The organism is Streptomyces sp. NBC_01261, from assembly GCF_036226385.1.
GTDB lineage: Bacteria > Actinomycetota > Actinomycetes > Streptomycetales > Streptomycetaceae > Streptomyces.
Map to the genome: position 1 here is coordinate 5,548,948 of NZ_CP108463.1, position 56,155 is coordinate 5,605,102.

A 56,155-nucleotide genomic window follows, 5' to 3' on the forward strand; every position below is an offset into this window, starting at 1 on the left:
GCCGGACGGCGCGGGGCAGCTCCGTATGACCGGATCGCTGCGGCAGGCATGGGACACCCCCCTAGGGCTGGATGCTCCGCTGGAGGAACTGCTCGCGGGCACGACCTCCGACGAACTGCGCGGCATGCTGGTGGCACTGGGCGTCAAGCCGCCGGGCACCAAGCCGCAACGACTGGCCGCCCTGGTGGAGCATCACAGCGACCCGGAGCAGGTCGCCTCCGTGGTTGCGAAGGCCCCTGCGGCTGCCCGGGAACTGCTCGACCGCCTGGCGCGGAACGCGGCGAAGCAGCCGCAGTTCGTCGTGTCCGGGTTTCCTGGGCCCGACCTCGAACCGGGCGCACGATGGGCACTGGACCGGGGGCTCCTCATCCAGGACCGGCACCGATACGGCCCGGCGCGTATGCCCGCCGAGGTGGCACTCGCGCTGCGCGGACCCGGCTGGCACGCCCCGTTCGATCCTGTCCCACCGTGCCCCCGGCTGGCATCCGTCACCCCGGCGGAGACCGATCGCGAAGCATCGGCCGCGGCTACGGTCTTCGTCACCCATGCCGCCTCGGTCCTGGCGGCCTGCTCGGCAACCGCACCAGCCCGGTTGAAGTCCGGTGGGGTCGGTGCGCGGGAGCTGGCCCGGATCGGCAAGGCGGCCCAGGCCGACGACGCCGTCGTACGCATCACCCTGGAGACCGCGTACGCCGCCGGGCTGCTGGGTCCGGACGGCGGCCTCGTGGCCCCCACCGAGGCATACGACGCCTGGGCGGAACAGGAACCCCCGGAACAGTTCGCAGTGCTGGTCCAGGCGTGGCAGAACCTGCCGCTCACCCCCACCCAGGCACGGGACGAGGACAACAGAGCGCTCCCCGCCGTCGCCGGAGCACCACCCTGCGGCGGCTGTGTGCAGGCCCGCCTCGGGCTGTTGGCCGCTGCGGCACAGCTCCCGGCAGGGCAGGGCGCGCGAGTCTCCTCGGATCTGGGACCACTGATCGCCTGGCGCCGCCCCCTCGCCGACTCGTCACCCCAAGACGGAACGCCGTTCGCCGGCGTGATCCGTGAGGCCGAACTCCTCGGAGTACTCGCGCGTGGCGCCCTGTCCGCTCTCGGCATCCACCTGCGGACCGGCGATACGGAGGGGCTGAGCATCGAGTGCCGGCGGCTGATCCCCTCGGCCACGGCAGTGGCTCGGATCGGCGCCGACCTCACCGCAGTCGTCACCGGCACGCCGTCCACGCGACTGACCGCGCTCCTGGATTCCGTCGCCGATCGAGAGACCAGCGGCACGGCATCGGTGTGGCGGTTCAGCGCCAGGGGCATCCGCCGGGCTCTGGATGCCGGCCGCATCCCTGAGGACATCGCAGCCGACCTGGCCGCTGTCGCCGGCGGGCCCCTGCCACAGCCGCTGTCGTATCTGATCGCCGACACCGCGCGCGGCCACGGACGCGTGCGCATCGCCCCTGCCGCCTGCGTCATCCACGGCGACGAGCCGGTGCTCCTGGCCGAGCTCGCCGCCCACCGAGGGCTCGCCGCACTCCGGCTGCGGCAGCTGGCGCCGACGGTACTCGTCAGCCGCAGCCCGATCGACACGACCCTCGCCGCGCTCCGGGCCGAGGGTTACGCCCCTGTCGCCGAGACGGCCGAGGGCACGGTACGCATGGAGAAAACCCGGCCTCAGCGGGCCGCCGCTCTCGTTCCCACTCCACGCGGCAGCAGCGCGCGGGACAGCGGCCGCATCGCTGTCGCTGCCCCGCGCGCTAAGGCACCCGCCGCCGTCGACCCGAACACCTTGGCGAACCGGCTTCTGACCGCACCGCCCACGACTCCCGAACCCGCGCCGTTCGACGGAGGAGTTCCCTTCGCCACGGACACCGAAGAAATCGTCGCGGGGTGGGCGAAGCGCCTGCCGTACAGCGACATCCGCCAGCTCGCGCATGCCATCGATGCCGGTCAGGCCATCACCGTCGAGTACGTCGCCACCTCGGGCAGCCGGACCGTGCGCACCCTCAGCCGCCTCGCACTCGACCCGCCCTACCTGGAAGCCTGGTGCCACCTTCGGGAGGCCGAGCGCGTTTTCACCCTCTCGCGCATCCACAGCGTCATGAGCGTCATGCCTGAATGAAAGGGTGATGGTATCGGTAAGGATAGTATCTCCAGCGATACCATCACCCTTGGAAGGCTTGCCATGCGTCGCTTCATCGGGCGGGACCGTGAGCTGAACGTGCTCGGCAACGCCTTGCAGGCGGTTCATGATGCCGCCGGGTCGGCGAAACCGGGCCAGTGCATCCTCATGCGCGGCCGGCGGCGGGTCGGCAAGTCCAGCCTCGTCGAGGAATTCCTCCAGCGCACCGAGACGCCGTACCTCTTCTTCACCGCGGCGGGCGGCACGGCGGACGACGAGCTGACGGAGCTGCTCGACGCCGTCGCCAGATCCACCCTCCCGGAGCGGGGACTGTTCTCGGAGGAGGCCCCGGAACAGTGGAATGCGGCATTCAGACTGCTTGCGGAAGTCCTGCCCGACGACAGCCCGAGCGTGGTCGTCATCGATGAGGTTCCGTATCTCATGGACCGAATCGACGCGTTCGAGGGGATGTTGCAACGGGCCTGGGACCGGCTGCTCAGCCGCAAGCCCGTGCTCCTCCTCCTGGTCGGATCCGACCTGTCGATGATGGAGGCGCTGAACAGCTACGACCGCCCCTTCCATCAGCGGGGCCGGGAAATGGTCGTGGGGCCGCTGAACCCGGCCGACATCGGCGAGATGCTCGACCTGTCGCCGGCGGTCGCCTTCGACGCCGCCCTGATCACGGGCGGTCTTCCGCTGATCTGCGCGGAGTGGCGGGCCGGAGCGGACGTCTGGGAGTTCCTCCGCGACTCGCTCGACAACCCGATCTCGGCGCTGCTGGTCTCCGCCGAACGTTCACTGGCCGCGGAGTTCCCACCGCAGGCGATGAGCAGGGAAGTCCTACGGGCCATCGGAGCCGGAGAACGAACCTTCACCAACATCGCGCGCGCCGCCGGCGGCATCGCCCACACCACGCTTACCCGGGCAACCGAAGTCCTGACCGAGAAGCGGGTGGTGGCAGCCGAACTGCCCCTCTCCCTGCGCCCGTCGAAAGAACGCCGCTACCGAGTGGCGGACCCCTACCTGCGGTTCTGGCTCGCGTTTCTGGATCCGCACATGGCTGAGATCGAGCGGATGCGAGGAGATCTCACACTGAGCCGGATCAGGGAGCGGTGGACGAGTTGGCGGGGCCGCGCGATCGAGCCCTTGGTCCGGGAATCCCTCGCCCGTCTCCTGCCGGACGGGCTCCTGCCCGCCGCCCCGGCGATCGGCGGTTACTGGACCCGCAGCAACGACGTCGAAATCGACTTGGTGGGCGCCGACCGGCAGCCGGTGGCCAAGCAGTTGCTCTTCCTCGGCTCGATCAAGTGGCTGGAGAACTCCCCGCTCGACAGCCACGACCTATCCGCACTGCAGAAGCACCGGGCGGCGATCACCGACGAGCCTGTGCCGCTCGTGGCAGTTTCCCGAAACGGAACCAGCTGCACTGGGCTTCATGCGGCGTACGGGCCCGACGAACTGCTCAGTGCCTGGCGCAGAATATGAGCATGAGCAGCGGCTGAGGTGCCGTGGTTGCAGTTCTGGTTGCGTTCACCTGCCTACGGCACTGTCCAGAAGCCCCGACCACCCCCACTCCATCGCAGGTCAGAACACTCCCGTACGCCCCAGAACCCTCAGACGAACATTTGGAAAGCGTGTTGGGGGCAACCCCTCACGAGTTCGAATCTCGTATCCTCCGCCAGTGCCTCACCGGGCACGATGTCGAAGGGCCCCATCATTCGTGGTGGGGCCCTTCGTCGTTGTCCGTGTTGGCCGTCTCAGTTTCCGTCCGGGTCGGCCTCCGCGGAGTACCAACCGGGGGCGCTCTCCTTGGTGACGACCGGCTCCGCCCAAGCCGCGACCGCGAGGGCGTCCCGCTTCGCCATGCACCCGTCGACGACCTCGTAAAGCAGCCGCCGCACTCGTGGCCCGAGCCGGACCACGTACCGAACGCCCGCTCATGATCCGAGTAGGGCGTCACGCCACCCACGCGGGCGATGATCTCGACAGGGTCCGTCCGCTTGTCCATGGTTCCTCCCCCGCCTGTCCCCTCCCGGACGGGGGACAGGCGATCCCGGATCCTGGCAGCTGCCTTCCATCGGCGCCCCAAAGCGCCTCTCCGGCCTGCTGGGCGGTCCTTTTCAACACCGCCCCGGTGACATGCATGTTCCGGGCCCGCATACGGGCCGCTCCCCGGGCCCCCATCCCATGAACGCGTCGACCACGACGTCCGTGCTCTCGGGAGCCGTGGGCTACGTGGACTACATGGGCTATTCAGTAGGAGGCATAGCGTTCAAGACCGTTGACGAAGCGCGGTGTTCCTCACAGACAGCCCACCAACTGTCGCCGCCTTTGTCCCTCACGTGAACGCTCCACATCGCTTCGCGTCCGCAAGGAGCGCCCCAAGCGCAATGCCGCTGATACGACTCCTGGCCGGAGGCATGGTTCCGCCGGTCCCACTTGATCGGTGGTTCGAGGAGTTCCACGCGACCAGTGAAGCGCGTTTCGCCGGTTCCCACAGGCAGTTGTGCGTCGAAGCCGGAAGCGGTGGGGGCGCACTGAGTGACTTGGCAGGTCAGGCCGTACGGCGCGCTACAAGCGCCAGGCGTATTCGGGTGCCTGGTCGCATCCCCGCGGCGCCCCTCCCAAGTCGCTTCGGGACGAAGCGGTCAGGCATCTGTTTCTTGTGGACCGACATCGCGGAAGACGGATCTGTGGTCACCGCTCCGAACTAGGTCGTCGACGACATCGACCATCCCGGGAATTCCTCTGTCGCGGACGATCAGCCCATCCCAGACGGAGAAGAACCTGCCTCCAAGACATTCGCCGGTCTCTCGCCAACGGTCCATGTCGCGATGGACGACATCCAGGGTGTAGATCGTCCCCGACCACCGTTCCCCCTTGTCGAAGATCACCCACATGTCGACGTCATCCATCTCGTCGAGGGGCACTCCGGCATCGGGGACGAAGCAGATCTCGTAACCCTTGCGCTGGACGCGGTAGAACGCCCCGTCCCACATCCGGTGTCCCCCAACCCCTTGGCCGCTCACAGCAGATGTCAGCCCACCTGGCCCGGCTCGAACGGGCTGGTCCCCTCCACAACGGGCCGGTGTCGCGGGTCTACGACTGCCGGCCGACGCAGGCGGGGCGATCGTAGGACAGCGCCGCACGGTCCGGCACCGGAGTTTCCCGCACGATCCGTCTCGTTCAGAGGTGGTTGGCGTTGGTCCCCTCTTCACGACCCGGAATTCCACCATGGCAACACATACTCCGGTGGTTCATCCACAAAGGCCGTCTCCCCGCCGATCTGTCGAGTGCGGGCGCCCTCGGGATCGTCCAAGTCGTACGCCGACCGCCCAGGACACCATCCGCAGGGAACCCCTCCATGCGCCGATGAGTGCGTCGCGGGCCGCGCGGTGTTCCGGGGTGTCGACGTTCAGGAAGGTGGGTTACTCGGCGGCGGTAGACGGCATCGGAGAGGAAGCGGGTTCGTGGATCGGACAGTTCGGTGGCCGGGGCGTTGGACTCTGCGTTGGACGGGGCGTTGGACGGGGCGTTGGGCTGGTCGGTCGGCGCGTCCGGTGCTTCGTGGCTTCGGTACGCCTTCAGCAGGTCACTCGGGTGTTGTACGCCCGCCCGTTCCACCTCGGTCAACAGGGCCTGTTCCCATGCCGGGTGCTGTCCTTCGGTCGGCTGGTGACCCGTCCGCTGAACGGCCCCGTTACGGTGCGGAAGTTGGCGGTCTGCACGCCGCGTACGCCTGTGCTGCCGTCGGCGTCCGCCTATTTCCCTCAGCGGCTTCTGGATACCGCGGCTGCTGAGCATGATGGTCCGGGGTCGGTTCGGTATCCCGCCGACGGGCGGGTAGGCGATCGCGAGGGCGAGGGGGAGAGACGTGTCCGAAGAGTCCGGTGGTGGTGGTGTCGTCGTCTACTGGCGGCCCATGTGCCCGTACTGCATGCGACTTCTTACCCAACTCCGGTTCACGCGGCTGGAGTTCAGCAAGGTGAACATCTGGCGGGAGCCCGACGCGGCCGCGTTCGTCCGCTCCGTCGCGGACGGGAACGAGACCGTGCCGACGGTGACTGTGGCGGGGCGGGCGATGGTCAATCCGTCGAAGGGGGAGTTGTTGGAGGCGGTGGCGGCTTATGCGCCGCATCTGTTGGCGGAGAGGGAGGGCGGCTGAGCGATCCGACCGCCCTGTTCATACGGCGTCGTCGGTTCATAACAGCCTGTTCATACAGCGTCGCCGGTTCACATGACGTCGCCAGTTCCTACGACGTCTCCGGGTCATGCGGCGTCTCCCGGTCATGCCGCGCCGAGGAAACCCGGGTCTGGATTTGGGCGTCGGACATTCGTTTCACGTCGGCGAACCGGTCGTCCTGGCGGGTTCCGGCTGCCAGGTCGCTCAGGGCGTACGCCGTGTACGTGAACCCGTCCGTCGTGTGGAACTGTGCTCCCCAGTTGCCGAGGGTCACCGCGGTGACCCGCGACCAGGGCAGGTGTTGGGTGCCCCAGGGGTTCACCATGACGATCGTGTCCGTGGTGAGTTCCAGACGTACGCGCAGCAGCACCCACCAGGCGAAGAGGACGAGGACCAGTGCGAAGGCGGTCGCTGCTCCGGCGGATTCCGCGTTCTGCCTGTCCGGGTGGGAGAGAACACCCCACCATGCGGACAGCGCCCCGCACGCCGGGCCGACGGCCAGCAAGTAGCCCCCGAGCCGACCGAACCGACTGACCCGCCAGACGCCTATGACTCCGTCCCGTACATCGCCCACGGTACGAATGATGCCCGCGTGGGCGCAGGTTCGTCGCCCTGTTCTGAACGGGTTCCCTTGCGGGCGAGTGCCATGGCTCCTGCCTCTGCTCCCTCTTGGTGACTCAACCCTGTTCGCGGCTGGGCTACTTGGGCGGGACGAGCGGGTCCCCGTCCCGGGTCGGTGGGGTGTTCCACCAGGCCGGTGGGGGTGGGATCGGGGTCCAGTCGGGGCCTCGGTGGGTCTGCCACCACGTTTCTATCGTGTGGAGCTTGTCCTGGAAGTGGCGGTCCCAGGACAGGAATCCGGTGGTGGGTGCCCGGAGTTCGGTGCTGCGGCCGTTCGCCTCGTGGAGGACGATCGACTTGATGCCCGCGGAGGACTGGACCTGGACGGCTTGGATGTCGGACCAGGGGATGGTTCGGCGGCGCACGTTGCGGACCACTGCCGCGGACGGGGTGAGGGTGATGCCGAAGCGGGAGGGGAGGAGGTTGCCCAGCACCAGCAGGGCGATCCAGAACGCCACCGCGCCTGGCACTCCGCCCGGCGGTGAGATGTCGGTCCCGGGTGCGGCGTAGAAGACCGCCGTTATAACGGCCATGGGCAGGAAGGGTGTTATCCGTTGCCACACCGCCATACGGATGCGCACCTCGGCCGGCGACGGTCTCCCGCTCGGCGAACTGTCCATCACTGCACCCCCGTTGTCCCGTCGCGCTGTTGTCCCGCTTGTCCGGTGCCGTGATCCATTGTCGCCGTTGTCTCTGTGTTTGTCGTTGAAGAAGTCTCCCGGGACGTGACAACCTCCCTGGCCTGTAACCCCGTTCCTCAGGCATGACGTACTTCTCACCGTGCGGCGCGCCGGTGCCGGGTGGAGGTGGCCTGTGATCCGGACGGCGGTCTGGCAGGACGTCTCCGATGGCGGTGCTGCCCGCGATGACCGCGATGCCCGTGGAGTCGGGCTCGACTTCGACGACTTCGCCCGTAGTCGGCAGGCGCATCTGCGGCGCACGGCCCATCTGCTGTGCGGGGACTGGCACTTGGCCGAGGACCTGACGCAGACGGCGCTGGCGAAGCTGTACGCGGTGTGGCGTCGGGTACGGCAGTTGGAGTCGCCGGACGGGTACGCGCGGCGGGTGCTGTACCGGACGTTCATCGACGAGACCCGGCGACGGCGCTGGTGGGAGCGGCCGGGGGCGGCGGCGGACCAGGCGGAGGTCATGGCACCCGCCTCCGATCCGGATCTGCGGCTGACCCTGCTCGATGCCCTACGGCAACTGCCGCCGCGTGGGCGGGCGGTGCTGGTGCTGCGGTTCTGGGAGGACCAGAGCGTGGAGGCCACAGCGGCGGCGCTGGGATGCAGCGTCGGCACGGTGAAGAGCCAGACCTCCCGGGGACTGGGCACCCTGCGCACCATCCTGGCCGACTCCGGCAAGGATCTCGGCAACGACTTCGGACCTGGCAGCACAGGCGCTGGAACCGGCTATCTGCGGGCGGAGTGGTGAGCGTGAGCGGGAAGGCCGGTGACGACTTCACGGATCGGACGGACCAGGCGGGCCAGGCGAACCAGGTGGACCAGGTGGGCCAGACGGACCAGACAGACCAGACAGACCAGACAGACCAGGCGGACCAGGCGGACCAGGCGGACCAGGCGAGCCAGACGGACCAGGTGGACCCGCAAGATCCGACGGACCAGTACGCGTACGAGTCCGCGCTGGTCGACGCCCTGGGCGGGCTCGGTTCCGGGGTCGAACCGCCCATGCCCGATCTGGTGCCGGGTGCCGTCGTGCGCGGTGCGCGGATCCGTCGGCGGAGGCGGGTCGGCGCGGCCTTGAGCGCCGCCGTCATGGCGGGAGCACTCGTGCTCGGCGGGCACGCCCTGCTCTCGCCCCGGCCGGAGAGTGCGCCGACACTTCCCGCCGGGCAGCCCTCGGTCTGGCAGCCGTCGCTGGAGTTGGTGCGGACGATCCTCTCGGCCGGCAACGGCGGCAGTGGCGATGCGGGCGCGACCGTCTCGGCCGAGCAACCCCGCCAACCCCTGCGCCCCGGGCGCTACTTCAAGATGACCACCGCCGACGGCAGCGTCAACGACCTTTACGTGAGGGTCAGTCGGACCGTCACGGACCCTTTGTACCCCCACCCCACCCGGGCCTGCGCGGACAGCAACGGCCGTCTGCTCGCCTCCCCTTGGAACGGCCTGATCACCCGGTGCGCCCTGACCGAGCACGGGTCGGGCAGCCTGTTGATCTACTACGTGGCCGACGGATCTCTGGGCACCGGTGTCACCTATCTGACCCCGGGTGGATGGACGGTGCAGGTCATCGCGGGCACGCTCGACGAGGCCGCCACCGGCCGGAGCCGCAGTCGTCCGCGCATGGGTCCGCTCACCCAACTCGCCACCGATCCCCGCATCTTCGACGCCGTGAAGGGGAGCGGCGGCGGCTGAACCGGCACATCGCCGACTGAGTGAAACACCCCTTACCCACACCCTGATCAACCCTGAAGGAGTACATGGCATGGACATGCCTAAATTTGGCGCGCCCGGAATACGTACATCCGCCCTGGCCCTCGGCCTCGGCCTGCTCCCCCTCCTCGCCGCCTGCGGAGGCGGTTCAAACAGCAAGTCGGCCTCCAGCAACGCGAGTTCGGATTCGAGCCCGGCCACGACGTCAGTCAACGGCGCCACCCAGCTCACCGTCCCGGACGGCGTGGACGAGGACACGAAGAAGCAGTACATCGAGGAGAACGCCATCGCGGTCTGCATGAAGAAGCAGGGCTTCACCTACACCCCGCACGTGCAGACCTCGACCGCGACCGATCCGTACGCCTCGCTCGACGGGGAGGACTACGCGCGGGCCAAGCAGTTCCGACAGAAGTACGGCTTCGGGTACTACGCCGGCGCCGTCTACCCGAACGACCCCAACGTCCCCTTCAGCAAAGCCGCGACGGCCAAGCGGACCTCACCCCAGGACCAGGACGAGGTCGGTCTGACCGACGCCCAGAAGAAGGCGTACGACATCGCGCTGACCGGTCCCCCGGCCAAGACCAAGGCGGAGGAGAAGGTCGGCGGGTGCTCGGAGACGGGGCGGGTCGCGGCGCACGGGCCGGCGCTCAGCGCGGCGGCCGAGAAGAACGCGGAGAAGGCCCGCGACGACCAGAACCACGCCAACGGCCTCGCGCTCAACGGTGACGCCCAACTCGTCCAGCTCGCCCAGCAGTTCGCGAGCTGCCTGACCGGCCAGGGCATCTCGGTCAGCACCACCCAGCCGACCGGCATGGTCGACATGGTCCGCATCGACATCTCCCGCCAACTGCCGGAGAACTTCATGTCGATGAGCAAGGAAGCCGCGCTGCCGCTCCTCAACAAGGACATCGGTATCGCCCTCAAGGACCTGGAGTGCGGCAAGAAGTTCCGCGCCGCCTACTTCCCCAAGGAGAAGGCCAAGCCCTACTACGGGGAGAACGGATGAGCCGCCCAGGGGAAGACGCGATCAGCCGAATCGGCGGCGGTCGTAGGCGACTTGGGGTAGCCGTCTCGGCGGTCGTGCTGGTCGGGGCGGGTGGGTGGTTCGCCGGTACGCAGGTGCAGTCGCCCGCGGACGCCGCCGCCGCGCATCAGGCACCGAAGGCCGGGCCGGTGACCGTCGCGGTCGTACGGCAGTCGCTCACCGCGAGTGTGGTGGCGACCGGGTCGGTCGAGTTCGCGTCACCGCGGCCGTTGTCGCTGGCCGGGCCGGTCGGCAGCGGGGCGGCGGCCGGTACGGACGGCGAGGGCACCGAGCAGCGGGTCACCAAGGCGCCGGTGGCCGGTACGAAGATCAAGGAGGGCGACGTCCTGATGACGGTCAACGGCCGTCCGGTGTTCGCGCTCGGCGGTTCCGTACCGATGTACCGCACGCTGGGGCCCGGCACTTCGGGCGATGATGTGACGCAGCTTCAGAAGGCTTTGAAGCGGCTCGGGTTCGACCCCGGCGGCACCAGCGGGACGTACGGGCAGGGAACCGCCACCGCCGTCGCCGACTGGTACAGGAGCGAGGGGTACGACGCCCAGGAACCGAGCTCCGCCGATCAGCAGCAGCTCGGCTCGCTCGAACAGGCCGTCTCCGCCGCGCAGGAGGCGCTTCTCACCACCAATAGCGCTGCTGGTGAGGAGAGTTCCAGTGAGACCGGGTCGTCCAGCACCCCTGCCCCTCAGACCAGCACGGACAAGCAGGTCCACGAGATTCAGGTCGAGTCCGCCCAGAAGGCACTGGACTTGGCGAACGGCGCGCTCAGCGGCTTCAAGGCCACCTACGGTACGAAGGTCCCGGCCGGCGAGGTCGTCTTCCTGCCGAAGCTGCCCGCGCGGCTGGACAAGGTGAGCGTGAAGACGGGCGACACCCCGTCCGCCCAGATCGGCACGGTGACCAGCTCCGACGTGGTGGTGCAGGCGGCCGTCCCCGGCACCGATGCCCAGCTCCTGCGGCACGGCATGACCGCCCGACTGACCACGGCGGACGGCGAGTCGGCACAGGGCACGGTGGACGTCGTGGCGGACGCTTCCGACTCCACCGCCGCCGTCCAGGTACGGATCACCGTCCCGGAACCCGGGCCGCTCGCCGGTGAGGCCGGGGCCGCCGTGAAGGTGACCATCAAGGTCGGGGCCTCCGACGGCAAGGTGCTGACCGTGCCGATGGCCGCGATCCACACCGCGTCGGACGGACGGGCCCGGGTCAAGGTCGAGCGCGGCGACGTCGTGACCGACGTCCATGTGACCGTCGGGCTCTCCGCCGCCGGGGTCGTCGAAGTCAAGCCGGACGGAGGCGCGTTGAAGGCGGGCGAGAGGGTGGTGGTGGGCGAGTGACCGACATAGCGGTCGGTGCCGAGGTCGATACCGTCATTCAACTCACCGGTGTGGAGCGGACGTTCCCCTCCGACCCGCCCGTGCACGCCCTGCGTGACGTCCACTTGGCCGTACGGCGTGGCGAACACCTGGCCATCGTGGGGCCGTCCGGTTCGGGGAAGTCGACGCTGCTCAACACGCTCGGGCTGCTGGACCGGCCCACGGCGGGGTCGTATCGGCTGGACGGGGTGGAGACCACCGGGCTCGGCGATCTCGAACGAACTTCCCTGCGGGGGAGCCGGATCGGGTTCGTGTTCCAGTCCTTCCACCTGTTGCCGTACCGGACGGTCGACGAGAACGTGATGCTGGCCGAGGCGTATCGCAGACCGCGGCCCGAACGGGGGCGGGGTGGACGGCTCGCCCGGGCCCATCGAGCCCTGGAACAGGTGGGGTTGGGGCACCGGGTGGGTTTCCGGCCCGACCGGTTGTCCGGCGGTGAGCGTCAACGGGTCGCCATCGCACGGGCGTTGCTCAGCGACCCGGCGCTGCTGCTCTGCGACGAGCCGACCGGCAACCTGGACACCGAGAACACCCTCTCCGTACTGGAACTCTTCGACGACCTGTGTGCCCAGGGCATGACCCTGGTCGTGATCACCCATGACGAGGCGGTCAGCCGGCGGGCGGGGCGGCGGGTCCGGATCACCGACGGATGTCTGGCCGAGGAGGCCAAGTGAGCGTCGTAGAAAGGGAGATGGAGGCGACGGCGCGGGTCGAGCGGCCCTGGATGGATCCCCGGGACCTGTGGACGGAGGCCCTCGCGGGGGTCCTCGCCCGGCCGGTGCGGTCCGCGCTGACCACGCTCGGCACGGTCCTCGGCATCACCACACTGGTCATCACCATCGGGGTCGCGTCCACCGCGGGCAACCAGATCGTGGGCCGGTTCGACGCGCTCACCGCGACCTCGGTGACCGTGACCGTGCCGGAACCGCTGCCCGGTGCGGAGGACGCCGGGCCGTTGGTGCCGTGGTCGGGGACCGACGCCGTGGCGCGGCTGGCGGGGGTGGAGTCGGTGGCCGCGCTCGCCGACTCGGACGCCACCGACAGCGTGCTGGTGCGGGCCGACGACGTGACCGCGCCCGGCGACCTGTCCGGCCAGACCCTCGCCGTGGTCGCCGCCTCGGCGGGGCTGCCCGCGGCCGTGCACGGGCGGATGACCGCGGGACGGTTCTACGACGCCGGGGACATCGCCCGGCGCGACCACGTCGTCGTGCTCGGCGACCAGGCCGCGCGGCTGCTCGGCATCAAGCGCGTGGAGGACGCGCCCGCGGTCTTCTTCCGCGGGCAGTCGTACACCGTCATCGGCGTCCTCGGCGGGATCCGGCGCGAGGCGCGGCTGTCCACCGCCGTCATGGTGCCGCCCACCACCGCGGCCGACCGCATCGGGCTGCGGAACGTCACCCGCGTGCTGGTGAACACCGCGCTGGGCGCGGCCAAGCAGGTCGCGCGCCAGGCACCGATCGCGCTCGCGCCCGGGCACCAGGACTCGCTCGCCGTCGTGGCCCCGCCCGACCTGTCCAAGGCCCGCGCCGGCGTCCAGAACGACACCGACAGCCTCTTCCTCGTCCTCGGCCTCGTCTCCCTCGTGGTCGGCGCGATCGGCATCGCCAATGTGACCCTGGTGACGGTGATGGAACGGGTCGGCGAGATCGGGCTACGACGCTCCCTGGGCGCGTCACGGCGCCAGGTGGCCGGACAGTTCCTGCTGGAGTCGACGACCATCGGGCTGCTGGGCGGAGTCGTGGGCGCGGTCCTGGGCATCGCGGTCGTGGTGTGCGTCGCCGTGTTCAAGGAGTGGACGCCGGTGCTGGATCTGCGGCTCGCGCTGGGTGCGCCGCTCGCGGGTGCGCTCGTCGGGCTCCTCGCTGGGCTGTATCCGTCGCTGCGGGCGGCTCGGATGGAGCCGGTGGACGCGTTGCGCGCACCGTCGTAGGACGATTCCGCCGTCGAAGGGGGCGGGTCCACGGCGCGGCGTTCCGCCGCATAGAGTGCTGCGGCAGATCCGGCGAATCCGGCAATCCGTGGAGGTAGATCGCGATGGAGACCCCGCCGCAGCTCACCCTGGGTCGGCTGTTCTCCTCGTGGCAGGCGGACGTCCCCGCGCTGCTGGTCGTCGTACTCCTCGGCGGCCTGTACGGCTGGGGCGTCCTGCGGCTGAGGCGGCGCGGCGAGGCCTGGCCGGTGGCGCGGACCCTCGCGTTCGCGCTGCTCGGGCTCGGCACGATCGTGGTCGCCACGATGTCCGCGCTCGCCGTGTACGACCGCGTGCTGTTCTGGCCGGCCGCCGTCCAGAACGTCCTCCTCGACCTGATCGCCCCGCTCGGCCTGGCCCTGGGCGATCCGCTACGGCTGGCTCTGCGCGCCCTGCCCGAACGTGCCGCGGGCCGCGCGCAGGGGGCGATGACCGGTCGACTGTTCCGGCTGCTCACGTTTCCCCTGGTCAGTACGGCCCTGGTGCTGGCGACCGAGCTGACGATCTACTTCACGCCGTACTTCGAGACGGCCCTGGCCGACAACTGGCTGCACCAGCTGATGTACCTCCATCTGCTGCTCGCCGGGAGCCTGTTCGTGCTGCCGGTGCTCACCCGGGAGGAGGCGCTGCCCGCCTGGTGCACGCATCCGGTGCGGGCGGGGCTGGTGTTCGTCGACGGGATCATCGACGCGGTACCAGGGATCGTGGTGATGACCCACGGCACGCTCATCGCCGGGTCCTGGTACCTCAGCCACTCCCCGTCCTGGGCCCCCGACGTCCAGCACGACCAGCAGCTCGGCGGCGGCGCGATGGTCAGCATCGCCGAACTGGTCGCCCTCCCCTTCCTCCTCGCGATCCTCGTCCAGTGGGCCCGCACGGAACGCGCCGAGACTGTGGCGCTGGACCGGCGGCTGGACACGGAACTGGAAGTGGTCCGGGCGACGCCCGCGAAGGCCTCGACGGGGACGGCGGCGGGGGCTGAAACGGGGACTTCTACTGAAGGGCCCGATCTCGTACGCCCCTGGTGGGAGACCGAGAACAGCGAGGTCGCGCAGCGCATCCGGGGTCAGCGGTAGCGACCGGCTCTCAGACCCGGCTGTCCAGACCGTCCAGGCTGTCCAACTCCCTGATGAGCCGGGCCCCTTCACGGGTCATGATCTCCGGGTCACGCAGGGCGTTGGAGAGCAACGACATGCCCTGATAGGCGCCGATCAGGGTCAGGGCGAGGCCCTCGGGGTCGGCCGCGCCGAGCTGCCGGTACTGCTCCGCCACCCAGTCCACCAACCGCCGTATGACCTGCCCCGCCGCGAGATCGAGGCCGTCCTCGTAGCGCTTGTCCAGCTCTACGGCGAGCGTGCCCATGGGGCAGCCGTGGCGGGCCGCGGTGTCCTTCTGGTCGACCCAGCCGCCGATGAGCGCCTTGAGGCGTTCGCGCGGGTCGGGGAGCCGGTCCAGCTGTGCGGTCAGGGTCTCCAGGTTGCCGGTGTGCTCGGAGAGGGCCGCCTCGATCAGCTCGTCCTTGGTCTTGAAGTAGTAGTAGACGTTGCCCGTCGGGACGTCGGCGGCACGGGCGATGTCGGCGATGGTCGTGCGCTCCACGCCCTGCTCGTGCAGGACCCGGGCGGTGGCGGTGGTCAGACGCTGCCGTTTGCCCGCGGCGGTGGGCCGGGCGGGCCTGGTGGGCTGCGCGGGCCGGGCCGGCCCGGAATCCTTTGAGTCAGTCATCTGACTAACTATAGACAACCGCAGGGTCGGTCGTGCTAGCTTCTCCTCAATGGAGTTAGTCAGCCAACTAACTCACGCATGACATGACGGGGGTAACGACATCATCGTGGTGACAGGGGCGACCGGGAACGTGGGACGGACGCTGGTGCGGATCCTCACGGAGGACCAGGTCCCGGTGACGGCCGTGGCCCGGCACATCGACGAGGCCCAAGTGCCGCCCGGGGTGCGGGCGGTGGCCGCCGACCTGGCCGAACCGGACGGTCTGCGGGGCGCGTTCGAGGGGGCCGAGGCGCTGTTCCTGCTGGTGGCGGGCGAGCGGCCGTACGACATTCTGGACGTGGCCGAGTCCGCCGGCGTCCGGAAGGTGGTGCTGCTGTCCTCGCAGGGCGCCGGGACCCGTCCGGAGGCGTACGCGCATCCGCGCCGATTCGAGGCGGCCGTGCGGGAGTCGGGGCTCGACTGCACGATCCTGCGGTCGGGCGGGCTGGACAGCAACGCGTTCGCCTGGGCCGAGTCGATCCGCACGAGGCGCACGGCGAAGGCACCCTTCGGTGACATGGGCCTGCCCTTCGTGGACCCCGACGACGTGGCCGCGGTCGCCGCCACCACGCTGCTCACCCACGCCCACACTGGCGCGACGTACACCCTCACCGGCCCCGCGCCGACGACACCCCGCGCGCGGGCGGCGGCGATAGCGACCACGCTCGGCGAGCCGGTGACCTTCGTGGAGCAAACCCGCGCGGAGGCACGTGAGTTGATGGAACGGTTCATGCCACTGCCCGTGGTCGAGGGCACGTTGGCGCTGCTCGGCGAACCGACCGGGGAGGAGCAGCGGGTGAGTCCCGACGTCGAGCGGGTGCTGGGGCGGGCACCGGGCGCGTTCGCGGGATGGGCCGAGCGGAACGTGGCGGCGTTCCGGTGACCGCCGCCGTCCGCGCGGCCCGCGTCCTCGACTCGACCATGTCCTACCGGGAGTCGGGCACCGGGGCGCCGATCGTCTTCCTGCACGGCAACCCGACCTCGTCGCACCTGTGGCGGAACGTCCTGCCGGGGGTCGCATCCGGGCGACTGCTGGCGCCGGACCTCATCGGCATGGGCGACTCGGGCAAGCCGGAGATCGCGTACTCCTTCGCCGACCATGCCCGGTACCTGGACGCCTGGTTCGAGGCGCTCGCGCTGCGGGACGTGGTGCTGGTCGGGCACGACTGGGGCGGCGCCCTGGCCTTCGACCGGGCCGCGCGCCATCCGGACCGGGTGCGGGGCATCGCGTTCACCGAGACCATCGTCAAGCCGATGAGCTGGGCGGAATTCCCGGAAGGGGGCCGGGAGTTGTTCCGGGCGATCAGGACGGAGGGCGTCGGCGAGGCCATGATCCTCGACGAGAACGCCTTCGTCGAGCAGGCCCTGCCCGCCTCCTCCGCGACCCCGCTCACCCCGGCCGACCTCGCCGTCTACCGCGAGCCGTACCCGACCCGGGAGAGCCGACGGCCCCTCCTGCGCTGGGCGCGTTCGCTGCCGTTGGGCGGTGAACCGGCCGATGTCGTGGCCCGGATCGAGGCGTACGACCAGTGGCTGGCGGCCGGCCCGGAGGTACCCAAGCTGCTGCTCACGTTCACTCCCGGAGCGGGGACGATGATGGGCGAGGACGTCATCGCCTGGTGTGCGGCGAACATCGCCGCCCTGGAGATCGAGCACGCGGACGCCGTCGCCGGCCACCACACGCCGGAGGACCAGCCCGAGTTGATCGCGGCGGCGATATCGGGCTGGGTGGAGCGGCTCGGCCTTACGTACGGTCACAGAACGATCACGAGGTGAGACTCTCGGGTGAGCGTGTCGCGGAACGGCGACAGAATGTGACTCTCCGTATGTGCCGGGTTCGCCCGACGACGTGGGACGGGGCTCCGTCGTCCGGGCCAGGGGGTGGGGTCAATGAGTGCTTACCGGTTCAATCCGCCACCCGGCTGGCCCGTGCCGCCTCCGGGCTGGGCGCCGCCGCCGGAGTGGGTGCCCGACCCGACGTGGCCGCCGCCTCCGGAGGGGTGGCAGTTGTGGGTGCCGGAGGGGTCTGCTCCCGGGACCGTCACGGTGGCCGCACCGGAGCCGGGCGCACCCGCCTCCCCGAACTCCTCCGTCTCCGCCACCGCCCCGACCGCTCCCGCCGTACCCGCGCCGCGTAAAAGCGGCCTCTTCGGCCGTCGTCGTGCCGACGCCCTGTCCGAGGCGGACGAGTTGCGGGCCTGGATCACCAGGACGCAGGGGCTGGACGCCGTACAGGTGGCCGATCTGGTGCGGCGGACCGAGCTGGAGGCGGGCGAGCTGCGGGAGCGGCTCGGTGCCGAGGCCGCCGCCGAGGCGCAGGGGGTGTTGAAGGACGCCCGGGACACGGCGAAGGAGATCCTCGACGACGCGCGCCGGACCGCGAAGGAGACCGAGCGGACGCGCAAGGACGCCGACCGGCAGCGCAAGGAGGTGTTCGACGGGGAGCGGCGGCTCGCCGAGCTGCGGGCGCGGATCGTCGTCACCGAGGAGACCGTGATGCTGCAGGAGGCCGGGGTCTACGCCTACCGGCACGCCCTGCACGACGCCATCGCCTACCGCAGCCGGCTCGACACCCTGCAGACGGACATCAAGAACCTCGCCCGCACCGACCGGGCCGTGCTCGCCATCACGGGCTGGACGGTCAACGGCTCCACCCGCGAGGGCCAGAAGATGGTCCGCGACTTCTCCAAGCTGATGCTGCGCGCCTACAACGCCGAGGCCGACTACGCGGTGCGGACCATGCGCCCGCACCGGCTGCGCTCGCTGGTCGACCGGCTCTACAAGAGCCGCGAGACGATCGCCAAGCTCGGCGCGACCATGCACATCCGCATCAGCGACGAGTACCACAACGCGCGGGTACGGGAGTTGGAGCTCACCGCCGACTTCATGCAGAAGAAGGACGAGGAGAAGGAGGCCCAGCGCGAGGCCCGCGCCAAGGAGCGCGAGGAGGCGGCCGTCCAGCGCGAACTCGACCGCCAGCGGGAGAAGTTGAACAAGGAACTCGGCCACTACCAGGTGGCCCTCGACCGGCTCCGCGAGCGCGGCGACGAGGCGGCCATCGCGGAGATGGAGGCCAAACTCTCCGAGATCGAGGGCGCGTTGCAGGACGTCGAGACCCGCGCGGCGAACATCCGCACCGGTTACGTCTACGTCATCTCGAACGTCGGCGCGTTCGGCGACCGCGTCGTGAAGATCGGCATGACCCGCAGGCTCGAACCCCTCGACCGGATCTACGAGTTGAGCGGCGCGGCGGTGCCGTTCCGCTTCGACGTCCACGCGCTGATCTTCAGCAAGGACGCCGTCGGCCTGGAGTCGGAACTCCACCGGCAGTTCGCCCCGCGCCGGGTGAACCAGGTCAACAGCCGCAAGGAGTTCTTCTACGCCACCCCGACCGAAGTGCGGGACGCGCTACAGCCGTTCACCGGCCAGCACCTGATCGAGTTCACGGAGGAGCCTCAGGCACTGGAGTGGCGGGCCGGCAAACAGCCCACCTGAACCAGCTACCTCACGATCCGTACCTGCCGGGACACACTCACCTGGTCCACGTCCGTCGTCCTGACCGTGACCTTCATCGTCCATGTCCCGGCGATCGGCAGGTTGAGGGAGTTGGTCCCCCAATAGCCGCCCTCGTCCTTGACGTTGGCGTCGAGGGGGCCGATCTTCTGGGCCGCGAGGGTGAAGGAGAGCCGGAGTTCGGGGACGGTCGCGAAACCGCCGTCGGGGCCGTAGACGACCGCCTCGACGGAGTTCTCGCCGACGCGGCCGGGGTCGAGGGTGATCTGTACCTTGCCGCCCGCGTTTCCGACGCGGAACGGGACGGTGGTGACCGAGGCCGCCGGTATCCCGGCCGAGGTCGCCGTCTTCCGCGCGTCCGCCGCGGCCCGGCCCGGGAGGGTGTTGGTCAGGAGCGTGGTGATCACCAACACCACGACACCGACGCCGACTTCGAACAGCACCGAGCGCCGCAGACCGCGCCGGTACCGGTCCTTGGGGCCGTCGCCCCGGCCCTGGGCACCATCGCCCCCGTCCTTGGAACCGTCACCGGGATGCGAGGCGCCCTCGCCCGCACCTCCCGAAGGCTCCCCCGAAGCCACCGCCCCATCCGCCCCCGCCCGCACCAACTCCGGTACCCGGAGCCGCACTTCCGTCTCCACCAGCCGCCCCGTCCACCGCCGCGACCACCCCGCCACCGCGAGCAGCAGCGTCACCGCGCCGAGCTTCACGAGCAGGATGCGGCCGTACGACGTCCCGGTCAGGGCGTTCCAGGAGCCGAGGCCGCGCCAGGACTGGTAGATACCGGTGACGACGAGGACGGACACCGAGGCGAAGGCGAGGCGGGAGAAACGGGCGACCGGGGCCGCGTCGAGGTCCGACGAGCGGTAGAGCACGGTGAGCAGGGCCGTCAGACCGCCCAGCCACACCGACATCGCGAGCAGATGCAGCACCGCCGAGGTCATCGCCACCGGCACCTGGATCCCGGCGGACGCGTGCTCCGCCGACGCCCAGGTCAGCGCCAGCCCGACCGCGAGGACGGCACCCGTCCCCAGGGCCACCCGCCCGAACCGCTCCCGCCCCCGAAGTCGTAGGAGAAAGAAGGCTGTTGCGGCGATCAGGACCACCCGGGCCGCAAGTGCCAGGCCGGGGCGGGAAGTCAGCGTCTTCGGGATCGCGGAGGGTTCGAAGGCGGTGGCCAGGCCGGTGCCCGCTTCGTAGGGGGCGCGGAGGATCAGGAGGACGACCGTCGCCGCCAGCAGGGTCCACCAGCCCATCAGGATCGGCTTGTTGAGGACGGTCGGGTTCGGGGGGCGGCACAGGGCGACGAAGGTGGCGGTGCCGATGAGGAGGGCCGCGGCTATGTACGCGAAGTAGCGGGCTATGTCGTAGAGGCTGCCGGTGAGGGGTTCCTCGGTCGGGGCCGTGGTGATGGCGGTGGTGGTGGCGGAGGGTTTGCCGATGGAGAAGGTGAAGGCGCCCGAGACCGGGTGGCTGTCGGCCGAGACCACCCGCCAGGCGACCGTGAAGGTGCCGGTGCCGAGCTTGGCCGGGAGGGTCACACTCGCCGTGTCCCCCGCGTCCTTCGCGTGGTGCGCGGAACTCGTCCTCACCCGCCGGTTGTCGGGGTCGTAGACGCGGAAGGAGTCGTCGAGGAGGGCGACGGACTCGGAGAAGGTGAGGGTGAGGGTGCGGGGGGCGGACTTGAGGACGCTGCCGTCGGCGGGGTCGGTGGATTCGAGGGCGGCGTGCGCGGACGCGGTGCCCGCGGTGCCGAGGAGGAGCAGGACCAGCAGGGAGCCCAGCAGCACCAGCCCCTGAACTCCTCGCCGGCCGCCCCGTCCGCCGCGTCCACGTCCTTGTCCCTCATTCCGTCGTCGGCGCACGTCACATCTCCGTCTTCGGACTTGCAGGTCTGCGGTTATGTACGGAGGAAACACACGTCTCGCTCACCAGGTGGGCCGCGCCAACACTCCGCCGTCCACGACCAGGTCGTGCCCGGTGACCCAGGAGGCGAGGCGCGACGCCAGGAACACACACGCGTCCCCGACGTCCTCCGGCCGCCCCAACCGCCCCGTCGGCGCCGCCTCCCGCCACCTCCGCACCCCGTCGGGCCACGCCTCCGCCAGCCCCTCCCGGTCGATCAGACCGGGCGAGACCGTGTTGACGCGGATGCCGTACGGGCCGTACTCCAGGGCGGCCGACCGCGCGTGCATGACGACGGCGGCCTTGGACGCGGAGTAGTGCGCGTGGAGGGCTGCCGGGGCGCTCGCCTCGATGGACGCGATGTGCGTCACCGTGCCACTGACGCCGTGTTCCGTCATCGCCTCGGCCGCCGCCTGTGTGCAGGCGAAGACGCTGGTCAGGTTGGTGTCGACGACCGTCCGCCAGTCCGCCGCGGTCATGCCGGGCAGGGGTTGGGTGGGCTGTACGCCCGCGTTGTTGACCAGTGCCGTGAGCCGTCCGCCGCTCCACTCGACCGCCTCGCGGACCAGTCCGCGGCAGGCGTCCTCGTCGGTCAGATCGGCTTGCAGTACGACGGCACGGGCGCCCGACTCCCGCACACGGGACGCGACTTCACCGGCCGCCTCGACAGCCGTACGGCAGTGGAGCACGACCCCAGCCGCACCTTCCTCCGCGAACCGCAGCGCGATCCCCCGGCCGATGCCGCCGCTCGCGCCCGTGACCAGGGCGAACTGGCCCTCCAGCAGGCGGCTCACGGGCGGCACAGCCCGGTGATGCGGGCGGCCTCGGACGGGGTGCGGGCGTAGCGGGCGGTCAACTCGCCCGCGTCGCCGTGCTCGTAGCCGTCGTAGGTGAAGCCGGGTGCCGTCGTGCAGCCGAAGAACGACCACACGCCGCCCGCCACCACCCGCGCCCCCATCCAGGTGCCGCCGGGCACGGTGAACTGGACGTGTTGGCCGTGCAGCGGGTCCGGCCCGAGGACCGCCGTGCTCGACGTGCCGTCCGGGGCGAGGAGCAGGAGTTCCAGCGGGTCGCCGAGGTAGAAGTGCCAGACCTCGTCGGCGGGGAGGCGGTGCAGCGCGGAGAAGTCGTCCGCCGTGAGCAGGGCGACGATCGCGGTGCCCTCCGGGCGGCCGTCGGGCCGCGTCGGGCCCGCCCACGTCCGGCGGAACAGGCCGCCCTCGCGGGGGATCGGCTCCAGGTCGTAGTGGGCGACGAGGTCTTCAGGGGTCACTCCGGTCACTCCGGCAGGCTACGGGAAGGCCACTTCGCGAGGGAGAAACGCCAGTTGAGCGTGCTTTTCGGGGAGGAAGACGTCCGGTATGTCCACCTCCGGGAGGACGACCCTCGGCCCCGCCACGAACCCCTGCCGCAGGAACCGCGCGATCGCCTTCTCGTTCCGCACGTCCGGATCGACCACGACCCGGCGCCGGTCCAGCCCGAGCAGCACGTAGGAGGCGAGGACGCCCATCAGCGTCGCCGACCACCCGGGCCGGTCGCCGTCCGGTCCGGCGGGTGCGAGGAGGAGGTGGATGCCGATGTCTCCGGGTGCTACGGCGTAGCAGTCGCCGACGCGGTCGGCCGCGGGGTCGTAGGTCTGGAGGAGGGCGACGGGTTCGGAGTTCAGCCGCACGAGGTGGGCGTGGTGGGTGTCGAGGGTGTCCATGTGGGCGTAGATCTCGGTGACTTGGGCCTGGGTGAGGCCGTTCATGCCCCAGAACGCGGCGCGTTCCTCACTGACCCAGCGGTGGATCGTCCCGGCGTCGGCGACGGGGTCGAGGGGGAGGATGCGGATGGTGCCGAAGCCGGTGATGTGTTGTGAGTGCACGTGCTCGCGAACGGGGGCGGTCTCCTCGTGGAGTTCGAGGCGGGCGAGGTCGGTGACCACCGGGACCAGATCTCCCTTGAGCCACAAGGGCAGTTGATCGCGATGGTGCGGTGAACCGGGCATGCCCGACGCCCCCAACGGCACCACCCACAGGCTGTCCTCCCGCCGGGCCAGGTCCCACACGAAGCGGGCCGCCGGACCCCGCGCGCTGAGATCGGTGAGCCCGGGTACGGCGGAGGTGCACAGCACGCAGTCGTGGTCACCGGACAGGCCGGGACCGGGAGTTGGGGTCCCGCCGAACGCCCGCCAGGGAGCGAGGCGATGGGTGTCACCCCATGTGCCGACCGGCTCGGCGGCAGCCTCCTCGACCGCCGCCCGCACGATCTCCGGCCGGTCGATGCCGTACAACTCACGCGCGCTCAGCAGGTGTTCGAGCGCGAAGGCGACGCGGGGGAGCAGTGCGAGCCACGGCGCGAACACCTCCGGGTACGCGGGTGGTTCGGCGAGCGCGGCGAACGCGGGGTGGGCCGCGAGCCGTCGTACGACCGCGCCGCGCACGGCGGCGTAGGCGGCGGCGTCGGTGCTGTCGGCGTCCATGCGGCGGTCCCAGGCGAGCAGCCGGTCGCGGAGTGCGGAGGCCTCGGGGGTGAGGTTGGTGAGTGCGGTGAGGTGGTCCAACAGGGGTGTGGCGGAACCGAGATGGGTGTCCATGTGGATGGCGGGCATGTCGGCGGCGGACCACTTCTCGCGTTCGGCGAGCAGCGCGGTGATGCGGTCGGCGCGGTGGCTCGGGGCGAACTCGACGCCGAGCGGGGTGGCGGGGCCGCGTTGGTTGGCCATGACGGCGATGCCGTCGTCGGTGAGGTGTCCGCGGGGCGGTTGATGCCAGCCGTGCCACTCGTGTCCGGGTTCCCAGGCGGGGACGAGCCGGGTGCGGTTGGCCTCGGCGCGGATCGGCACCCGGCCCGCGACCCGGTGGAGCAGGCCGCCCTCGGTGTCGGCGGCCTGGACGACGTTGACGGGTTCGGCCCAGTCGTCGAACGCCCGGTCCACGTCGGCGACTTGGCGGGCGCGGAGGAGGGGGAGGAGGGCGGTGAAGCCGAGGTCGTCGGTGACGCGGGGTGGGTAACGGAGGCTGACGGCGAGGGGCGGGGTGTCGGGCGGGGCGCTGATGCCTCCGTCGAGCCCTACCGGTTCGCCGACGATGCCTCCGTCGAGTCCTTCCACCCTGCCGACGATGCCTCCGTCGAGCCCTACCGGTTCGCCGACGATGCCCCCGTCGAGTCCTTCCGGTCCGCCGATGACGACGGGTCCCCGCTCGGTCTCGATCACCTCGACCTCGACGGGCGCCTCCCCCGCCACCTCGATGATCTCCGTGTGCCGGGCGGCGCGCCGCCAACTGCCGTCCGGGCCAAGGGCCTCGACACCGGCGCCGGTGCGGCGCAACCGTTCCCGGTAGAGGTCCTGGTAGTCGGCCATGGCGTTGGTGATGGCCCACGCGACCGTGCCGGTGTGCCCGAAGTGCGCGATACCGGGGACACCGGGCACGGCGAGGCCGACGACGTCGAACTCCGGGCAGGAGAGGTGGACTTGCTGATACACGCCGGGGTCTTCGATGAAGCGATGCGGATCCCCGGCGAGCACGGCCCGCCCGGTCGCGGTCCGTTCCCCGCCCACCAGCCAGCCGTTGCTGCCGGAGGTACCGGGACCGTCGGTGGCGAACAGCCCTACGGCGTCCGCACCGAGGTGCCGTATCGCCTCCTCGCGCCAGAGTTTGGCGGGGAACCCGGCGAAGAGAATGTGGGTGGCCAGCCAGATGCCGAGGGGGGTCCAGGGGGCCCAATGGGCGGGGGCTGGGCCGGAGTTGGCGAACTCGGGGGCCGGGGTGACTGTCTTGTCCGGCGTGGGGGCGGAGGTGACTGTCCTGTCCGTCCCGGAGGTGGGGGTGCCTGCCCGGTCCGGCCCTGCAGCGAAGATGTCCGCGCTGCCCGCGCCGGAAGCGGAGATGTCCATCCCGCCCGACCCCGAGGCAAGGACGCCTGTTCCGCCCGCGCCGGAGGTGGGGGTGCCTGTCCGGTCCGGCCCGGAGGTGGGGGTGCCCGTCCCGTCCAACCCCGAGGCGGGGACACCTGTCCCGCCCGCGCCGGAAGTGAGGGTGCCTGCCCGGTCCGACCCGGAGGTGGGGGTGCCCGTCCCGCCCGACCCCGAGGCGGGGACACCTGTCCCGCCCGCGCCGGAAGTGAGGGTGCCTGCCCGGTCCGACCCGGAGGTGTGGGTGCCCGTCCCGCCCGACCCCGAGGCGGGGACACCTGTCCCGCCCAACCCGGAAAGTGAAGCGTCTCCCATTCCGGCCACGGAAGCGGAGGCAGGGCCGGAAACGGCCCCCTCGTCACCCCCGGAGCCCGAAGTACCCACTCCCAGACCCTCATTGACCCCGTCGACATACGCCCTAACCCAGCGCGCGGTCTCCGGATCCCGTCGCTCCAGGGCCTCGAAACACCGCCTCGCCGTGTCGTCGAGGCGGGCTCGTCGTGCGAAGAGATCCCAGGGCAGGGCGTGGACGCCGAGGAAGGAGGCCGACGTGCCCTGGGCTCGATGGCGTTCGACCTCGATCTGCCGGCCGCGGTCGAGGGCGGTGACGCGGCCCTGGGCGCGGGCGAGTTCGTCGGCGCTGTCGGCGCGCAGGTGGGGGATTCCCCAGGCATCTCGGTAGATCTGGGCTGTCACCCGGCGACCTCTCTGTATAGCGGCTGTTTTTTAGGTTAGCCTTGCCTAAGTTACTCGTGGGGAAAGCGTACGCGAAAGGTGAAGAGGCGATGGTGCAGGGGCGCGGTTGGGAGGGCGCGGTTCTCAGACTGCTGCGCGCCAAGGACTTCGAGTTCACGGTGACACGGGCCGAGGACGTCACCCCGCGCTACCGCCGCCTCCGCCTCACCGACGGCGGCATGCTCGCGGCGACCGGCGTCCACCCGACGATGTGGGTCCGCCTCTGGTTCGACAACGCGGGCAAGCCCCACCAGCGGGCGTACACCCTGGTCGATCCCGACCCGGCGGACGGCACGTTCGGCCTCGAATTCGCCCTGCACGAGGGGTGTGCGAGCGACTGGGCCCGGGCCGCGAAGCCCGGTGACACGATCGACGCGACGGTCCAGGGCACAGGGTTCGAGACGCCCGACCCGGCCCCCTCCCACCTCTTCGTGATCGGCGACCCGGCATCGCTCCCCGCCATCAACTCCCTGCTGGGGACGGTGGGTTCGACGGTCCCGGCGACGATCTGGTTCGAGGGCGAGTCCGACAGCCTCCCCTTCCGCACCGACCCGTCCCTCCACGAGGTCCGCCACCATCCCCGGGGCCAACTGACCGACCGGGTACGCGTGGAACTCCCCGATCTGCTGAAGGGCAGCGCCGACCCGTACGTCTGGATCACCTGCGACACGGCTACGACCCGGGGGCTGTCGTCGTACGTACGCAAGGAGCTGGGGGTGCGGCGGGAGCGGGTGCACGCGTTGGGGTACTGGCGGGCATAGCCGCAGGTCATGACCGCAGGACGCGACCGACGGACGTACAACCATTCGAACGCCTCGCGTGTCCAGGCGTACGCCTGTCGTCCCGACCGAGGAGTCCCCCTTGCGCAGAGCTGTCACCGCGGCCGTCGTGCTCGCCGCCGTCGCCGTCCCGCTCACGTCGGCGTCGTCGTCGGCCGCCTCGCCCTACAAGGGGGCCAACACCGCCACCGTGCAGGACGACTTCAACGGGGACGGCTACCGGGACCTGGCCGTCGGTGCGCCGAGCGCCGCCAACGGCGCCGTGGACGAGGCCGGCGCGGTCGTCGTGCTGTACGGGTCGGCGTCGTCGGTCACCGCCACCCGCAGGACGGTCATCACCCAGGCGACGGCCGGAGTTCCCGGCGACCCGGAGGACGGGGACGACTTCGGCAGAAGCGTGGCCGGCGCCGACCTCGACCGGGACGGGTACGCCGACCTGATCGTCGGCGCACCGCGTGAGACCGTCGGCAGCAAGGAACTGCGCGGGACCGTGACCGTCGTGTGGGGCGGGCCGAGCGGTCTGAAGGGCGGTTCGACCATCTCCCCGCCGACCGGCTACGGCGAGGGCAGGACGTACTGCGCCTTCGGGAAAGCCCTGGCCACCGGGGACATGAACGGCGACGGCGCCCCGGAGCTGAGCGTCGGCTCCGGCTGCGACGCCGCCACCTACACAGGGCCCTTCACCCGCACGGGCAGGGCGACCCACGCCGTCGGCGACATCCAGCTCGGGGACGCCCGCGGCGTCGTGATGGGCGACGTCAACGGCGACGGCAGAGCCGAGCAGTTCTGGCTGCCCGGCCCCACGGACCTCGACCTGCGCGGCCCCGTGCTCTTCTATCCCGGCACCGCCACCGACAACCCCCTGCCGTCAGCGCCCAGGCCCACCGAACTCCCCTACGCCGACGGCCACGCCGGTGCGATCGGGGACGTCAACGGCGACGGCTACGGCGATCTCGTCACCGGCATCTCGTACGACGACTCCATGTCCGGCGGCCCGGCCGGCTGGGCCCACCGCGGCGGCGAGATCCAGGTCCTCTACGGCAGCGCGAAGGGCATCACCGCCGACCAGAAGCCGGTGGTCTACCAGCAGGACACCGCCGGCGTGCCCGGCGCCGCCGAGAACGGTGACATGTTCGGCCAGTCGATCAGCATCGGGAACGTCGACGGCGACAAGTACGCCGACGTCCTCGTCGGCGCTCCCGGCGAAGCCGTCGGCACGCACAGGACGGCGGGCACCGCGGTCCTGCTGCGCGGCTCCGCCACCGGCCTGACCACCGCCAAGGCCGCCGGATACACCCAGGACACGGCGGGTGTGCCCGGCGCGGTCGAGACCGGGGACCAGTTCGGCGCGGCCGTCCACCTCGCCGACCTGAACAAGGACGGCAAGGCCGAGACGGTCGTCGGCGCGCCCACCGAGAACAGCGACGGCTGCGTCTGGGTCGCCCGCGGCTCGTCCTCCGGCCCCGTGACCAACGGTTCGGCCAACATCTGCGGCAAGAGCGCCGGCATCACCGTGCACGGCGTAAAGGGCTACTTCGGCGCGGCGTTCGCCAGTCCTCACGTGGAGCTCTGACCCGCGCGGAGGCATCATCGGGGTCATGGACGCAACCCTTCACCTCGCCCAGGACCCCGCCGCCGACGAACTCCTCGGCCGTTCCCCGCTCGCCGCGCTGGTGGGGATGCTGCTCGATCAGCAGGTGCCGATGGAGTGGGCGTTCAAGGGGCCGCGGACGATCGCCGACCGGCTCGGGGCCGCGGATCTGGACGCGCAGGAGATCGCGGCACAGGACCCCGAGGCCTTCGCCGCGCTGCTCTCCGAAAAGCCTGCCGTGCATCGCTATCCGGGGTCCATGGCCAAGCGGATCCAGCAGCTCTGCCAGTACCTCGTCGAGCACTACGACGGGGACGCGAGCGGTGTCTGGGAGGGCGTCGGGACGGGTGCCGAGCTGCTCAAGCGGCTTGAGGAGTTGCCCGGGTTCGGGAAGCAGAAGGCGCAGATCTTCCTCGCCCTGCTCGGCAAGCAGCTCGGGGTCACGCCGAAGGGCTGGCGCGAGGCCGCGGGCGCCTATGGCGAGGCGAAGTCCTACCGTTCCGTCGCCGACATCACCGGGCCCGAGTCGCTGGCCAAGGTCCGCGCCCACAAACAGGAGATGAAGGCCGCGGCCAAGGCGGCGAAGGCAGCCGGCGGCAAGTAACCGCGTCAGCCAGGTGGCCCGCCCCGGTGGCGGGCAGTCCGCCCCCGGTCAAAACATGGACCATGACCGAGGCACCGAGCGGCCCCTCGTGGGGCCCGGAGTTCGACGACCGCCGCGCCCACGACACCCGTGTCCCGCGCGCCCACCATGACGAGCCGGAACCGGAATTCGAGGGGCCCCTCTTCGCCCTCTCCAAAGCCGCCTGGCAGGTCGTCCTGCTCACCGGCGTCGCGTCCCTCGTCCTCGGCGTGCTGGTCCTCGTATGGCCCGGCGCATCCCTCTTCGCCGCCGGGATCCTCTTCGGCGTCTATCTCCTGATCAGCGGTGTCTTCCAGCTGGTCGCCGCCTTCGGTACGCACCGGGCGACCTCGCTGCGCGTGCTGGCGTTCATCAGCGGCGCGCTGTCCATCGTGCTGGGCCTGTTCTGTTTCCGCGGGCCGATGCAGTCGATCCTGCTGCTCGCCCTGTGGATCGGCATCGGCTGGCTGATCCGGGGCATCACGCAGACCCTGGCCGCGATCCACGACCGGACGATGCCCGCGCGCGGCTGGCAGATCTTCCTCGGGATCGTCACCTTCGTCGCCGGCATCGTGCTGATCGACTCCCCGTTCCGCTCGGTCGCCGTCCTCACCCTCGTCTGCGGCATCTGGCTGGTCGCGGTCGGTGTCGTCGAGATCGTCACGGCGATCCGGATGAGAAGTCACGCCAAGCAGGTGCCCCAGTCCCTGTGACGCTCGTTGGTAGGCCGTGCGGGCGGTTTACGCGCCCGCCGCGATGATCGCCGTACGGCCGCTGGGAGATGACCTTCCATGAGCACGAGGGTGCGCCCCGCACACAGCCTTCCCCGCAGCCGCGTCTGGCTGCGGGGCCTCGTGCTGCTGCTCGCCCTGCTCGTCCCGGGCACCCACGCCGAGATGCGCGCGACGCCGGTCGCGCCCTCGTCCGTGGAGACGACCATCGAGTACGACGTCCTCGACACGGCTGCCGCTGCCCCACGGCCCCTCTCGCTCGCCGTCCACCGGCCCGCCGTGCCGCTGCGCCCCGCGCCCGGCCCGGCGTCCTCGGCCCCCCGGGTGCGCTCCTTCCCCGCCCCGGCCCGGCCCCCGTACACCCTCCGCGCTCTGCGCACCGTGGTCCTGCGCTGCTGACGGACCGACCGCCCCCCAGGTCAATCCGTCACCACGACGCTAGGAACACAGCCATGCCCATCGACCCGTACGCGGTCCTGCGCGCCCTGTTGCGCGCGGAGGCCGTCCGCAACGCGCCCAAGCCGGAAGTCCGCCGACCCGAGCCGCAGCGGCCCCCGGAGGAACGGGCGCGCTGACCCGCCGTAGGCAGAACGGCCCGGCGGGGGCTACGGCCTGTCCGGCGGATCAGGTCGCGGGAAAGTGACAGTGCCTGATCAGCGCCGGTGAGCGGGGTCTGGTGCGTCCAACTGCAAGGCGGAGGAGGGAGTCGACGCGGTGGGGGTACCTCCCGGCCGAAGGCTGGGGGACGTCGACGACCGACGACAACACCGCTGGGGGTCCCCCCACGTCTTTAGGACAGTGGGGGAGGGCGTGCCAGACCCCGCGTCTGCGGCAGGATCCGCCGGACAGGTCCTAGCGCTTCCGCCGGGCCGTGCCGAAGAGGGAGCGGGTGATCTCGCGGCCGATCTGGGTGCCGACCGATCGCGCCAGGGACTTGAACATGCCGCTGCCCACGACCTGTTGGACCATCGACTCGTCCTCCTTGGCCGACTTGGGGGACTGTTTGGCCGCCTTCGATGTCTCGGGGGCCGACTGCCGCTCCGCCGTCGTCAGCTTCTCGTACGCCGACTCGCGGTCCACGGCCTGTGCGTAACGGCCGTACAGGGACGAGGACTTGACCGCCGCGTCGAGCGTCGCCGCGTCGATCGGGCCCATCAGGGACTCGGGGGCACGCAGGCGGGTGACGGCGACCGGGGTCGGGGCGCCGTTCTCGCTCAGGACCGTGACGACGGCTTCGCCGGTGCCCAGGCCCGTGAGGATCTCCTCCAGGTCGTAGGAGGAGTTCGGGAAGGTCTTCACCGTTGCCTTCAGGGCCTTCTGGTCGTCGGGGGTGAAGGCGCGGAGCGCGTGCTGGACGCGGTTGCCGAGCTGGGCCAGAACGTCGCCGGGTACGTCCTTCGGGGTCTGGGTCACGAAGAAGACGCCGACCCCTTTCGAGCGAATGAGGCGGACGGTCTGCGTGATGGAGTCCAGGAAGGCTTTTGAGGCGTCGTTGAAGAGCAGGTGCGCCTCGTCGAAGAAGAAGACGAGCTTCGGTTTCTCCGCGTCCCCGACCTCCGGGAGGTCGTGGAAGAGGTCGGCGAGCATCCACATCAGGAAGGTCGAGAAGAGCTGCGGTCTGTCCTGGACGGCGGGGAGTTCGAGGACGGAGACCGTGCCCCGGCCGTCCGGCGCCGTGCGCAGCAGCTCGCTCGTGTCGAAGTCCGGCTCACCGAAGAAGTCGGCCATGCCCTGCGCCTCGAAGGCGGTGAGGGAGCGCAGGATCACCCCGGCCGTGGCGGTGGACAGGCCGCCGATGTTCTTCAGCTCCGGCTTGCCCTCGTCCGAGGTCAGGAAGGTGACGACCGCCCGCAGGTCCTTGAGGTCGATCAGCTCCAGGCCCTTGGTGTCGGCGTAGTGGAAGATCAGGCCGAGGGACTGTTCCTGGGTCTGGTTGAGCTGGAGGACCTTGGAGAGCAGGACCGGGCCGAAGCCGGTGATCGTGGCGCGGACGGGGATGCCGTGGCCGATGCCTCCGAGGGCGTAGAACTCCGCCGGGAAGCCGGTCGCCGTCCACTGCTGCTTCACCTCGGCGGCCCGGCCCGCGACCTTGTCGTTCGGGACGCCCGGCGCCGAGATGCCCGACACATCGCCCTTCACATCCGCGAGGAACACCGGCACGCCCTGCGCGGAGAGCTGCTCGGCGATGAGCTGGAGGGTCTTGGTCTTGCCGGTGCCGGTGGCGCCCGCGACGAGGCCGTGGCGGTTGAGCATCGGGAGCGGGATGCGGATCTGCGCGTCGGGCAGACAGGCCCCGTCCCACAGCAGGGCCCCCAGGTCGAGTGCAGGTCCTGTGAAGGCGTACCCGGCGGCGATCGTCTCGCTGTCACTCATATCAGGCCTCTGTTCCCGTTTTGCCCGGCTTTACGGCATCTTTTCCAGCGTCGCACTCCGTCTCCATGGCTGCGCCCGGAACGTCATGACCGGTAGGCTTTCCGTGTGATCTTCAAGCGCATCGGAAACGGCCGGCCGTACCCCGACCACGGCCGGGAGAGCACCCGGCAGTGGGCGGATGTCGCGCCGCGCCCCGTCCGCCTCGATCAGCTCGTGACGACCAAGGGCCAGCTCGACCTGGAAACCCTCCTCGCCGAGGACTCGACCTTCTACGGCGACCTCTTCGCGCACGTCGTGAAGTGGCAGGGCGACCTGTACCTGGAGGACGGCCTGCACCGCGCGGTCCGCGCCGCGCTGCAACAGCGCCAGGTGCTCCACGCGCGTGTTCTAGAGCTGGACTAAGCGCCGACCCGCTGGTGCGTTGACCCTTTCGGGTTGGTCTCGGCGCTGTCGAATGATCATCTAGTAGGCATCGCCGCCCAGGCGCACTACGCTGCGCTCATGAGCATGCTGACTCCCCCAGGCATGGGCGGCCAGTACCGGATCACGGGGGACAAATACCCGCGTATGCGCCGTCCGCGGCGCCGCGGGAGGCTTGTCCTCATGGTGGTCGCGTCCGTCGCCGTACTGGGTGTGGGCGGGTGGGGCACGTTGCAGCTCATCGACGTCTTCACCGGTGGCGGCAAGCAGGCCGCGGCGGCCGGTTCCAAGGCCGCCTGCGCGTCCAAGGCGAGCCCCTCCGCGAGCCCCGACTCCGCCGTACCGAAGCCCGCCCAGATCACCGTGAACGTCTACAACGCCACCCCCCGCAGCGGCCTCGCCAAGTCGACCGCCGACGAACTCAAGAAGCGCGGCTTCAAGATCGGTGACGTGGGCAACGCGTCCGCGCAGTGGGACAAGAAGGTCAAGGGCACCGGCGTACTGCTCGGTCCCGCCTCCGCCCTCGACACCTCGCTGCCCGTCCTCGCCACCCAGCTGACCGGTGCCGAGCGCCGCACCGAGGCCACCCGCAAGGGCACCGCGGTCGACCTGGTCATCGGCACCGCCTTCAAGAACCTCACGGCGAAGGTGGCAGCCGACAAGGCCCTGGCCGCGCTGGCCGGACCCGAACCGACGGCCAGTGCGTCCCCGAAGGCGTGCTCGTAGCCGTACGAGAGCAGAGTCGTGGGAGAGCAGCCGTACGAGGGCCGCGTACGACGACACCCGATTCCCGTACGGCAAGGTAAGAACCGTACGGGAATCGGGTGTTGACGGAGGTCCTACTCGGCCGCGCCGTAGAGGCGGTCGCCCGCGTCGCCGAGACCCGGGACGATGTAGCCGTGCTCGTTCAGGCGCTCGTCGACCGAGGCCGTCACGACGGTCACCGGGGTGCCCGCCAGTTCGCGTTCCATGACCTCGACGCCCTCGGGGGCGGCGAGCAGGACCACGGCCGTCACGTCGTCGGCGCCGCGCTTGATCAGCTCGCGGATCGCGGCGACCAGGGTGCCGCCGGTGGCCAGCATCGGGTCCAGGACGTACACCTGGCGGCCGGAGAGGTCCTCCGGCATGCGCGTGGCGTACGTGGAGGCCTGGAGGGTCTCCTCGTCGCGCACCATGCCCATGAAGCCCACCTCGGCGGAGGGCAGCAGCCGGACCATGCCGTCCAGCATGCCGAGGCCGGCCCGCAGGATCGGCACGACCAGCGGGCGCGGATAGGACAGCTTGACGCCGGTGGTCGGAGAGACCGGCGTCGTGATGTCGACCTGTTCGGTGCGCACGTCGCGCGTGGCCTCGTAGGCGAGCAGGGTGACCAGCTCGTCGGCGAGGCGGCGGAAGGTCGCGGAGTCGGTGCGCCGGTCGCGCAGCGTGGTGAGCTTGTGGGCGACCAGGGGGTGGTCGACGACGTGGAGACGCATGTCCACAACAGTAGCCGGGGCCCGCGGTAGCCGTGGCCCCCGCCCGCACCGGCGGTGATCAGACCGCCCACCGGCCCCGATCTCGCCCGCACCGGCATCAAACCGCCCGTCCGGGGGAAAGTGGGAGGGACGGAAACGGGGTGGTGAACCGATGCCTGACCGTGAGTCCCACGAGGACCCGTCGCAGTCGAGGGAACCGGCGAAGAGCCGGGGTACGGACCGGGAAGCGACCCGGGAGACCGAGGCCGAGCGCAGGCGGCGCCGGGCCCAGTTCCTGCGCGAGCTGACCGAGGCGCGCGAGCTGCGCGACCGGGTCCAGCCCCGCCGCGCCAAGGTCGCCCGGCTGCGCCACGCCATGCGTATGCGCACGTTCCGCTGGTAGTCGAGGCCTGTCTCACAGCGGCTTGTAAGGCCAACCGGGTGCGTGCGTAAGGGGATCGCCGCGTACGATCCCGCTGGTGGTCGATCAAAACGGGCGGACACAGGGAGCCGAAGACGTCCCCTGAACGCCTTGTTTCTGCCACGATTCCGAGTGGGTGGGGCTCGGAGCACGAGCTCTCCCCGCCCGCAGCCTCAGCCGGGGGGACCCCCAACCGGCACACCTATGACCAGTGGGAGAGTCACGGTGTACTTCGCCGCACTGCTCGCGCGCACCGAAGACGGGTGGGAAGCGAGCGACACAGAGCTCGACGATGTCGAGAGCCTGTCGGACCTGGCCGAACTGGCCCGTGAAGCCTCGCCCGAGGACGACACGGTGCTGGTGCTCATCGAGCAGGAGGACGCCTGGTTCGGCGTCGTCCGCGTCGACGGCGAGGACGACCCTCGGATCTTCGTCTCGGACGCCGCTGCCGCAGCCCGCAGCTCGTACGGGGAGATCCTGCTCACCGACGAGCTGCTCGGACGGGATCCGGACGACGACGACGCCGTCGATCTGGACTCCCTCGACCTCGACGGCACCGAGGACGGTGACACCGAGGAGGAGGACGACGACGAGGACGGCACCTCCTCGGCCGAGGCCGTTCCGCACAGCCCGGTCGGTGACCGCCAGATCCTGGACGACCTGGGCGTCGGCGAGAAGGAGCTGCTGCTCCTCGACGCGGACGACGCGCTGAGTTCCATCGCCGAGGCCCTGGGGGCCTCGGAGGTCCTGGAGACCGTCCGCTGACCACAGCACGCACAGAAGGGACTCCGGACCCGGTACGCGACCGTTGGCGGCCCGCGATGCGGCTCGCCCTCGACGAGGCCGGACAGGCCGCCCGGGGCGGCGACGTCCCGGTCGGCGCGGTCGTGCTGTCCCCGGACGGTACGACCGTGCTCGCCACCGGGCACAACGAACGCGAGGCCACCGGCGATCCGACGGCGCACGCCGAGGTCCTCGCGATCCGACGGGCCGCCGCTCACACAGGTGAGTGGCGGCTGTCCGGCTGCACACTCGTCGTCACCCTCGAACCCTGCACGATGTGCGCGGGCGCGCTGGTGCAGTCCCGGGTGGACCGGGTCGTCTACGGCGCCCGCGACGAGAAGGCGGGCGCGGCCGGCTCGCTCTTCGACGTCGTACGCGACCGGAGGCTCAACCACCGCCCCGAGGTGATCGAGGGCGTCCTCGCGGACGAGTGCGCGCGACTGCTCACGGAGTTCTTCCGGGACCGGTAGCGGGACCGGCGGCAGCCCCCGTCCCGGGCCTCCGATTACCGATTTCAAACCACGCCCCACCTTGTTGTAAGGTCTCTCTCGGTAGCGTGTCCGAGCGGCCGAAGGAGCTCGCCTCGAAAGCGAGTGTGGCGCAAGTCACCGAGGGTTCAAATCCCTCCGCTACCGCTTCTGAAGGGCCCCGTCGAGAGACGGGGCCCTTCGTGCGTGAGGTGGGCAACCGCCTTTCACCTGCGGGCCGTTGATCCCTGATTGATCCAAAAAAGGGCGCTGAAGGTTACACTCACCGCCGGCAACAGGGGGCCCACGGGCACGAAGTCACACGGGAGGCCGCGATGGCGGTGAACGCCAAGAAGATCGTCGTCTACTTGCTCGTGGTCTTCGCGCTGTACGTGATCATCACGGACCCGTCCAAGGCGGCCGACTACGTCCAGATAGGCTTCGAGGGCATATCGGACGCCGCGAAGGCCATCGGCGACTTCATGACCTGGCTGGCCGACGGGGCGCAGTAGCCGACCACCACCCGGGAGCCGCAGATGATCCGCCACCTCGTCCTCTTCAAGCTCAACGAGGGTGTCGAGCGCGACGACCCGCGCGTCGCGGCCGGCGTCGAGGCCTTCCGCCCGCTCGGCGACCTGGTCGACGAACTGCGTTTCTGGGAGCTGGGCTGGAACATCGGCGACCGCCCCATCGCCTACGACTTCGCGATCAACTCGGCGGTCGACGACCCCGATGCCCTGAAGCGGTACATCGAACACCCCGCGCACCAGGCCGGCGTCGCGCTGTGGCGCGAGTTCGCCACCTGGATCGTCGCCGACTACGAGTTCTGAGCGCCCCCGAAGAACCCCGAAGCGCCCCCTCCTCAAAGCCCCTTGCCGTCACGGCAAGGGGCTTTTGTTGCTCAACACGGCATAACACGGTATTAGGCGGTGCTTGCACACAGTGCACATGTCTTGTGATGCTATGACCGCTTTTGACGGATGAGTTGACCTATTGAAGAGGTGTGGCGTTGACCTTGTCGGCCAGTACAGCGCCGCCCCAGGACGAGGCGCCCGCCCAGACCCCCGTGGCAGCCGCTCCGCCGCGCAGCCGCGGCGCGGACACCCGGGCCCTCACCCAGGTGCTCTTCGGCCAGCTCAAGGGGCTCCAGCCGGGCACGCCGGAGCACAACCGGGTGCGCGGGGCGCTCATCGAGGCGAACATCCCGCTCGTGCGCTACGCCGCCGCCCGCTTCCGCTCCCGCAACGAGCCGATGGAGGACGTCGTCCAGGTGGGCACCATCGGTCTGATCAACGCCATCGACCGTTTCGACCCGGACCGGGGCGTGCAGTTCCCGACGTTCGCGATGCCGACCGTGATCGGCGAGATCAAGCGGTACTTCCGTGACAACGTCCGTACGGTCCATGTCCCGCGCCGGCTGCACGAGTTGTGGGTGCAGGTCAACGCGGCGACCGAGGACCTGACGACCGCCTTCGGACGCACTCCCACCACCGGCGAGATCGCCGAGCGGCTGCGCATCGGCGAGGACGAGGTGCTGTCCTGCATCGAGGCCGGCCGGTCGTACCACGCGACCTCCCTGGAAGCCGCCCAGGAGGGCGACGGACTGCCCGGCCTGCTCGACCGGCTCGGCTACGAGGACCCGGCCCTGGACGGCGTGGAACACCGCGACCTCGTCCGCCACCTCCTCGTCCAGCTCCCCGAGCGGGAACAGCGGATCCTGCTGCTGCGCTACTACAGCAACCTCACCCAGTCGCAGATCAGCGCGGAACTCGGCGTCTCCCAGATGCACGTCTCCCGCCTCCTCGCGCGCAGCTTCCAGCGGCTGCGCTCCGCGAACCGCATCGAGGCGTAGAAGCCACAGCGGAAGCCGTATCGGGGCACAACCGAAAGCACGAGCGAGCTGTCACCGGTACGAACGAATCGCTCATGGGGCCATTTCCCGACAGTTCTGCGCTGAAATGCCGTCAGACCCCCTGTTTCCAGGGCTGTTTCGTCACAGACATGTCGACATGTCACTACAGCGTGTTGCCGACATGTGACATTCTGCGGGAAGCGCGTTTGCCGTGGCTCCGGCTCCGGTATTCAGGTGAAGGCACCGCTCCCCAGACGGGGGCGATCGCCGCGACCGTCCCGCGACCCAAAGGGGGTGGCATGTCCGCAGACCAGGGCAGCTCGAAGGTGCTCACGCTCACCAAGAGCGACGCCGAGCCCGCACTCGACGCCGTTACGGTCCTTGAGGCCGTACCCGCCGTACCGGCCCCGGCCCTCCCGACCACGGGAGCCATCGACACCCGCACCCTGTCCCGCTCCCTCTTCCTGCGGCTCGCCGCACTCGACGTGAACAGCCCCGAGCGTGGTTACGTCAGGGACACCCTCATCGAGCTCAACCTCCCGCTGGTCCGGTACGCCGCCGCGCGTTTCCGCTCCCGCAACGAGCCGATGGAGGACATCGTCCAGGTCGGCACGATCGGCCTGATCAAGGCGATCGACCGCTTCGACTGCGAACGCGGGGTGGAGTTCCCGACGTTCGCGATGCCGACCGTCGTGGGCGAGATCAAGCGCTTCTTCCGCGACACGTCGTGGTCGGTGCGCGTCCCGCGGCGCCTGCAGGAGCTGCGGCTGGCCCTGACGAAGGCCAGCGACGAGCTCTCCCAGAAGCTGGACCGGTCGCCGACCGTCCCCGAACTCGCCGTGGTGCTGGGCGTGTCCGAGGAGGACGTCGTCGACGGCCTCGCGGTCGGCAACGCGTACACGGCCTCCTCGCTCGACTCCCCGGCCCCCGAGGACGACGGCGGCGAGGGCTCGCTGGCGGACCGTCTCGGCTACGAGGACACGGCCCTGGAAGGCGTGGAGTACCGGGAGTCGCTCAAGCCGCTGCTCGCCAAACTCCCGCCCCGTGAGCGCCGGATCATCATGCTGCGCTTCTTCGCCAACATGACCCAGTCGCAGATCGGCGAGGAGGTCGGCATCTCCCAGATGCACGTCTCCCGGCTCCTCACGCGCACCCTCTCGACCCTCCGCGAGGGCCTGATCTCGGACTGACCCCCAACAGGGTCCCGAGGGTTCCTATTTGACGGAGTGTCAGCCACCATGGCGCGATGCCTCGTTCGACATGGACAGCTGGCCGCCGAGGCGCCCTGTTGGGCGCGTCGGCGGCCGTCGTCTGCGCGACACTGACCGCGTGCGGAGACACCGGCGACGGCGGCTACGTGGCGGTCGGCCCGCCCCGGCCGTCCACTACGGCGGTACGCCCGACCGGAAGCGTCACGCTGGTGCCGCTGGACAGCCCGAAGTCACCTGCCGCGAGCGGGACTTCGGGAACCGCGACCACACCGGCGCCGGCGTCCACCCCGATGGCCTCCTCACCCACGGGCGCCAAGTCCGGCCGTAGCAGCACGCGTTCACCGTCACCGACCCCGACTGCCGCTCCTACGACGGCTCCCGTCACCCCCGTCACCCCCGTCACCCCCGCCGCCCTCACCTGGGGCGCCCCCGCGCACAAGGCCACCGATCACCGCTGGTGCGAGGACGTCACCCTGAGCTTCCGCAACTCCGGGGGTACGGCGGTGCGTTCGGGCACGGTGACGTTCGGGACGCACATCATCGGGGCCCTCGGGATCGACTGGGCGACGATCGGGTCGGCCGAGCCGCTTCCCGTGCCGGTCGCGGCCCACGCGCGCGAGGACCACACCTGGACCGTGTGCGTCGACGCCTGGCGCGTGCCGTTGGGGATGCACATCGAGACGCGGGACGTGTCCGTCGTGTGGAAGTAGGGCGGGCCCGGGACGGTCGATAGGCTCCGCGGCATGGACGTTCAGGTGGAGATCGCGCGCGAAGCGACCGGTGAACTCGTGGACGCGTTCGGGCGGTTGCTGCCGCAGTTGTCCGCCACGGCCGAGCCGCTGGACCGGGCCGCCGTGGAGCGGATGGTCTCGTGCGCGACGAACACCGTACTGGTCGCGCGGGACGAGGGCACGATCGTCGGCACTCTGACGCTGGTGATGTCCCCCGTGCCGTCCGGGTTGCGCGGACGCGTCGAGGACGTCGTCGTGGACGGCGCGGCCCGGGGGCGGGGGATCGCCGCGCTGCTCATCGAGCAGGCGCTGCGGATCGCCCGGGAGGCCGGGGCGCGGACCGTCGATCTCACCTCGCGGCCGGACCGGGCCGCGGCGAACCGGCTGTACGAGCGGCTCGGCTTCCGGGTGCGGGAGTCGACGGTCTACCGGTTCCCCCTGGAACCGGACCGGTAGACCGTGAGTTGAGCAAAACGGTCGGTACTACTCGGAGAGTTACATGAAGGCCAGGTAGGCCACCGCCGCCACGACCAGCACGGCGACGACGACGCCGACGATCAGGCCGACTCGGGGTCCGGCCGAAGCGGTGGGCGCGGCCTGCGGTCCGCCGCCCTGTGGGGTCTCGTCGACGAAGGCACGGAACATCTGGGTGCTGCCAGCGGGGTCGTAGTTGCCCTCGGGGCCCTGGGTGTTTGCCATGGGCCGAGACACTAGCGAATCCCCGGGTGACACCCAAGTGCGGGGCCTCGGACGAGCTTCCTCACCTGCGGGTTTACGTTCACAAATGCTTGCCTTTGCCAACTTTTTATGCCGCACCTACCCATTTTATTTGCCTGTAGCAACCAACCTCTCTTACAGTCTTATGGTTGCCCCAAGCAACGAATATGGCACGAGCACGGGAGGTGTGATGGCGGAGCGGACGCAGTACGAGGAGCTGATGCGTCAGTTCAGTGCCTTCGGCGCCGTACGCAGGGAGTTGGGGCGGATCATGCCGTCCGACTGTCCCGCGGGCTCCGCGGCCGTACTGACCCTGCTCGACCGGTACGGCGACATGCGGATGAGCAAGCTCGCCGAGCTGCTCTCCGTCGACATGTCCGTGACCAGCCGCCATGTCGCGCACGTCGTCGACCGGGGCTGGATCGAACGGTCCCCCGACCCCGCCGACAAGCGCTCCCGCATCCTGCGCCTCACCCCCGGCGGCCGGGCCCAGGTGGGCGAACTGTCCCGGCGGACCGCCCAGTTGCTCGCCGACCGGCTGAGCGACTGGAGCGACGACGAGGTCGGGCAGCTGATCGAGCTGATGGCCCGGCTCCGGGCGAGCTTCGGCGACTGCCGTACCGCACAGCCCCCGCCCATGCCCCCTCCCGCGCGCCCTCCCGTCGCGGCCGAGACCCCCCGCACCAGCGACTCCCCCCACCACGAACTCGAACACACCACCCGTACACCCGCATAAGCACGGAAGAAAAGGAAGCCCATGGCAACGACCACACCAGCCGGTGTGCGGGCTCACGCCAAGCACGGAGGGGCCTCCCCCGCGGCCCCCGACGGCGCTCCGATGACGCACCGGCAGATCATGGAGGCGCTCTCCGGGCTGCTGCTCGGTCTGTTCGCCGCGATCATCTCGTCGACGATCGTCACCAACGCCCTGCCGACCATCATCGGCAGTCTGGGCGGCGGCCAGGAGGCCTACACCTGGGTCGTCACCGCGGCCCTGCTCTCCATGACGGCCTCGGTGCCGCTGTGGGGCAAGATGGCGGACCTGGTCAGCAAGAAGGCCCTGGTCCAGATATCCCTGGTCATCTACATCATCGGCTCGGTCGTCGCCGGCCTCGCGCAGAACCCGGCGATGCTGATCGGCGCCCGTGTCATCCAGGGCCTCGGCGCCGGCGGTCTCTCCGCCCTCGTCCAGGTCGTGATGGCCGCGATGATCGCCCCGCGCGAGCGCGGCCGGTACTCCGGCTACACCGGCGCCACCTTCGCCGTGGCGACCGTCGGCGGTCCGCTGCTCGGTGGCGTGATCACCGACACCTCGTGGCTCGGCTGGCGCTACTGCCTGTTCGTCGGGATCCCCTTCGCGCTGATCGCGCTGGTCGTGCTGCAGAAGACGCTGAACCTCCCGGTCGCCAAGCGGAAGGTCAAGGTCGACTGGACCGGCGCCTTCTTCATCACCGCCGCCGCCTCGCTGCTGCTGGTCTGGGTGACGTTCGCCGACGACAAGTACGAGTGGCTGTCGTGGCAGACGTACGCGATGGTGGGCGGCACGGTCGTGCTGGCGCTGCTGTTCGTGTTCACCGAGACGCGGGCGAGCGAGCCGATCATCCCGCTGCGCCTGTTCCGCAACCGCACCGTCTCGCTCGCCTCGCTGGCCTCCCTGTTCGTCGGGGTCGGCATGTACTCGGGCACGGTCTTCTTCTCCCAGTACTTCCAGCTGGCCCGCGACAAGTCGCCGACGATGTCCGGTGTCATGACGATCCCGATGATCGGCGGGCTGTTCGTCGCGTCGATGGTCTCCGGCCGCTTCATCACCAAGACCGGCCGCTGGAAGGGCTGGCTGGTCGCCGGCGGTCTCTTCCTCACCGCCGGTCTGGGCCTGCTCGGCCTGATGCGCTACGACACCCCGTACTGGGAACTGTCCATCTACATGGCCCTGTTGGGCATCGGCGTCGGCACGATGATGCAGAACCTGGTCCTGTCCACGCAGAACCAGGTCACCCCGAAGGACCTCGGCGCCGCCTCCTCCACGGTGAGCTTCTTCCGGTCCCTCGGCGGCGCGGTCGGCGTCGGCGTGCTCGGCTCGGTCATGTCCGGCCGGATCACGCACTACGCCAAGGACACCGTCGCCTCCCTCGACCCGCAGTCGCAGGCCGCCGCCGCCAAGGCCGTCGGCAGCAGCGCGCTCCCCGACATGGACGCCCTGCCGAGCACGGTCCGCACCTGGCTGGAGGGCGCCTACGGCCACGGAATCGCCGACGTCTTCCTCTACGCGGCCCCCTTCGCGCTCATCGCGTTCATCGTCGTGATGTTCATCAAGGAGGTCCCGCTGCGCACCTCCGGCGGCCTGGCGCAGGCGGCCGAGGAGGCCGTGGGCGTGCTGGACGCGGGCGAGTTCCCCGCGTCGGCCGAGGAGAAGGTCCCCAGCTGGGCGGCCAGTACCGAAGGAACCGAGCAACTCGCCGCCGTATCGACGGTGGTGGGGGAGGAGACCGCACCCGTGACCGCATCCGACTCCGTATTCGGTCCCCTGTCCGATCCCGTGTCCGCTGGGATCCCCGTCCGCGGTCACGTCCGCGGCGCCGAGAGCGCGCCCGTCCCGCAGGCCGCCGTCACCCTGATCTCCCTCGGGGGACGCCAGTTGGGCCGCTCGGTCACGCAGGCGGACGGCTCCTACGCGCTGGACGCGCCGAGCATGGGCTCGTACGTCCTGATCGCCTCCGCCGACGGCTTCCAGCCGCAGGCGTCCACGGTCGTCGTCAACGGCCACGAGCCCGTCTCCTACGACGTCCTGCTCAGCGGCACCAGCGGCCTGAACGGGCTCGTCCGGGCGGCCGGGACGGGGCTGCCCGTCAAGGACGCGATGGTCATCGTGACCGATGTGCGCGGCGACCTTCTCTCCACCGGAATCACCGGTGAGCAGGGCGAGTTCGCGTTCGCCGAGCTGGTGCCGGGGGCCGTGACCGTCGCGGTGAACGCCGCCGGGTACCGGCCGCGCGCGCTGCCGGTCGAGGTCGGCGGCACGGGGGTCACCCGGGTCGAGATCGACCTGGACTCCGGCGCGCAGGTCCTGGGCGTGGTCCGGGCCCCGCACGGCCCGCTGGCCGACGCCCGCGTCACCCTCGTGGACGCGGCGGGCAACGTGGTCGGCACCGCCACGACCGGTTCGGACGGGGCGTACGCCTTCACCGACCTGAGCGGCGGCGAGTACACGGTGATCGCGACGGGCTACCCGCCGGTCGCGACCGCCCTCACGGTGAACGGCCGCGGCGCCGACGGCCACGACATCGAACTCGCCCACCCCGGCGAGTAGTTCACCACCCGCCCCGGCCCGTGGAGTGTGTCCCGAGCGGAGGCACACCCCACGGGCCGGTCCCCGTTGTACCGATGGACCGGTTCACGGCAACAAGGCTTTACGGCAAGGGAGTTCAGAGAGACATGGGACTGACCGCGAAGATCCGTACCCGCGACGGATGGGCCGTGTCGCACGCGGTCGTCACGGTGACCGACATGACCGGGGCGCAGGTGCTGCGGGCCGAGGCGGACGCGGAGGGGGCGGTGCGGGACGTGAACCCGCTGGCGCCCGGGCCGTACACCGTGATCGTGACGGCCGTCGGGTACGCGCCCGCCGCCGCCACCGCGATCGTCACCGCGAGCGGGCGGGCCGAGGTCGGCGCGGTGACGCTGGCGCGGCAGGGCGGTACGGAGCTGCCGCCGCCGGGGCCGTGGACGGTCGACCCCGCGCACTCCACGGTCGGCGCAGTCGCGCAGCACCTGGGGATCTCCAGCGTGCGGGGCCGTTTCACCGACTTCGCCGCCACGGTCGAGATCGCGCCGGACGACATCGCCAAGTCCCGGGTGGAGGCGGTGATCCGGGCCGCGTCCATCGACACGGGGAACGGCATGCGCGACGACCATCTGCGCTCGGCCGACTTCCTGGACGTGGCCCGCTACCCGGAGATCAGCTACTCCTCGACGGGTCTGACACCGGCCGGTTCCGACCGCTGGACGGTCTCCGGCGAGCTGACCCTCCACGGTGTCGTACGACCCGTCGACCTCGACCTCGCCTACCTCGGCACCGGGGCCGACCCCTGGGGCGGTACGCGCGCGGCGTTCCGGGCGACCACGGAACTGCACCGCGAGGACTTCGCCATGAACTACAACCAGGTCGTGCAGGCGGGGATCGCGGCGATCGGTACGACGCTCAGGGTCGAGCTGGACGTGCAGGCGGTGCAGGGGGAGTCGCTGCCGCAGGCGTAACGGGGTGGGCTGCGCCTAGGCTGACCGGTATGGCACCGAACATCGCGAGCAACACCTCTGTGTCCCTGGCCGAGCTGCTGGACTTCGTACGGCCCCGGCACCGGGCGATCCTGCTGACCCGGCGGGCGGACGGCAGCCCGCAGGGTTCCCCGCTGACCTGCGGGGTCGACGACTCGGGGCGGATCGTCGTCTCGACCTACCCCGAGCGCGCCAAGACCCGCAACGCGAAGCGGGATCCGCGGGTCAGCCTCATCGTCCTGAGCGACGAGTGGAACGGGCCGTGGGTCCAGATCGACGGCACGGCCGAGGTCATCGACTCACCGGAGTCCGTGGAGCCGCTTGTCGAGTACTTCCGGAACATCTCCGGGGAACACCCGGACTGGGACGAGTACCGGGCGGCGATGGTGAAGCAGGGGAAGTCGATCGTCCGGGTCACGCCTGAGAAGTGGGGTCCGGTCGCCACCGGCGGTTTCCCGGCGCACCTCGCCGAGGGCTGAGCTGGTGCCGGGGGCTCCGCCCCCAGACCCCCATCGGCCCTGAAGGGTCCTCGTCCTCAAACGCCGGACAGGCTGAAAAATACCGGCCTGAATTAAAAGAGGCGGCGGGTGCTCAGGCCGGGGACCGGCTGGTGGTGCCGGCCCGGCTTGAAAGGCCCGGCCGGTCCTCAGATCCGTGACCGGCCGGAGTGGAAAAGGCCGAGCGGTGCTCAAGCCCGCGGCGGATGGAGATTCCGGGCCGACTCGAAAGGCCCGCCCGGTACTCAGGCCGGGGACCGGCTGGTGGTGCCGGCCCGGCTTGAAAGAGGCGGCCGGTGCTCAAGGCAGCGACGGGCTGTCGTTGCCGCCGTCGCTCTTCGTCCCGGACGGGCTGTCCTTGCCGCCGTCTCTCTCGACCATCGCCTCGATGCCCGCCACCAGTAGGTCCAGGGCGAAGGTGAAGTCCCGGTTCATCATGTCCGCTACCGTGTCGCCGCCCCGGGCCGCCATGAGTTGCTTGGATTCCTGTACGACCTCGGCGGTTGTCGGGGCGCCGTCGAACGTGGTCATGGCGTGTTGGAAGTAGTCGTCGGGGGTCAGGCCGGTGTCGGCGACGCGGGCGAAGAAGTGGCCCTCGATGGTGCCGTAGCCGTACACGAACTGGAAGACCGCCGAGATCGCCCCCGTCAGGCCGTGGTCCGGCAGGCCGGTTCGGCGGATCACTCGCTGTACGACGCGGGAGAAGGCCAGCGAGTTCGGTCCGATGTTCAGGAAGGTGCCGGCGAGCGGTGACAGCCAGGGGTGCCGGACGAGCAGGGTCCTGTACTCCGTTGCCAGCATGCGGAGTTGGTCCCGCCAGTCCTCGCCCTCGGACTCCGGATCGGGCAGCCGCAACTCCCCGAAGACGGCATCCAGGGCGAGTTCGAGGAGGTCGTCCTTGGTGTCGACGTACCAGTAGACGGACATCGCGGTCACGTTCAGCTCGGCCGCGAGCCTCCGCATGGAGAACTTGGCCAGGCCTTCGGCGTCCAGCAGTCGTACGGTGACTTCGGTGATGCGGGTGCGGTCGAGTCCGGGCTGCCCTCCAGCGCCGCGCCCGCTCCGGCGCGTCTTCGTCCCAAGCCAGACGCTGGTGCGCGCAGAACGCCCTGACGGCGGCGATGTCTTGGCCATGACGCACCTTCCTCGACTTCCCGATCCCGGCCACTGTAGGCGCCCCATCAGGGGCGCGGGGCTGTGACATGTGCGGCTCCGCCGCGTGGGCGCGACCAGCCACAACGGACCGACAGCGGCCAACGCACCCCCGCCACCCGAGCTAGTGGGCGACCACCATCTCCGAGTCTGCCCGCTCCGCCCGCCACAACAACGCCGCCGCAAGCAACCCCCCGACCAAAACAGCGACCGCCCCCACCAACTGACTGACCTCCAGCGCGGAAGAGAAGGAATCGGTCACCCTCCTCCTCTCCTCGGCCGACGACGCCGCCGCCAAGCCGACCGGCAGGGACACCGCCGCGAACCGAGAACTCAGCACCGCACCAAGAACCGCGACGCCCAACCCGTTCCCGAACTCCCCCAACGTGCCGTTGACCCCGGCCCCGACCCCCGCCTTCTCCGGAGGAATCGCACTCATGATCGCGTGAGCCATCGCCGGATTGGCGATCGCCGCCCCCGCCCCGATCAACACCAGGCCCACCAACGTCCCCGCATACCCCCCGGTGGCGAACGACGCGATCGACACCAACCCCGCCGACATCAACACCATCCCCAGTCCGATGGCCACCGGCGCGCCGAGCCTCGCCGTCCACTTCGCCGCCAGCCCCGAGAAGTTGAGCGCGACGATCACCAGCGCGAGCGGCGCCGTACGGACACCCGCCTCCAACGGGCCGTAGCCGAGGACGAACTGGAGGTGCTGGGTGAGCAGGAAGAGCGAGCCGGCCATGCCGAAGGTGATGAGGACGACCCCGGTGACCGCGCCCGTGAAGCGGCGGTCGCGGAAGAAGTCCAGGTCGAGCATGGGGTGGGGGACGCGGTTCTCCCAGTACGCGAAGGCCGCGAGGACCGCCACCGCCACCGCCACCGTCAGCAGCGCCCGCCCTGACGTCCAGCCGTGCGCCGGGCCCGAGATGATCGCGTAGACCAGCGCGGCCATGCCGACGGTCGAGAGCAGGGCGCCCAGGAGGTCGGGGCGGTCACCGCGCGGGTTCTTGGACTCGGGGACCAGGGCAACCGCCGCCACCAGCGCGAGTGCCGCGACCGGGATGTTGACCAGGAAGATGGCGCCCCACCAGAAGTGGTTCAGCATGAAGCCGCCGAGGAGCGGGCCCGTCGCGAAACCGAGGGCGTTGACCGCGGCCCAGATACCGATCGCCCGCGGCTGTTCCTCGGGGGTGAAGATCTGCATCACGACGGCCAGGGTGGTCGTGATGAGCAGCGCACCGCCCACGCCCATACCGGCCCTCGCGGCGATCAACTGGCCGGTGGACTGGGCGAGTCCGGCGAGCAGCGAGCCCGCGCCGAAGAGCACGAGTCCCGCGATCAGCATCTTCTTACGGCCGTAGCGGTCGGCCGCGCTGCCCGCGGTGAGCAGCAGTCCTGACTGCACCAGCGAGTACGCGTTGATCATCCACTGGATGTCCGCGGTGCCGGCGTCGAGTTCGCGGGTGAGCGAGGGGATCGCGACGTTCAGGACGGTGTTGTCGAGCAGCACGGTGAGCTGGGCCAGGCAGATGACTCCGAGGACGATCCAGCGCTGGGGGTGGCCCTGAAGGGCTTGGGGGCCTGGGGAAATCGGCATGCTGTACACCGTAGAACAGTTCCTGTACGGCGTACAACGGAGATGTCGCGGACACGAAGAGGGGCGGTGACCTTGTGGTCACCGCCCCTGCTCGGTGGAGAACCGTCAGCTGCTCGTCTTCTGCGTCAGGTCGTAGAAGGTGGCCGAACCGACCGTCACCTTCTTGTAGTTCTTCTCGACCCACGAGGAGATCTGCGAGGAGCTGCCCGTGCTGCTGCCGCCGCCCATTCCGGTGCTGCCCGAGATGAAGTAGTGGATCTTGCCGTCCGCCACGTACTTCTTGAACTGCGCCAGCGTCGGCGACGGGTCGGTGCCGTTGAAGCCGCCGATCGCCATCACCGGGTCGCCGGTGGCGAGTTGGTAGCTCGCGGCGTTCTGCGAGCCGATGGACGCGGCGACCCAGGTGTACTCGCCCGCGTCCGTCTGGAGGAGCTTCTTGGCCGCCGAGGTGACCGTCGCGCCGTTGAGCAGGCCGCCGACGCCACCGCCGCCGCCCATGCCGCCGTCGCCGCCGGTCTGGCCGCCGAAGCCGCCGCCCCGGTTCTGGGTGGTGCCGCCGCCGGGTGCGGTGCCCGTGCCGCCGCCGGGCATCGTGCCCGTGCCACCGCCGGGGAAGCCGCCGCCCTGGTTCTGGGTGGTGCCGCCGTTGCCGCCCTGCTGACCGGGCATCGTGCCCGTGCCGCCGGTGCGGTTGCCGCCGCCGAAGCCGCCTCGGCCACCGCCACCGCCCGGACCGCCACCGCCGCCCATCATGCTCGCGCCGGCCGGACCGGCCGTCGGGATGGAGCCGGTGTGTGCGGAGTCGACCGTCGAGAGGGTGTACGCCGCCGGGCCCGCCAGGCCCGCCACAATGCTCAAGCCGACTGCCGCGAGGGCGAGTTGGCGGCCGATCTTCGCCACGAAGATCAGGCCGAGCGCACCGGCCAGGGAGCCGAGGAGGACCAGCCACTTCAGCCAGGGCAGGTAGTCGGAGGTGCGGTCGAGGAGGACGTAGCCCCACACGCCGGCGGCAACTACCGCCGCGGCAAGCGTGATCGACGCCCAGATCTCGCCGCGCTTCTCCCACAGGGAGCCGGCGCCGATGCCGATCACGGCGGCCATGTAGGGGGCCAGCGCGATCGTGTAGTACTGGTGGAAGATGCCGGCCATGTAGCTGAAGACGACCAGGGTCGTCACCAGCGAGCCGCCCCACACGAGCATCGAACTGCGCCTGACCGAGGTGCGGTTGAGCTTGCGCGTGGCCACCAGGCCCGCGACGAGCAGGATCAGCGCGGTGGGCAGCAGCCAGGAGATCTGGCTGCCGATCTCGTCGTTGAACATGCGGTTCCAGCCGGTGGCACCCCACATGCCGGTGCCCGTGCCGCCACCGCCGCCGCCGACACTGCCGGTCTCGTCGCCGCTGAGGCGGCCGAACCCGTTGTAGCCGAAGGTCAGTTCAAGGAAGCTGTTGTTCTGCGAGCCGCCGATGTAGGGGCGCGAGGACGCCGGCCACAGCTCGACGAGCGCGACCCACCAGCCGGCCGCGACGACCAACGCTCCGGTGGCCAGGCCGAGTTGGGCGAACCTCTTCTTCACACTCACCGGCGCGCAGACCGCGTAGACGATGGCCAGCGGCGGCAGGATCAGGAAGGCCTGGAGGGTCTTCGACAGGAACGCGAAGCCGATCGCGACTCCGGCCCACACCAGCCACTTCGTGCGGCCGTCCTCCAGAGCCCGGACGACGAGGTAGCAGGCCGCCGCCATGAGCAACGCCAGTGCCGCGTCAGGGTTGTTGAAGCGGAACATCAGCGCGGCGACCGGGGTGAGCGCCAGCACGGCGCCCGCGATCAGACCGGCCTGGGGGCTGTGCCGACGGCGTACCGCCGCGTAGACGACCGCGACCGTGCCGACGCCCATGAGGACCTCGGGGACCAGGATCGCCCACGAGTTGAGGCCGAAGATACGGACCGAGATCTCCATCGGCCACAGGAACGCCGAGGGCTTGTCGACGGTGATCGCGTTGCCCGCGTCGAGCGAGCCGAACAGGAACGCCTTCCAGCTCTTGCTCCCGGCCTGAACCGCCGCCGAGTAGAACGAGTTGGAGTAGCCGGACGCGCTCAGGTTGTAGAGGTAGAGCAGCGCCGTCGCCAGCAGCATGCCCCAGAACGCGGGGCGCGCCCAGCGCGGGTCCTCGGGCCGGCCGCGCCACAGCCGCCGTCCGAGCGGCTGCTTGGGCTCACCGGACTGGGGGGCCAGGCTGTCCGCGGGCGCCACCGGCTCGTGTACGGCCGTATCCCCGCCGGTGTCGCTGTCACCGGTAGGCGGCCCCCAGGACGAGGGGCTGCCTCCTCCCGGATAGGTCGTCTGATCGGTGTCGGTGGTCATCGGGGGTCCCTCGGATCGGTGTCGTGGGGACGCACCGGCTGCAACCGCATCGTCGCGTCCCTCCAGGTGCCGTCCGCGGCTTCACCGGCGCGGAACTGGGTGGTGGTGTCGTACGACCCCTGGTGGGCCTGGGGCTGCTGCCGCTGGGGCAGCGGGGCGTACGAACCGGGGTAATGCGGGTTGTGCGGGTGCTGCGTCGCCGCCGTCGAACAGGTCGGCGACGAAGGGGAGTTGAGGGCTGCGATGGTCGCGTCCTCGGCGCTGTCGTCGCGGTCCGGGAAGACCCAGGCGCGGAAGAGCAGGAAGCGGAGGACGGTCGCGGCGAGGTTGGCGGCCACCAGGACCGCGAGTTCGGTGGAGTGCGCCGGGTCGCTGCTGGCCGCGTTCAGCGCGGCGAGCGAACCACTGGTCAGCGCGAGGCCGATGGCGAAGACGACGAGGCCCTGCGCCTGGTGGCGGACGGCGCCGCCCCGGCCACGGACCCCGAAGGTGAGGCGGCGGTTCGCGGCGGTGTTGGCGACCGCCGAGACCAGCAGGGCGAGCGCGTTGGCGACCTGGGAGCCGCCGAACTGCCGGAAGGCGCTGTAGAGGACGAGGTAGAAGAGGGTGGAGAGACCGCCGACCACGCAGAACCCGACGAGCTGGCGGGCCAGCCCCTTGGGCACGTCCTGGATGTCGCGGTCGCGCGGGTCGTCGCCGAAGGGCCGCGTGACGCGGTCGAGCGGCAGCGAACCGGAGGCCAGGGCCTTGCCCACGCGCCACACTCCCTTCAGGTCCTCGGTCGCCGTCCTGACGATGTGGACGGTCGAGTTCGGGTCGTCGACCCAGTCGACCGGCACCTCGTGGATACGGAGTCCGGCACGCTCGGCCAGCACCAGCATCTCGGTGTCGAAGAACCAGCCGGTGTCCTCGACGAGCGGCAGCAGCGCCTGGGCCACATCACGCCGGATCGCCTTGAATCCGCACTGGGCGTCCGAGAAGCGGGCCTGCAGCGAGCCGCGCAGGATCAGGTTGTAGGTCCGGCTGATGAACTCGCGCTTGGCGCCACGCACGACACGCGACGAGCGGGCCAGCCGGGAACCGATCGCCAGGTCGGAGTGACCCGAGATCAGCGGCGCCACCAGGGGGAGCAGCGCGTTGAGGTCGGTGGAGAGATCCACATCCATGTAGGCGAGGATCGGGGCGTCCGAGGCGGACCAGACGGTGCGCAGTGCTCGACCGCGCCCCTTCTGCTCCAGCCGGAACGATTTGACCTCGGGGATCTCCGACTCCAGCCGCGCGGCCACCTGAGGGGTGGTGTCGATCGACGCGTTGTCCGCGATGGTGATGCGGAACGCGTACGGGAACGTGCGCTTGAGGTGCTCGTGCAGTCTGAGCACACATGGCTGGAGGTCCTTCTCCTCGTTGTAGACGGGGATCACTACGTCCAGGACAGGCGTACCGGCGTCTCCGGCCGGGAGGTGCTCCCGCGCCGGCAGGGTGCCGGGAGAAGAGTCGGTTCGCATGCCCCGACTCTCGTCAAGCGCCCTGTTGCACCCATGTGGTGGCACTGTGCTGTGCCTGTGAGTGCGATTGCCAATTCGTTTCGGGGGCGGGCGTGGGCACAGCGGGTGCCAGCGCGGGCAGATGCACGGTGAACACAGTGCGTCCGGGAACGCTGTCCACGGTGACGGCTCCGCCGTGCGCGGTCGCGACCGCCTGCACGATGGCGAGGCCCAGACCCGTCGATCCGGTGGAGCGGGAACGCGCCGAGTCGCCGCGCGCGAACCGCTCGAAGACATGCGGCAGCAAATCGGGCGGGATGCCCTGGCCGTTGTCCTCGACGTCCACGCACATCCACGGGCCGCGCCGCTGCACGCGTGCGGTGATCGTCGTACCCGGCGGTGTGTGCTTGCGGGCGTTGCCCAGCAGGTTGATGAGCACCTGCTGGATACGGGCGGCGTCCGCGGACACGAGGGCCGGTTCGTCGGGCAGGTCGAGCCGCCAGTTGTGGTCCATGCCGGCCGCGCGCGAGTCGCTGATGGTGTCCACGACGAGCGGGATGAGGTCGGTCTGGTCGAACTGCAGCGGTCTGCCCGCGTCGAGCCGGGCGAGGAGCAGCAGATCCTCCACGAGGAGGGTCATGCGACCCGCCTCCGACTCGATTCTCCCGAGCGCGTGCTTGGTGTCGGGGCCGGTCTGTTCGCGCCCGCGCCGGGTCAGCTCGGCGTATCCCCGGATGGAGGCGAGGGGCGTCCGCAGCTCATGACTGGCGTCGGCCACGAACTGCCGTACCCGCATCTCGCTCTGCTGTCTGGCGTGCAGGGCGCCGTGGACGTGGTCGAGCATCCGGTTGAGCGCGGCGCCGACCTGGCCGACCTCGGTGTGCGGGTCGGTCTCGGACTCGGGGACGCGTTCGTTGAGGGTGACTTCGCCGGTGTGGAGGGGGAGTTCGGAGACCCGGGTGGCGGTGGAGGCCACGCGGCGCAGGGGGCGGGTGGCCACGCCGACGAGGACGTAGCCGGCGATGGCGGCGGCCACGAGGCCGGCGCCGGTGACGCTGAGCTCGACGAGGATCAGGGTGTTGATGGTGTTGTCGACCTCGGCGGTCGGAACGGCGACGTAGTAACTGCCGCTGTCCCCTGTCTTGTACTCGACGCGGAAGTCGCCGACTCCCGGGATATCCACGGTGTGCTGCTTGTTGTCCTGGGGGACGGAGCCAAGCGCGGCGATCTGGGCCTTGGTGAGCGTCTTCGGGGTCATCTGCAGGTCGCTCGTCTGCTTCACACCGCGGCGGGCGTCGGTGATCGAGCCGTTCACCACCTTGGCGATGATCGTGCCCTGGGGCTGCGGGCCCTTGGTGACGAAGTCCGTGAGGGAGGTCGAGTGGGCCTGCGCCTCCGCCCGCGCCTGCGCGCCCGTCTGCGTCTTCCCGCCGGGCGCGCCGAGGCCGCCCTTGGGCTGCTGGCCGCCGGGCGGCCCGAAGGAACCGGACGCACGCGAGGCCGACTCGTTCAGCTGATCGTCCAGCTGGCCGTACAGATGGGAGCGCAACGCGAGCGTCGTCACCGTCCCGATCACCGCACACACCACCGCGATCAGCGTCACGGACGCGACGACGAGCCGGGTCCGCAGGGTGCGCGGCTTACCCGCTCGTTTCTTCTGCGCACGCGGCCGTCGTCGCCCGCTCATGAGGCCGCGGGCTTGATCAGGTAACCGGCACCGCGCCGGGTGTGGATCATCGGCTCACGACCGGCGTCGATCTTGCGCCGCAGATACGAGATGTAGAGCTCGACCACATTGGCCTGCCCACCGAAGTCGTACGACCACACACGGTCGAGGATCTGCGCCTTGCTGAGTACACGCCGGGGATTACGCATGAGGAAGCGCAGCAGCTCGAACTCGGTCGCGGTGAGGTGGATGCCCTCCCCAGCCCGCGACACCTCGTGGCTGTCCTCGTCGAGGGTGAGGTCACCGACGATCAGCACGGAGTCCGAGCGGCGGTCGGCGGCACCGGAGCGGCGGATCAGTCCGCGCAGCCGGGCGACGACCTCTTCGAGGCTGAAGGGCTTGGTGACGTAGTCGTCGCCGCCGGCGGTGAGCCCGGCGATACGGTCCTCGACGGCGTCCTTCGCCGTCAGGAACAGCACCGGCACCTCCGGCAGCTCCCGGCGCATCCGCCCGAGAACGGTCAGGCCGTCCATGTCCGGCAGCATCATGTCGAGGACGACGGCGTCGGGCCGGAACTCGCGCGCGGTCTGGATCGCGCCGGTTCCGTCACCCGCGCTTCTGATCTGCCAGCCCTCGTATCGGAGGGCCATGGACAGCAGCTCGGTGATCGACAGCTCGTCGTCCACCACAAGCACTCGGACGGGGCTCCCGTCCGGCCTCAGCAGTTCGGTGCGCCCCTGGGGCGAGGTCGTGGTCATAGTGGACACCTTGTCGGAGCCCCCTAAGAACACGCTTTCCGGAGTCTGTGATTTTCCTGAGAAACTCACAGCCGCCACTCAGGGAACGCCTTGGAACCGCTTTCCCAGCGCTCATCCAACGGTCATGGAGCCGTGCATCCCGCCTGTATCCGCCCCGGTCTCCCCTGTATCCGCACGTTCTCCACGCATCACCCGTACCTGCGGGACTCTCAGCTCGCCCTCACCGTGCGAACAGCCGCGCCCCGTTGTCGTGGCAGACCGCGCGCAGCCAGTCGTCGCCGAGGTCCAGTCGCTCCAGGGCGTGCAGTTGGTGCAGGTAGGGATAGGGGATGTTCGGGAAGTCGCTGCCCAGCAGCACGCGGTCGCCGAGGGCGGCGAGCCGGGGGAGGGCGGCGGGCGGGAAGGGCGCGAGGCGTTCGCTGAAGTCCGTGAACGACATCGTCGTGTCCAGCCGCACCTCGCCGTACCGCTCGGCCAGGTCCAGGAAGTCCTCGTACTCCGGCATCCCCATGTGCGCGATCACCAGCCGCAGCCGGGGGTGCCGGGCCAGCACCCGCCCGACCGGCTCGGGCCCGGTGTGCTTGCCGGGCGCGGGACCCGACCCGCAGTGGATCACCACCGGCGTCCCGCTCTCGGCGAGCAACCCCCAAGCGGGGTCGAGGAGTTCGTCGGCCGGGTCGTACGCCCCGACCTGCACATGTGCCTTGAACACCCGTGCCCCGGCATCGAGGGCTCGCCGAACGTAGTCCTCGACTCCCGGCTCCGGGAAGAGAGTCGAGGTGTGCAGACAGTCGGGCGTCCGCGCGGCGAAGTCGACGGCCCACCCGTTGAGCCACTCGGCCATCCCGGGCTTGTGCGGGTAGAGCATGGCGGTGAAAGCGCGTACTCCGAACTCCCTTATCAGCGCGACCCGTTCCGCCTCTTCCTTCCGGTAGGTGATCGGCCACTCCAGCACTCCGCCGGTCGCCGGCCCGAGCGCGTCGAAGTAGTCCCAGACCTTGCGCAGCACCCGCTCGGGCATGAAGTGGGTGTGCACGTCGATCAGCCCGGGGAGCCCCAGCCGCCGCCAGAACGCCCGCACTTCGAGCGCTTCGGCAGCTTCACCTGCTTCGGCAGCTTCACTTGCTTCGGCCGCTCCAGTCGCCTCAGCCGCTTCGGCATCCACGTCTTGATCCTCCCTATCGCACCGGGCCCTGCTCATCCACATGGAAGTCGGGCGTCCCCAGAAACACGTCGGCGGTCACCGGCCCATAGGCGATGTTGAAGGTGTCGAGCCAGTACGACCAGTCCTGCATGCCGGCCGCGCTGCTGAAGCGGTAGTTGAGCTGCCACCGGACCCACTGCCCCGGCAGGAGCCGCACCGCCGGGGGTCTGCGGGGCCTGGGCGGCAGCCCGAACAGCGGCTCCACGCGGGGGAGTACCCGCAACCGCCCGTCCACCCGGCGGAGTTGGACGTCGACGTTCTTCAACTCCGCTCGGCCCTCGACCGGCGTGAAGTCCTCTCCCTCACGGATTTTGACGGTATGGGCAAGCGGTACCCGCTTCTCCAGCGGCGCCACCCCGCCCGGCAGGGCGAACCCGACCGGCACCGCGTTCCTCCGGGCGGCGGCCTCACCGCCACGCGACCGCTTCGTCCAGGAGGTCCGGACCCACTGGACGGTGACGGGGACTTCCGGGCCTTTCATGACGACTCCCTCCGCGCCCGCTTCCCGTACTTCCCGATACCTACTTTGGCTGCCCGCTGCCCGCTTCCCGCACAGCCCGGCGACTACGGCGGCTGCCCGATCCCCCTCTCCCCCGTCATGTTCTTCGCGGTTCCGCAATGGGGCCGCTGGCCTGCACGATCCCGCCTCCCACACCTACCACGACAAATGCCGGGCCCGGGGGAAAGCCTCACACGCAAGCCCTCCTCCGCCTTGCCCGACAACGCGTCAACGTGCTGTTCGCGATGCTCCGCGACGGCACCTTCTACGAACCCCGCCTCCCCGAAACCGCCGTCGCATGACCAGCTCAGCCTTGACGAAGGACATAGGGGCACCCCCACCGTCCGATGACCACCCCGGCCGCCGCCCCATAACCCCGGTCACCGCAGCCCGGCCTCAGAACAATCCCTCCTGCACCCCCGGCACTTCCCGCCTGAACTCCCGTACCGGCACGGTGAATCCACCCGTGTCACCCTCGGAGGAACCCGCCGGGATCAGCTCCCATCCCGTCATCAGCCGGGTGTCCAGCACGACCACACCCCGCTGGGTCGCAAGGTGGAGGTCAGGTCCCGCCGCCGCGACGACCTCCCCGCTCACCATCCCGCCCGCGACCAGCCCGCTCACCTCGCCGACGGGGGCCGGGAGTCCCGCGAGGCCGAAGGCGTCGACGTGGTCCACGGGTCGGTACGGCTCGCGGTGGAGCGACTCCGGCCATTCGGGCAGCGCGAGGGCGCGGGCGTGCAGGTCGGCGATCTCGGCGGCCCGCTCCACGGCCGAGGCCGGCAACGCGGAACGGACGGCACGCTTCTCGCCGTAGGGAATCCGGTCCGGGACCCGTAGGGCGGCGCGCAGCAGTTCCTCCGAGCGGCGGGCCGCCATCAAAGGGCCGAGGCCCAGCCAGCTGAAGCAGACGGCGCCCTGTTCAAGGAGCCGCGCGGAGCCGCGTTCTTCGGCGGTGATGCCGACCTTGAGCAGGCCGGGGCCGAACCAGGCCA

At 70.3% G+C, this 56,155-nt stretch carries 54 protein-coding genes, 1 tRNA gene and 1 pseudogene (2 of these 56 running past the window's edge); 36 read left to right on the top strand and 20 right to left on the bottom strand.

Annotated elements, in window-relative coordinates:
- Both OG226_RS24410 and OG226_RS24415 read left to right on the top strand, forming a co-directional pair.
- Window positions 1–2,110, top strand: the 3' portion of a protein-coding gene (locus tag OG226_RS24410) for a helicase C-terminal domain-containing protein (RefSeq protein WP_329350019.1). 329 nt of this gene lie to the left of the window's left edge; the window shows 2,110 of its 2,439 coding nt (coding positions 330–2,439); its start codon lies off the left edge, out of view; it ends in the stop codon at window positions 2,108–2,110.
- Between the two features lie 63 nt (window positions 2,111–2,173).
- The gene (locus OG226_RS24415; RefSeq protein ID WP_329350020.1) at window positions 2,174–3,595 is read left to right on the top strand and encodes an ATP-binding protein; all 1,422 of its coding nucleotides are present in this window, start codon (window positions 2,174–2,176) and stop codon (window positions 3,593–3,595) included.
- 1,163 nt (window positions 3,596–4,758) lie between these two features.
- On the opposite strand, the gene OG226_RS24420 is transcribed toward OG226_RS24415, so the two are convergent.
- Window positions 4,759–5,109, bottom strand: a complete 351-nt coding sequence (locus OG226_RS24420; RefSeq protein ID WP_329350021.1) for a hypothetical protein — start codon at window positions 5,107–5,109, stop codon at window positions 4,759–4,761.
- A gap of 875 nt (window positions 5,110–5,984) precedes the next feature.
- On the opposite strand from OG226_RS24420, the gene OG226_RS24425 reads away from it, so the two are divergent.
- Window positions 5,985–6,275 carry a glutaredoxin domain-containing protein gene (locus OG226_RS24425; RefSeq protein WP_329350022.1) on the top strand — a complete coding sequence of 97 codons (291 nt, stop codon included), beginning with the start codon at window positions 5,985–5,987 and terminating at the stop codon, window positions 6,273–6,275.
- Between the two features lie 88 nt (window positions 6,276–6,363).
- On the opposite strand, the gene OG226_RS24430 is transcribed toward OG226_RS24425, so the two are convergent.
- Window positions 6,364–6,867: a PH domain-containing protein gene (locus tag OG226_RS24430; RefSeq protein ID WP_329350023.1), complete on the bottom strand. Its 504-nt coding sequence runs from the start codon at window positions 6,865–6,867 to the stop codon at window positions 6,364–6,366.
- A 124-nt stretch (window positions 6,868–6,991) separates the two neighbouring features.
- Window positions 6,992–7,447, bottom strand: a complete 456-nt coding sequence (locus tag OG226_RS24435) for a hypothetical protein (RefSeq protein WP_329350024.1) — start codon at window positions 7,445–7,447, stop codon at window positions 6,992–6,994.
- Window positions 7,448–7,727: 280 nt separating this feature from the next.
- On the opposite strand from OG226_RS24435, the gene OG226_RS24440 reads away from it, so the two are divergent.
- From OG226_RS24440 to OG226_RS24470, 7 genes are all read left to right on the top strand, one after another.
- Window positions 7,728–8,348 carry a SigE family RNA polymerase sigma factor gene (locus tag OG226_RS24440; RefSeq protein ID WP_328681786.1) on the top strand — a complete coding sequence of 207 codons (621 nt, stop codon included), beginning with the start codon at window positions 7,728–7,730 and terminating at the stop codon, window positions 8,346–8,348.
- A gap of 2 nt (window positions 8,349–8,350) precedes the next feature.
- Window positions 8,351–9,289, top strand: coding sequence for a hypothetical protein (locus OG226_RS24445; protein WP_329350025.1), 939 nt, complete (start codon window positions 8,351–8,353; stop codon window positions 9,287–9,289).
- A 76-nt stretch (window positions 9,290–9,365) separates the two neighbouring features.
- A complete protein-coding gene (locus tag OG226_RS24450; protein WP_329350026.1) occupies window positions 9,366–10,313 on the top strand; it encodes a hypothetical protein in 948 nt (315 codons plus the stop codon).
- Window positions 10,310–11,686, top strand: coding sequence for a peptidoglycan-binding protein (locus OG226_RS24455; protein WP_329350028.1), 1,377 nt, complete (start codon window positions 10,310–10,312; stop codon window positions 11,684–11,686). Before OG226_RS24450 ends, OG226_RS24455 begins: the two co-directional genes overlap by 4 nt.
- Window positions 11,683–12,399 (top strand): ABC transporter ATP-binding protein, encoded by a 717-nt coding sequence (locus tag OG226_RS24460; protein WP_443044796.1) that lies wholly within the window; start codon window positions 11,683–11,685, stop codon window positions 12,397–12,399. Before OG226_RS24455 ends, OG226_RS24460 begins: the two co-directional genes overlap by 4 nt.
- A complete protein-coding gene (locus OG226_RS24465; protein ID WP_329350031.1) occupies window positions 12,396–13,655 on the top strand; it encodes an ABC transporter permease in 1,260 nt (419 codons plus the stop codon). The genes OG226_RS24460 and OG226_RS24465 overlap by 4 nt, the downstream gene beginning before the upstream one ends.
- Window positions 13,656–13,759: 104 nt before the next feature.
- Window positions 13,760–14,770: a cytochrome c oxidase assembly protein gene (locus OG226_RS24470; protein WP_328681777.1), complete on the top strand. Its 1,011-nt coding sequence runs from the start codon at window positions 13,760–13,762 to the stop codon at window positions 14,768–14,770.
- 10 nt (window positions 14,771–14,780) lie between these two features.
- On the opposite strand, the gene OG226_RS24475 is transcribed toward OG226_RS24470, so the two are convergent.
- Complete coding sequence (locus tag OG226_RS24475) at window positions 14,781–15,419, bottom strand: TetR/AcrR family transcriptional regulator (protein WP_328681775.1); 639 nt, start codon at window positions 15,417–15,419, stop codon at window positions 14,781–14,783.
- Window positions 15,420–15,519: 100 nt separating this feature from the next.
- Here OG226_RS24475 and OG226_RS24480 point away from each other — a divergent pair, with 100 nt between their 5' ends.
- The 3 genes from OG226_RS24480 to OG226_RS24490 all read left to right on the top strand — a co-directional run bounded on the left by OG226_RS24480 (window position 15,520) and on the right by OG226_RS24490 (window position 18,953).
- Entirely contained in the window at window positions 15,520–16,341 is an 822-nt protein-coding gene (locus OG226_RS24480) for an SDR family oxidoreductase (RefSeq protein WP_329353495.1), read from the top strand.
- Window positions 16,338–17,234 (top strand): haloalkane dehalogenase, encoded by an 897-nt coding sequence (locus tag OG226_RS24485; RefSeq protein WP_329350032.1) that lies wholly within the window; start codon window positions 16,338–16,340, stop codon window positions 17,232–17,234. Before OG226_RS24480 ends, OG226_RS24485 begins: the two co-directional genes overlap by 4 nt.
- A gap of 114 nt (window positions 17,235–17,348) precedes the next feature.
- Entirely contained in the window at window positions 17,349–18,953 is a 1,605-nt protein-coding gene (locus tag OG226_RS24490; protein WP_329350033.1) for a DUF4041 domain-containing protein, read from the top strand.
- A gap of 5 nt (window positions 18,954–18,958) precedes the next feature.
- On the opposite strand, the gene OG226_RS24495 is transcribed toward OG226_RS24490, so the two are convergent.
- The 4 genes from OG226_RS24495 to OG226_RS24510 all read right to left on the bottom strand — a co-directional run bounded on the left by OG226_RS24495 (window position 18,959) and on the right by OG226_RS24510 (window position 25,470).
- Window positions 18,959–20,761, bottom strand: a complete 1,803-nt coding sequence (locus OG226_RS24495; RefSeq protein ID WP_329350034.1) for a copper resistance CopC/CopD family protein — start codon at window positions 20,759–20,761, stop codon at window positions 18,959–18,961.
- A gap of 138 nt (window positions 20,762–20,899) precedes the next feature.
- The gene (locus OG226_RS24500) at window positions 20,900–21,679 is read right to left on the bottom strand and encodes an SDR family NAD(P)-dependent oxidoreductase (protein WP_328681764.1); all 780 of its coding nucleotides are present in this window, start codon (window positions 21,677–21,679) and stop codon (window positions 20,900–20,902) included.
- Window positions 21,667–22,149 (bottom strand): cupin domain-containing protein, encoded by a 483-nt coding sequence (locus OG226_RS24505; protein WP_328686433.1) that lies wholly within the window; start codon window positions 22,147–22,149, stop codon window positions 21,667–21,669. Before OG226_RS24505 ends, OG226_RS24500 begins: the two co-directional genes overlap by 13 nt.
- Window positions 22,150–22,167: 18 nt before the next feature.
- Window positions 22,168–25,470 (bottom strand): GNAT family N-acetyltransferase, encoded by a 3,303-nt coding sequence (locus OG226_RS24510; RefSeq protein WP_329350035.1) that lies wholly within the window; start codon window positions 25,468–25,470, stop codon window positions 22,168–22,170.
- Between the two features lie 89 nt (window positions 25,471–25,559).
- Between OG226_RS24510 and OG226_RS24515 the strand changes: the two genes are divergently transcribed.
- The 6 genes from OG226_RS24515 to OG226_RS24540 all read left to right on the top strand — a co-directional run bounded on the left by OG226_RS24515 (window position 25,560) and on the right by OG226_RS24540 (window position 29,807).
- Window positions 25,560–26,270, top strand: coding sequence for a siderophore-interacting protein (locus OG226_RS24515; protein WP_329350036.1), 711 nt, complete (start codon window positions 25,560–25,562; stop codon window positions 26,268–26,270).
- 100 nt (window positions 26,271–26,370) lie between these two features.
- Window positions 26,371–27,861, top strand: a complete 1,491-nt coding sequence (locus OG226_RS24520; RefSeq protein WP_329350037.1) for a hypothetical protein — start codon at window positions 26,371–26,373, stop codon at window positions 27,859–27,861.
- A gap of 25 nt (window positions 27,862–27,886) precedes the next feature.
- Window positions 27,887–28,483: an HhH-GPD-type base excision DNA repair protein gene (locus OG226_RS24525; RefSeq protein WP_033285605.1), complete on the top strand. Its 597-nt coding sequence runs from the start codon at window positions 27,887–27,889 to the stop codon at window positions 28,481–28,483.
- Window positions 28,484–28,545: 62 nt separating this feature from the next.
- Entirely contained in the window at window positions 28,546–29,214 is a 669-nt protein-coding gene (locus OG226_RS24530; RefSeq protein ID WP_328681755.1) for an HdeD family acid-resistance protein, read from the top strand.
- A gap of 78 nt (window positions 29,215–29,292) precedes the next feature.
- Window positions 29,293–29,631, top strand: a complete 339-nt coding sequence (locus OG226_RS24535; RefSeq protein WP_328681753.1) for a hypothetical protein — start codon at window positions 29,293–29,295, stop codon at window positions 29,629–29,631.
- A 53-nt stretch (window positions 29,632–29,684) separates the two neighbouring features.
- Entirely contained in the window at window positions 29,685–29,807 is a 123-nt protein-coding gene (locus tag OG226_RS24540; protein WP_019054906.1) for a hypothetical protein, read from the top strand.
- 277 nt (window positions 29,808–30,084) lie between these two features.
- Here OG226_RS24540 and OG226_RS24545 read toward each other — a convergent pair whose 3' ends face one another.
- Entirely contained in the window at window positions 30,085–31,605 is a 1,521-nt protein-coding gene (locus OG226_RS24545; RefSeq protein WP_329350038.1) for a helicase HerA-like domain-containing protein, read from the bottom strand.
- A 105-nt stretch (window positions 31,606–31,710) separates the two neighbouring features.
- On the opposite strand from OG226_RS24545, the gene OG226_RS24550 reads away from it, so the two are divergent.
- Together OG226_RS24550 and OG226_RS24555 are read left to right on the top strand one after the other, a co-directional pair.
- A complete protein-coding gene (locus tag OG226_RS24550; protein ID WP_003999914.1) occupies window positions 31,711–32,007 on the top strand; it encodes a type II toxin-antitoxin system VapB family antitoxin in 297 nt (98 codons plus the stop codon).
- A 123-nt stretch (window positions 32,008–32,130) separates the two neighbouring features.
- Complete coding sequence (locus OG226_RS24555) at window positions 32,131–32,751, top strand: LytR C-terminal domain-containing protein (RefSeq protein ID WP_328686432.1); 621 nt, start codon at window positions 32,131–32,133, stop codon at window positions 32,749–32,751.
- A gap of 113 nt (window positions 32,752–32,864) precedes the next feature.
- Here the strand turns inward: OG226_RS24555 and upp are convergent, their stop codons facing one another.
- Window positions 32,865–33,500, bottom strand: coding sequence for a uracil phosphoribosyltransferase (upp, locus tag OG226_RS24560; RefSeq protein ID WP_327402910.1), 636 nt, complete (start codon window positions 33,498–33,500; stop codon window positions 32,865–32,867).
- A gap of 151 nt (window positions 33,501–33,651) precedes the next feature.
- On the opposite strand from upp, the gene OG226_RS24565 reads away from it, so the two are divergent.
- From OG226_RS24565 to OG226_RS24610, 10 genes are all read left to right on the top strand, one after another.
- On the top strand, window positions 33,652–33,882 hold the full coding sequence (locus tag OG226_RS24565) for a hypothetical protein (RefSeq protein WP_328681744.1): 231 nt from the start codon (window positions 33,652–33,654) through the stop codon (window positions 33,880–33,882).
- Window positions 33,883–34,125: 243 nt separating this feature from the next.
- Complete coding sequence (locus tag OG226_RS24570) at window positions 34,126–34,665, top strand: tRNA adenosine deaminase-associated protein (RefSeq protein ID WP_328686431.1); 540 nt, start codon at window positions 34,126–34,128, stop codon at window positions 34,663–34,665.
- A gap of 56 nt (window positions 34,666–34,721) precedes the next feature.
- The gene (gene tadA / locus OG226_RS24575) at window positions 34,722–35,153 is read left to right on the top strand and encodes a tRNA adenosine(34) deaminase TadA (protein ID WP_328681739.1); all 432 of its coding nucleotides are present in this window, start codon (window positions 34,722–34,724) and stop codon (window positions 35,151–35,153) included.
- An 80-nt stretch (window positions 35,154–35,233) separates the two neighbouring features.
- Window positions 35,234–35,318, top strand: a tRNA-Ser gene (locus OG226_RS24580).
- Between the two features lie 167 nt (window positions 35,319–35,485).
- Window positions 35,486–35,662, top strand: a complete 177-nt coding sequence (locus OG226_RS24585; RefSeq protein ID WP_328681707.1) for a hypothetical protein — start codon at window positions 35,486–35,488, stop codon at window positions 35,660–35,662.
- 24 nt (window positions 35,663–35,686) lie between these two features.
- Entirely contained in the window at window positions 35,687–35,980 is a 294-nt protein-coding gene (locus OG226_RS24590; protein ID WP_329350039.1) for a Dabb family protein, read from the top strand.
- A gap of 173 nt (window positions 35,981–36,153) precedes the next feature.
- A complete protein-coding gene (locus OG226_RS24595; RefSeq protein WP_328681703.1) occupies window positions 36,154–37,002 on the top strand; it encodes an RNA polymerase sigma factor SigF in 849 nt (282 codons plus the stop codon).
- A 299-nt stretch (window positions 37,003–37,301) separates the two neighbouring features.
- Window positions 37,302–38,192 (top strand): RNA polymerase sigma factor SigF, encoded by an 891-nt coding sequence (locus OG226_RS24600; protein ID WP_328681702.1) that lies wholly within the window; start codon window positions 37,302–37,304, stop codon window positions 38,190–38,192.
- A gap of 56 nt (window positions 38,193–38,248) precedes the next feature.
- Window positions 38,249–38,923 (top strand): hypothetical protein, encoded by a 675-nt coding sequence (locus OG226_RS24605; RefSeq protein ID WP_329350041.1) that lies wholly within the window; start codon window positions 38,249–38,251, stop codon window positions 38,921–38,923.
- Between the two features lie 33 nt (window positions 38,924–38,956).
- Window positions 38,957–39,400 carry a GNAT family N-acetyltransferase gene (locus OG226_RS24610; RefSeq protein ID WP_329350042.1) on the top strand — a complete coding sequence of 148 codons (444 nt, stop codon included), beginning with the start codon at window positions 38,957–38,959 and terminating at the stop codon, window positions 39,398–39,400.
- A gap of 39 nt (window positions 39,401–39,439) precedes the next feature.
- On the opposite strand, the gene OG226_RS24615 is transcribed toward OG226_RS24610, so the two are convergent.
- Entirely contained in the window at window positions 39,440–39,643 is a 204-nt protein-coding gene (locus OG226_RS24615) for a hypothetical protein (protein WP_019054919.1), read from the bottom strand.
- Window positions 39,644–39,851: 208 nt separating this feature from the next.
- On the opposite strand from OG226_RS24615, the gene OG226_RS24620 reads away from it, so the two are divergent.
- From OG226_RS24620 to OG226_RS24635, 4 genes are all read left to right on the top strand, one after another.
- A complete protein-coding gene (locus OG226_RS24620) occupies window positions 39,852–40,397 on the top strand; it encodes a MarR family winged helix-turn-helix transcriptional regulator (RefSeq protein WP_329350043.1) in 546 nt (181 codons plus the stop codon).
- 21 nt (window positions 40,398–40,418) lie between these two features.
- Window positions 40,419–42,968, top strand: coding sequence for an MFS transporter (locus tag OG226_RS24625; protein WP_329350045.1), 2,550 nt, complete (start codon window positions 40,419–40,421; stop codon window positions 42,966–42,968).
- A 125-nt stretch (window positions 42,969–43,093) separates the two neighbouring features.
- Window positions 43,094–43,915 carry a YceI family protein gene (locus tag OG226_RS24630; RefSeq protein ID WP_329350046.1) on the top strand — a complete coding sequence of 274 codons (822 nt, stop codon included), beginning with the start codon at window positions 43,094–43,096 and terminating at the stop codon, window positions 43,913–43,915.
- 29 nt (window positions 43,916–43,944) lie between these two features.
- Window positions 43,945–44,412, top strand: a complete 468-nt coding sequence (locus OG226_RS24635) for a PPOX class F420-dependent oxidoreductase (protein ID WP_329350048.1) — start codon at window positions 43,945–43,947, stop codon at window positions 44,410–44,412.
- Between the two features lie 318 nt (window positions 44,413–44,730).
- Here OG226_RS24635 and OG226_RS24640 read toward each other — a convergent pair whose 3' ends face one another.
- The 8 genes from OG226_RS24640 to OG226_RS24675 form a co-directional block, all read right to left on the bottom strand.
- Complete coding sequence (locus tag OG226_RS24640; protein ID WP_328681685.1) at window positions 44,731–45,564, bottom strand: TetR/AcrR family transcriptional regulator; 834 nt, start codon at window positions 45,562–45,564, stop codon at window positions 44,731–44,733.
- A 142-nt stretch (window positions 45,565–45,706) separates the two neighbouring features.
- Window positions 45,707–47,185, bottom strand: a complete 1,479-nt coding sequence (locus tag OG226_RS24645) for an MFS transporter (protein ID WP_329350051.1) — start codon at window positions 47,183–47,185, stop codon at window positions 45,707–45,709.
- Window positions 47,186–47,290: 105 nt separating this feature from the next.
- The gene (locus tag OG226_RS24650) at window positions 47,291–49,549 is read right to left on the bottom strand and encodes a glycosyltransferase family 39 protein (protein ID WP_328681681.1); all 2,259 of its coding nucleotides are present in this window, start codon (window positions 49,547–49,549) and stop codon (window positions 47,291–47,293) included.
- Complete coding sequence (locus tag OG226_RS24655; protein ID WP_328681679.1) at window positions 49,546–51,054, bottom strand: bifunctional glycosyltransferase family 2/GtrA family protein; 1,509 nt, start codon at window positions 51,052–51,054, stop codon at window positions 49,546–49,548. Before OG226_RS24655 ends, OG226_RS24650 begins: the two co-directional genes overlap by 4 nt.
- Window positions 51,055–51,067: 13 nt before the next feature.
- Window positions 51,068–52,720 (bottom strand): sensor histidine kinase, encoded by a 1,653-nt coding sequence (locus OG226_RS24660; protein ID WP_329350053.1) that lies wholly within the window; start codon window positions 52,718–52,720, stop codon window positions 51,068–51,070.
- Window positions 52,717–53,457 carry a response regulator transcription factor gene (locus tag OG226_RS24665; RefSeq protein ID WP_328681676.1) on the bottom strand — a complete coding sequence of 247 codons (741 nt, stop codon included), beginning with the start codon at window positions 53,455–53,457 and terminating at the stop codon, window positions 52,717–52,719. Before OG226_RS24665 ends, OG226_RS24660 begins: the two co-directional genes overlap by 4 nt.
- A 220-nt stretch (window positions 53,458–53,677) precedes the next feature.
- A complete protein-coding gene (locus OG226_RS24670; protein ID WP_443044794.1) occupies window positions 53,678–54,622 on the bottom strand; it encodes an amidohydrolase family protein in 945 nt (314 codons plus the stop codon).
- A 13-nt stretch (window positions 54,623–54,635) separates the two neighbouring features.
- On the bottom strand, window positions 54,636–55,142 hold the full coding sequence (locus tag OG226_RS24675; protein WP_329350055.1) for a hypothetical protein: 507 nt from the start codon (window positions 55,140–55,142) through the stop codon (window positions 54,636–54,638).
- Window positions 55,143–55,299: 157 nt separating this feature from the next.
- On the opposite strand from OG226_RS24675, the pseudogene OG226_RS24680 reads away from it, so the two are divergent.
- Window positions 55,300–55,462: pseudogene (locus tag OG226_RS24680) on the top strand (IS110 family transposase); the annotation flags it as partial.
- Between the two features lie 94 nt (window positions 55,463–55,556).
- Here the strand turns inward: OG226_RS24680 and OG226_RS24685 are convergent.
- A protein-coding gene (locus OG226_RS24685) for a DUF2797 domain-containing protein (protein WP_329350057.1) crosses the window boundary here: on the bottom strand, window positions 55,557–56,155 show its 3' portion. It continues 292 nt past the right edge of the window; only the last 599 of its 891 coding nucleotides appear in the window; the start codon falls outside the window, past its right edge; it ends in the stop codon at window positions 55,557–55,559.

Coding starts and splice junctions, on each gene's coding strand:
- OG226_RS24615 (WP_019054919.1), bottom strand. CDS start 39,643: ATGGCAAACACCCAGGGCCCCGAGGGCAACTACGACCCCGCTGGCAGC.
- tadA (WP_328681739.1), top strand. CDS start 34,722: ATGCGGCTCGCCCTCGACGAGGCCGGACAGGCCGCCCGGGGCGGCGAC.
- OG226_RS24470 (WP_328681777.1), top strand. CDS start 13,760: ATGGAGACCCCGCCGCAGCTCACCCTGGGTCGGCTGTTCTCCTCGTGG.
- OG226_RS24660 (WP_329350053.1), bottom strand. CDS start 52,720: ATGAGCGGGCGACGACGGCCGCGTGCGCAGAAGAAACGAGCGGGTAAG.
- OG226_RS24610 (WP_329350042.1), top strand. CDS start 38,957: ATGGACGTTCAGGTGGAGATCGCGCGCGAAGCGACCGGTGAACTCGTG.
- OG226_RS24475 (WP_328681775.1), bottom strand. CDS start 15,419: ATGACTGACTCAAAGGATTCCGGGCCGGCCCGGCCCGCGCAGCCCACC.
- upp (WP_327402910.1), bottom strand. CDS start 33,500: ATGCGTCTCCACGTCGTCGACCACCCCCTGGTCGCCCACAAGCTCACC.
- OG226_RS24450 (WP_329350026.1), top strand. CDS start 9,366: ATGCCTAAATTTGGCGCGCCCGGAATACGTACATCCGCCCTGGCCCTC.
- OG226_RS24630 (WP_329350046.1), top strand. CDS start 43,094: ATGGGACTGACCGCGAAGATCCGTACCCGCGACGGATGGGCCGTGTCG.
- OG226_RS24490 (WP_329350033.1), top strand. CDS start 17,349: ATGAGTGCTTACCGGTTCAATCCGCCACCCGGCTGGCCCGTGCCGCCT.
- OG226_RS24535 (WP_328681753.1), top strand. CDS start 29,293: ATGAGCACGAGGGTGCGCCCCGCACACAGCCTTCCCCGCAGCCGCGTC.
- OG226_RS24545 (WP_329350038.1), bottom strand. CDS start 31,605: ATGAGTGACAGCGAGACGATCGCCGCCGGGTACGCCTTCACAGGACCT.
- OG226_RS24415 (WP_329350020.1), top strand. CDS start 2,174: ATGCGTCGCTTCATCGGGCGGGACCGTGAGCTGAACGTGCTCGGCAAC.
- OG226_RS24540 (WP_019054906.1), top strand. CDS start 29,685: ATGCCCATCGACCCGTACGCGGTCCTGCGCGCCCTGTTGCGCGCGGAG.
- OG226_RS24655 (WP_328681679.1), bottom strand. CDS start 51,054: ATGCGAACCGACTCTTCTCCCGGCACCCTGCCGGCGCGGGAGCACCTC.
- OG226_RS24650 (WP_328681681.1), bottom strand. CDS start 49,549: ATGACCACCGACACCGATCAGACGACCTATCCGGGAGGAGGCAGCCCC.
- OG226_RS24525 (WP_033285605.1), top strand. CDS start 27,887: ATGGACGCAACCCTTCACCTCGCCCAGGACCCCGCCGCCGACGAACTC.
- OG226_RS24435 (WP_329350024.1), bottom strand. CDS start 7,447: ATGGCCGTTATAACGGCGGTCTTCTACGCCGCACCCGGGACCGACATC.
- OG226_RS24600 (WP_328681702.1), top strand. CDS start 37,302: ATGTCCGCAGACCAGGGCAGCTCGAAGGTGCTCACGCTCACCAAGAGC.
- OG226_RS24605 (WP_329350041.1), top strand. CDS start 38,249: ATGCCTCGTTCGACATGGACAGCTGGCCGCCGAGGCGCCCTGTTGGGC.
- OG226_RS24635 (WP_329350048.1), top strand. CDS start 43,945: ATGGCACCGAACATCGCGAGCAACACCTCTGTGTCCCTGGCCGAGCTG.
- OG226_RS24515 (WP_329350036.1), top strand. CDS start 25,560: ATGGTGCAGGGGCGCGGTTGGGAGGGCGCGGTTCTCAGACTGCTGCGC.
- OG226_RS24590 (WP_329350039.1), top strand. CDS start 35,687: ATGATCCGCCACCTCGTCCTCTTCAAGCTCAACGAGGGTGTCGAGCGC.
- OG226_RS24555 (WP_328686432.1), top strand. CDS start 32,131: ATGGGCGGCCAGTACCGGATCACGGGGGACAAATACCCGCGTATGCGC.
- OG226_RS24530 (WP_328681755.1), top strand. CDS start 28,546: ATGACCGAGGCACCGAGCGGCCCCTCGTGGGGCCCGGAGTTCGACGAC.
- OG226_RS24645 (WP_329350051.1), bottom strand. CDS start 47,185: ATGCCGATTTCCCCAGGCCCCCAAGCCCTTCAGGGCCACCCCCAGCGC.
- OG226_RS24585 (WP_328681707.1), top strand. CDS start 35,486: ATGGCGGTGAACGCCAAGAAGATCGTCGTCTACTTGCTCGTGGTCTTC.
- OG226_RS24665 (WP_328681676.1), bottom strand. CDS start 53,457: ATGACCACGACCTCGCCCCAGGGGCGCACCGAACTGCTGAGGCCGGAC.
- OG226_RS24625 (WP_329350045.1), top strand. CDS start 40,419: ATGGCAACGACCACACCAGCCGGTGTGCGGGCTCACGCCAAGCACGGA.
- OG226_RS24620 (WP_329350043.1), top strand. CDS start 39,852: ATGGCGGAGCGGACGCAGTACGAGGAGCTGATGCGTCAGTTCAGTGCC.
- OG226_RS24455 (WP_329350028.1), top strand. CDS start 10,310: ATGAGCCGCCCAGGGGAAGACGCGATCAGCCGAATCGGCGGCGGTCGT.
- OG226_RS24565 (WP_328681744.1), top strand. CDS start 33,652: ATGCCTGACCGTGAGTCCCACGAGGACCCGTCGCAGTCGAGGGAACCG.
- OG226_RS24640 (WP_328681685.1), bottom strand. CDS start 45,564: ATGGCCAAGACATCGCCGCCGTCAGGGCGTTCTGCGCGCACCAGCGTC.
- OG226_RS24675 (WP_329350055.1), bottom strand. CDS start 55,142: ATGAAAGGCCCGGAAGTCCCCGTCACCGTCCAGTGGGTCCGGACCTCC.
- OG226_RS24420 (WP_329350021.1), bottom strand. CDS start 5,109: ATGTGGGACGGGGCGTTCTACCGCGTCCAGCGCAAGGGTTACGAGATC.